Annotated in this window: 58 protein-coding genes (2 of these 58 running past the window's edge); 27 read left to right on the forward strand and 31 right to left on the reverse strand. The window is 48.8% G+C overall.

The annotated features are described in order from the left end of the window. From phoQ to rluE, 7 genes are all read right to left on the reverse strand, one after another. A protein-coding gene (gene phoQ, locus WC5_RS06770) for a two-component system sensor histidine kinase PhoQ (RefSeq protein WP_000735427.1) crosses the window boundary here: on the reverse strand, positions 1-80 show its beginning. 1,381 nt of this gene lie to the left of the window's left edge; the window shows 80 of its 1,461 coding nt (coding positions 1-80); the start codon lies at positions 78-80; the stop codon falls past the left edge of the window. Beyond that, positions 80-751 (reverse strand): two-component system response regulator PhoP, encoded by a 672-nt coding sequence (gene phoP, locus WC5_RS06765; protein ID WP_001265481.1) that lies wholly within the window; start codon positions 749-751, stop codon positions 80-82. The genes phoQ and phoP overlap by 1 nt, the downstream gene beginning before the upstream one ends. A 157-nt stretch (positions 752-908) precedes the next feature. After that, positions 909-2,279: an adenylosuccinate lyase gene (gene purB / locus WC5_RS06760; protein ID WP_000423716.1), complete on the reverse strand. Its 1,371-nt coding sequence runs from the start codon at positions 2,277-2,279 to the stop codon at positions 909-911. Between the two features lie 3 nt (positions 2,280-2,282). Continuing rightward, the gene (hflD, locus tag WC5_RS06755; protein WP_001297479.1) at positions 2,283-2,924 is read right to left on the reverse strand and encodes a high frequency lysogenization protein HflD; all 642 of its coding nucleotides are present in this window, start codon (positions 2,922-2,924) and stop codon (positions 2,283-2,285) included. Between the two features lie 35 nt (positions 2,925-2,959). Next, complete coding sequence (gene mnmA, locus WC5_RS06750; RefSeq protein ID WP_010345559.1) at positions 2,960-4,066, reverse strand: tRNA 2-thiouridine(34) synthase MnmA; 1,107 nt, start codon at positions 4,064-4,066, stop codon at positions 2,960-2,962. A 53-nt stretch (positions 4,067-4,119) separates the two neighbouring features. Then, positions 4,120-4,581 (reverse strand): phosphatase NudJ, encoded by a 462-nt coding sequence (gene nudJ, locus WC5_RS06745; RefSeq protein ID WP_000476090.1) that lies wholly within the window; start codon positions 4,579-4,581, stop codon positions 4,120-4,122. Positions 4,582-4,590: 9 nt separating this feature from the next. After that, positions 4,591-5,244: a 23S rRNA pseudouridine(2457) synthase RluE gene (gene rluE / locus WC5_RS06740; RefSeq protein ID WP_001248659.1), complete on the reverse strand. Its 654-nt coding sequence runs from the start codon at positions 5,242-5,244 to the stop codon at positions 4,591-4,593. Positions 5,245-5,415: 171 nt separating this feature from the next. Between rluE and icd the strand changes: the two genes are divergently transcribed. From icd to WC5_RS06725, 3 genes are all read left to right on the forward strand, one after another. After that, the gene (gene icd / locus WC5_RS06735; protein ID WP_000444487.1) at positions 5,416-6,666 is read left to right on the forward strand and encodes an NADP-dependent isocitrate dehydrogenase; all 1,251 of its coding nucleotides are present in this window, start codon (positions 5,416-5,418) and stop codon (positions 6,664-6,666) included. Positions 6,667-7,332: 666 nt separating this feature from the next. After that, positions 7,333-9,960 (forward strand): DUF8426 domain-containing protein, encoded by a 2,628-nt coding sequence (locus WC5_RS06730; RefSeq protein ID WP_000049932.1) that lies wholly within the window; start codon positions 7,333-7,335, stop codon positions 9,958-9,960. Continuing rightward, a complete protein-coding gene (locus WC5_RS06725; RefSeq protein ID WP_001188056.1) occupies positions 9,960-11,336 on the forward strand; it encodes an McrC family protein in 1,377 nt (458 codons plus the stop codon). The genes WC5_RS06730 and WC5_RS06725 overlap by 1 nt, the downstream gene beginning before the upstream one ends. Before the next feature lie 335 nt (positions 11,337-11,671). Here WC5_RS06725 and WC5_RS06720 read toward each other — a convergent pair whose 3' ends face one another. The 3 genes from WC5_RS06720 to WC5_RS0122475 form a co-directional block, all read right to left on the reverse strand. Then, positions 11,672-12,082, reverse strand: coding sequence for an ASCH domain-containing protein (locus WC5_RS06720; RefSeq protein ID WP_000226701.1), 411 nt, complete (start codon positions 12,080-12,082; stop codon positions 11,672-11,674). Between the two features lie 560 nt (positions 12,083-12,642). Then, complete coding sequence (locus WC5_RS06715) at positions 12,643-13,359, reverse strand: YebC/PmpR family DNA-binding transcriptional regulator (protein ID WP_000532905.1); 717 nt, start codon at positions 13,357-13,359, stop codon at positions 12,643-12,645. 299 nt (positions 13,360-13,658) lie between these two features. Continuing rightward, complete coding sequence (locus tag WC5_RS0122475) at positions 13,659-13,988, reverse strand: YkgJ family cysteine cluster protein (RefSeq protein WP_010345776.1); 330 nt, start codon at positions 13,986-13,988, stop codon at positions 13,659-13,661. 880 nt (positions 13,989-14,868) lie between these two features. Between WC5_RS0122475 and pdeG the strand changes: the two genes are divergently transcribed. Both pdeG and ymgF read left to right on the forward strand, forming a co-directional pair. Continuing rightward, positions 14,869-16,392 carry a cyclic di-3',5'-guanosine monophosphate phosphodiesterase PdeG gene (gene pdeG / locus WC5_RS06710; protein WP_001244376.1) on the forward strand — a complete coding sequence of 508 codons (1,524 nt, stop codon included), beginning with the start codon at positions 14,869-14,871 and terminating at the stop codon, positions 16,390-16,392. A gap of 171 nt (positions 16,393-16,563) precedes the next feature. Continuing rightward, complete coding sequence (gene ymgF, locus WC5_RS06705; protein ID WP_001043534.1) at positions 16,564-16,782, forward strand: cell division-associated protein YmgF; 219 nt, start codon at positions 16,564-16,566, stop codon at positions 16,780-16,782. Between the two features lie 306 nt (positions 16,783-17,088). Here ymgF and WC5_RS06700 read toward each other — a convergent pair whose 3' ends face one another. The 6 genes from WC5_RS06700 to minC form a co-directional block, all read right to left on the reverse strand. Further along, positions 17,089-17,424: a YmgD family protein gene (locus WC5_RS06700; RefSeq protein WP_000979974.1), complete on the reverse strand. Its 336-nt coding sequence runs from the start codon at positions 17,422-17,424 to the stop codon at positions 17,089-17,091. A gap of 3 nt (positions 17,425-17,427) precedes the next feature. Next, positions 17,428-17,772 carry a YMGG-like glycine zipper-containing protein gene (locus WC5_RS06695; protein ID WP_000730702.1) on the reverse strand — a complete coding sequence of 115 codons (345 nt, stop codon included), beginning with the start codon at positions 17,770-17,772 and terminating at the stop codon, positions 17,428-17,430. Position 17,773: 1 nt separating this feature from the next. Further along, entirely contained in the window at positions 17,774-17,926 is a 153-nt protein-coding gene (locus tag WC5_RS26175; RefSeq protein WP_370906317.1) for a hypothetical protein, read from the reverse strand. 446 nt (positions 17,927-18,372) lie between these two features. Continuing rightward, positions 18,373-18,639 carry a cell division topological specificity factor MinE gene (gene minE / locus WC5_RS06690; RefSeq protein WP_001185665.1) on the reverse strand — a complete coding sequence of 89 codons (267 nt, stop codon included), beginning with the start codon at positions 18,637-18,639 and terminating at the stop codon, positions 18,373-18,375. Between the two features lie 3 nt (positions 18,640-18,642). Next, positions 18,643-19,455 (reverse strand): septum site-determining protein MinD, encoded by an 813-nt coding sequence (gene minD / locus WC5_RS06685; protein WP_000101043.1) that lies wholly within the window; start codon positions 19,453-19,455, stop codon positions 18,643-18,645. A gap of 23 nt (positions 19,456-19,478) precedes the next feature. After that, entirely contained in the window at positions 19,479-20,174 is a 696-nt protein-coding gene (minC, locus tag WC5_RS06680) for a septum site-determining protein MinC (protein WP_010345785.1), read from the reverse strand. Between the two features lie 128 nt (positions 20,175-20,302). Here minC and WC5_RS06675 point away from each other — a divergent pair, with 128 nt between their 5' ends. From WC5_RS06675 to ycgN, 3 genes are all read left to right on the forward strand, one after another. Further along, a complete protein-coding gene (locus WC5_RS06675; RefSeq protein WP_001516252.1) occupies positions 20,303-20,596 on the forward strand; it encodes a YcgL domain-containing protein in 294 nt (97 codons plus the stop codon). Positions 20,597-20,667: 71 nt separating this feature from the next. Continuing rightward, complete coding sequence (locus tag WC5_RS06670) at positions 20,668-21,327, forward strand: fumarylacetoacetate hydrolase family protein (protein ID WP_000284295.1); 660 nt, start codon at positions 20,668-20,670, stop codon at positions 21,325-21,327. Positions 21,328-21,419: 92 nt separating this feature from the next. Further along, positions 21,420-21,866 (forward strand): cysteine cluster protein YcgN, encoded by a 447-nt coding sequence (gene ycgN / locus WC5_RS06665; protein WP_016231670.1) that lies wholly within the window; start codon positions 21,420-21,422, stop codon positions 21,864-21,866. Between the two features lie 543 nt (positions 21,867-22,409). Here ycgN and znuB read toward each other — a convergent pair. Beyond that, a complete protein-coding gene (gene znuB, locus WC5_RS06660) occupies positions 22,410-23,195 on the reverse strand; it encodes a zinc ABC transporter permease subunit ZnuB (RefSeq protein WP_000571472.1) in 786 nt (261 codons plus the stop codon). Continuing rightward, positions 23,192-23,947 (reverse strand): zinc ABC transporter ATP-binding protein ZnuC, encoded by a 756-nt coding sequence (gene znuC, locus WC5_RS06655; protein ID WP_000202981.1) that lies wholly within the window; start codon positions 23,945-23,947, stop codon positions 23,192-23,194. The genes znuB and znuC overlap by 4 nt, the downstream gene beginning before the upstream one ends. Positions 23,948-24,025: 78 nt before the next feature. Between znuC and znuA the strand changes: the two genes are divergently transcribed. From znuA to lpxM, 3 genes are all read left to right on the forward strand, one after another. Continuing rightward, complete coding sequence (gene znuA / locus WC5_RS06650; protein ID WP_024192227.1) at positions 24,026-24,958, forward strand: zinc ABC transporter substrate-binding protein ZnuA; 933 nt, start codon at positions 24,026-24,028, stop codon at positions 24,956-24,958. A gap of 15 nt (positions 24,959-24,973) precedes the next feature. Further along, on the forward strand, positions 24,974-26,296 hold the full coding sequence (gene mepM, locus WC5_RS06645) for a murein DD-endopeptidase MepM (protein ID WP_001184035.1): 1,323 nt from the start codon (positions 24,974-24,976) through the stop codon (positions 26,294-26,296). Positions 26,297-26,414: 118 nt separating this feature from the next. Further along, entirely contained in the window at positions 26,415-27,386 is a 972-nt protein-coding gene (lpxM, locus tag WC5_RS06640; protein ID WP_010351562.1) for a lauroyl-Kdo(2)-lipid IV(A) myristoyltransferase, read from the forward strand. 131 nt (positions 27,387-27,517) lie between these two features. On the opposite strand, the gene pyk is transcribed toward lpxM, so the two are convergent. Further along, complete coding sequence (gene pyk / locus WC5_RS06635; protein WP_000091160.1) at positions 27,518-28,960, reverse strand: pyruvate kinase; 1,443 nt, start codon at positions 28,958-28,960, stop codon at positions 27,518-27,520. Positions 28,961-29,086: 126 nt separating this feature from the next. Continuing rightward, positions 29,087-29,956, reverse strand: coding sequence for a DNA-binding transcriptional regulator HexR (gene hexR / locus WC5_RS06630; protein WP_001056712.1), 870 nt, complete (start codon positions 29,954-29,956; stop codon positions 29,087-29,089). A 337-nt stretch (positions 29,957-30,293) separates the two neighbouring features. On the opposite strand from hexR, the gene zwf reads away from it, so the two are divergent. The 3 genes from zwf to kdgA all read left to right on the forward strand — a co-directional run bounded on the left by zwf (position 30,294) and on the right by kdgA (position 34,493). Then, on the forward strand, positions 30,294-31,769 hold the full coding sequence (gene zwf, locus WC5_RS06620) for a glucose-6-phosphate dehydrogenase (protein ID WP_000301722.1): 1,476 nt from the start codon (positions 30,294-30,296) through the stop codon (positions 31,767-31,769). 234 nt (positions 31,770-32,003) lie between these two features. Continuing rightward, on the forward strand, positions 32,004-33,815 hold the full coding sequence (gene edd / locus WC5_RS06615) for a phosphogluconate dehydratase (protein ID WP_001069467.1): 1,812 nt from the start codon (positions 32,004-32,006) through the stop codon (positions 33,813-33,815). Positions 33,816-33,851: 36 nt separating this feature from the next. Then, positions 33,852-34,493 (forward strand): bifunctional 4-hydroxy-2-oxoglutarate aldolase/2-dehydro-3-deoxy-phosphogluconate aldolase, encoded by a 642-nt coding sequence (gene kdgA, locus WC5_RS06610; protein ID WP_000800514.1) that lies wholly within the window; start codon positions 33,852-33,854, stop codon positions 34,491-34,493. A gap of 56 nt (positions 34,494-34,549) precedes the next feature. Here the strand turns inward: kdgA and purT are convergent, their stop codons facing one another. Then, on the reverse strand, positions 34,550-35,728 hold the full coding sequence (gene purT, locus WC5_RS06605; RefSeq protein ID WP_000173501.1) for a formate-dependent phosphoribosylglycinamide formyltransferase: 1,179 nt from the start codon (positions 35,726-35,728) through the stop codon (positions 34,550-34,552). Between the two features lie 141 nt (positions 35,729-35,869). On the opposite strand from purT, the gene yebG reads away from it, so the two are divergent. From yebG to ptrB, 4 genes are all read left to right on the forward strand, one after another. Then, positions 35,870-36,160 (forward strand): DNA damage-inducible protein YebG, encoded by a 291-nt coding sequence (gene yebG, locus WC5_RS06600; RefSeq protein ID WP_000257576.1) that lies wholly within the window; start codon positions 35,870-35,872, stop codon positions 36,158-36,160. 66 nt (positions 36,161-36,226) lie between these two features. Then, a complete protein-coding gene (gene yebF, locus WC5_RS06595; protein WP_010351432.1) occupies positions 36,227-36,583 on the forward strand; it encodes a protein YebF in 357 nt (118 codons plus the stop codon). A 315-nt stretch (positions 36,584-36,898) separates the two neighbouring features. Then, positions 36,899-37,558 carry a tellurite resistance TerB family protein gene (locus WC5_RS06590; RefSeq protein ID WP_000024719.1) on the forward strand — a complete coding sequence of 220 codons (660 nt, stop codon included), beginning with the start codon at positions 36,899-36,901 and terminating at the stop codon, positions 37,556-37,558. A 209-nt stretch (positions 37,559-37,767) separates the two neighbouring features. Beyond that, the gene (ptrB, locus tag WC5_RS06585) at positions 37,768-39,828 is read left to right on the forward strand and encodes an oligopeptidase B (protein ID WP_000936903.1); all 2,061 of its coding nucleotides are present in this window, start codon (positions 37,768-37,770) and stop codon (positions 39,826-39,828) included. Here ptrB and exoX read toward each other — a convergent pair. The 3 genes from exoX to holE form a co-directional block, all read right to left on the reverse strand. Beyond that, complete coding sequence (exoX, locus tag WC5_RS06580) at positions 39,825-40,487, reverse strand: exodeoxyribonuclease X (protein WP_000944291.1); 663 nt, start codon at positions 40,485-40,487, stop codon at positions 39,825-39,827. The two genes, ptrB and exoX, sit on opposite strands and share 4 nt — an antisense overlap. A gap of 24 nt (positions 40,488-40,511) precedes the next feature. Next, on the reverse strand, positions 40,512-41,168 hold the full coding sequence (yobB, locus tag WC5_RS06575) for a carbon-nitrogen hydrolase family protein YobB (protein WP_000222244.1): 657 nt from the start codon (positions 41,166-41,168) through the stop codon (positions 40,512-40,514). Positions 41,169-41,268: 100 nt separating this feature from the next. After that, positions 41,269-41,499: a DNA polymerase III subunit theta gene (gene holE / locus WC5_RS06570; RefSeq protein ID WP_000916765.1), complete on the reverse strand. Its 231-nt coding sequence runs from the start codon at positions 41,497-41,499 to the stop codon at positions 41,269-41,271. A gap of 138 nt (positions 41,500-41,637) precedes the next feature. Here holE and yobA point away from each other — a divergent pair, with 138 nt between their 5' ends. The 4 genes from yobA to pphA all read left to right on the forward strand — a co-directional run bounded on the left by yobA (position 41,638) and on the right by pphA (position 44,305). Then, a complete protein-coding gene (gene yobA, locus WC5_RS06565; protein WP_000255066.1) occupies positions 41,638-42,009 on the forward strand; it encodes a CopC domain-containing protein YobA in 372 nt (123 codons plus the stop codon). A 3-nt stretch (positions 42,010-42,012) separates the two neighbouring features. Beyond that, on the forward strand, positions 42,013-42,885 hold the full coding sequence (copD, locus tag WC5_RS06560) for a copper homeostasis membrane protein CopD (protein WP_000879339.1): 873 nt from the start codon (positions 42,013-42,015) through the stop codon (positions 42,883-42,885). Positions 42,886-42,897: 12 nt separating this feature from the next. Next, entirely contained in the window at positions 42,898-43,239 is a 342-nt protein-coding gene (locus WC5_RS06555) for a YebY family protein (protein WP_000976488.1), read from the forward strand. Between the two features lie 409 nt (positions 43,240-43,648). Next, complete coding sequence (gene pphA / locus WC5_RS06550; RefSeq protein ID WP_000806432.1) at positions 43,649-44,305, forward strand: protein-serine/threonine phosphatase; 657 nt, start codon at positions 43,649-43,651, stop codon at positions 44,303-44,305. On the opposite strand, the gene WC5_RS06545 is transcribed toward pphA, so the two are convergent. The 5 genes from WC5_RS06545 to yebS form a co-directional block, all read right to left on the reverse strand. Then, the gene (locus WC5_RS06545; protein WP_000457830.1) at positions 44,306-44,497 is read right to left on the reverse strand and encodes a YdfD/YebW family protein; all 192 of its coding nucleotides are present in this window, start codon (positions 44,495-44,497) and stop codon (positions 44,306-44,308) included. Positions 44,498-44,602: 105 nt separating this feature from the next. Next, positions 44,603-44,839, reverse strand: a complete 237-nt coding sequence (locus WC5_RS06540; protein WP_010345804.1) for a DUF1480 family protein — start codon at positions 44,837-44,839, stop codon at positions 44,603-44,605. A gap of 117 nt (positions 44,840-44,956) precedes the next feature. Further along, entirely contained in the window at positions 44,957-46,396 is a 1,440-nt protein-coding gene (gene rsmF, locus WC5_RS06535) for a 16S rRNA (cytosine(1407)-C(5))-methyltransferase RsmF (RefSeq protein WP_024192228.1), read from the reverse strand. 79 nt (positions 46,397-46,475) lie between these two features. Then, a complete protein-coding gene (gene yebT, locus WC5_RS06530; protein ID WP_016231671.1) occupies positions 46,476-49,115 on the reverse strand; it encodes a lipid-binding membrane homeostasis protein YebT in 2,640 nt (879 codons plus the stop codon). Beyond that, positions 49,084-50,367 carry a membrane integrity lipid transport subunit YebS gene (yebS, locus tag WC5_RS06525; RefSeq protein ID WP_001207286.1) on the reverse strand — a complete coding sequence of 428 codons (1,284 nt, stop codon included), beginning with the start codon at positions 50,365-50,367 and terminating at the stop codon, positions 49,084-49,086. The genes yebT and yebS overlap by 32 nt, the downstream gene beginning before the upstream one ends. 129 nt (positions 50,368-50,496) lie before the next feature. Between yebS and msrC the strand changes: the two genes are divergently transcribed. The 4 genes from msrC to htpX all read left to right on the forward strand — a co-directional run bounded on the left by msrC (position 50,497) and on the right by htpX (position 54,930). After that, entirely contained in the window at positions 50,497-50,994 is a 498-nt protein-coding gene (gene msrC, locus WC5_RS06520; protein ID WP_001043878.1) for a free L-methionine (R)-S-oxide reductase MsrC, read from the forward strand. Between the two features lie 96 nt (positions 50,995-51,090). Beyond that, a complete protein-coding gene (proQ, locus tag WC5_RS06515) occupies positions 51,091-51,789 on the forward strand; it encodes an RNA chaperone ProQ (RefSeq protein WP_000431380.1) in 699 nt (232 codons plus the stop codon). A gap of 19 nt (positions 51,790-51,808) precedes the next feature. Then, positions 51,809-53,857 (forward strand): carboxy terminal-processing peptidase, encoded by a 2,049-nt coding sequence (gene prc / locus WC5_RS06510; protein WP_001055792.1) that lies wholly within the window; start codon positions 51,809-51,811, stop codon positions 53,855-53,857. A 191-nt stretch (positions 53,858-54,048) separates the two neighbouring features. Further along, complete coding sequence (htpX, locus tag WC5_RS06505; RefSeq protein ID WP_000984500.1) at positions 54,049-54,930, forward strand: protease HtpX; 882 nt, start codon at positions 54,049-54,051, stop codon at positions 54,928-54,930. A gap of 45 nt (positions 54,931-54,975) precedes the next feature. On the opposite strand, the gene WC5_RS06500 is transcribed toward htpX, so the two are convergent. Then, a complete protein-coding gene (locus WC5_RS06500; protein WP_001127209.1) occupies positions 54,976-56,349 on the reverse strand; it encodes an MFS transporter in 1,374 nt (457 codons plus the stop codon). A 176-nt stretch (positions 56,350-56,525) separates the two neighbouring features. Between WC5_RS06500 and kdgR the strand changes: the two genes are divergently transcribed. After that, on the forward strand, positions 56,526-57,317 hold the full coding sequence (kdgR, locus tag WC5_RS06495) for a DNA-binding transcriptional regulator KdgR (protein ID WP_001262206.1): 792 nt from the start codon (positions 56,526-56,528) through the stop codon (positions 57,315-57,317). Positions 57,318-57,458: 141 nt separating this feature from the next. On the opposite strand, the gene WC5_RS06490 is transcribed toward kdgR, so the two are convergent. Beyond that, a protein-coding gene (locus tag WC5_RS06490; protein ID WP_001211004.1) for a YobH family protein crosses the window boundary here: on the reverse strand, positions 57,459-57,671 show its 3' portion. 27 nt of this gene lie beyond the right edge of the window; 213 of the gene's 240 nt are visible here — the last part of the coding sequence; its start codon lies off the right edge, out of view; the stop codon is at positions 57,459-57,461.

A 57,671-nucleotide genomic window follows, 5' to 3' on the forward strand; every position in this document is an offset into this window, starting at 1 on the left:
ACCAGCACTACCGCTGCCGTTGCCAACAGAAAACGTACCCGTAGCGAGAGTGGGGAAAAAAGACGCAGTAATTTTTTCATCAGCGCAATTCGAACAGATAGCCCTGGCCGCGAACGGTGGTAATCACTTCTTGCGGATATTGCGCCTGAATTTTCTTACGCAGTCGGCCCATTAATACATCAATGGTATGGCTTTCCCGCAATTCGGCATCCGGGTAGAGCTGTAACATCAGCGAATCTTTGCTGACCACTTTGCCGTTATTACGGATTAGCGTTTCCATAATGGTGTATTCAAACGCGGTCAGTTTGATCACTTCGTCGTTAATGGATAATTCACGGCGGGAGAGATCAACCTGAAACGGTGGCAGCGAAATAACCTGTGAAGCCAGACCGCTATTACGCCGCATCAACGCCTGCATACGCGCCATCACCTCTTCAATATGAAACGGTTTGGTCACGTAATCATCAGCACCGGCACTTAAAACTTCGACTTTGTCCTGCCAGCTTTCACGGGCGGTTAATACCAGAATCGGTAGTGAAACATCATTGCTACGCCAGCGGCGGATCAGCGACAGGCCATCTTCATCAGGTAAGCCAAGATCGACAATGGCAATATCCGGTAAATGTTCATTGAGATAATAATCTGCTTCTTTGGCATCTTCTGCGTCATCGACCTGATGACCAGCGTCCTGAATCTGAACTTTAAGATGGTGACGTAACAACGCATTGTCTTCGACAACCAGTACGCGCATTTTTATTCTCCCTGTCTTAATTATTAAAATAGTGTAACGCGATTATGTGTTTATGGGAGTAAACATTAATTAAACCAGCGGGTAGGGGAGGTAATACAGGAAAAGATTAGCTTAAGAAGCAGGCCGGACAGCATCGCCATCCGGCCTTGACAGGGGATTATTTCAGCTCATCAACCATCGTGATGGCACGACCAATATAATTAGCCGGCGTCATCGCTTTCAGGCGCGCCTTCTCTTCTTCTGGCAGCGCCAGACCGTCGATAAACTGCTTCATGCCTTCGGCGTCAACACGCTTACCGCGAGTCAGCTCTTTCAGCTTCTCATACGGTTTTTCAATGCCATAGCGACGCATGACTGTCTGGATCGGCTCAGCCAGCACTTCCCAGTTGTGATCCAGTTCATCCAGCAGATGGTCACGGTTCACTTCCAGTTTGCTCACGCCTTTGAGGGTAGACTGGTAAGCAATCAGTGCATAACCAATACCCACACCGAGGTTACGCAGCACGGTAGAGTCAGTCAGGTCGCGCTGCCAGCGGGAAACCGGCAGTTTGCTTGCCAGGTGCTGCAATACCGCGTTGGAAAGCCCCAGGTTACCTTCGGAGTTTTCGAAGTCGATCGGGTTAACCTTGTGCGGCATGGTGGAAGAACCAATCTCACCAGCGATAGTTTTCTGTTTGAAGTGGTTAAGAGCGATATAACCCCAGACGTCACGGTCAAAGTCGATCAGGATGGTATTAAAGCGCGCAACGCAATCAAACAGTTCGGCAATGTAGTCGTGCGGTTCAATCTGCGTGGTGTACGGGTTCCACTGAATACCCAGCGAAGTGACGAACTTTTCGCTGAACTGATGCCAGTCAACTTCCGGGTAAGCGGCGATGTGGGCGTTATAGTTACCGACCGCACCGTTGATTTTGCCGAGGATCTCCACCTGGTTAAGCTGGCGGTACTGGCGTTCCATACGGTAGGCAACGTTTGCCATCTCTTTACCGATGGTTGACGGCGTGGCTGGCTGACCGTGGGTACGGGACAGCAGCGGAATATCGCGGTACTGAATAGCGAGATCTTTAATGCCATCAATCAGTTGACGCCAGTACGGCAGGATAACTTCATCACGCGCGGTTTTCAGCATCAACGCGTGGGAGAGGTTATTGATATCTTCCGAAGTACAGGCAAAGTGAATGAATTCAGATACCGCGTGCAGTTCTGGGATATCTGCCACTTTTTCTTTCAGGAAATACTCAACCGCTTTAACGTCGTGGTTAGTGGTACGCTCGATGGTTTTGATGCGTGCAGCATCTTCTTCGCTGAAATTAGCGACGATTGCATCAAGGTAACCGATTGCGTCGGCAGCAAAAGCAGGAACTTCCTTGATCGCTGCGTGCGCGGCCAGTTTTTGCAGCCAACGTACTTCAACTTGTACACGGAATTTCAGCAAACCGTATTCGCTGAAAATCCCGCGCAGCGCGCTGACTTTATCGCCGTAGCGTCCATCGACAGGGGAAACGGCGGTCAGTGAGGATAATTCCATAGATCACAACTCCGGGGTTAAATGAGCAAGAATTTGTTTTGCCTGAGTGGTCAGGCGATTACGAGAAAACATCAGTTGCAGACGTCCACCGCCGACCTGGTGCCAGAGCACGGCGGCGCGAATGCCTGCCAGCAGGGTTGCGCGAACTTTCGCCTGCACCTGCGGGCTTTGCAGTACAGCAGGGGAACCGGTGACCTGAATGCGTGGGCCAAGCGGGCTGATAACATCAACATAGATGGCAGCCATCGCGCTCATCAGCGTTTCGGACTGTAAATCGAAGTGTTCGAGCTGGCGTTGCAGGCCGTTGATCCGGTTGCCCAGAGTGTCGAGCGCACCTTTGGCAGATGAAAGTTTACGCTCAAGCACCATCAGGCTAAGGGTGTAGCGGGTTAACTCAGCGTTCAAACCCTGACGGCTGCTGGCATTGAGCACGCCGAGCAGGGTTTCCAGCCCGACGCGCAGGTTGGCTTCGCTACCGCCAAAAACCGCCAGCGTGGAGCTGGGGTTCATATCAATAATACTGTTGAGTGAAACGTGTAGCGCATCGGCATCACAATGCCCCTGGTGAGCGAGTTGTTGCACCAGGCGAGCCGACTGACAAATACCGGCCAGGGCGAGGGTGATGTCATAGTAATTCTTTGCCACGTTCACTGCTTCCTTGTTTTAAGTAAAGAAAAAAATCAGACCGGCAGCGGCAGACGCTGCTCAATGATACCGCCACCGAGGCACACTTCACCGTTGTAGAAGACGGCAGACTGACCCGGCGTAACAGCGGCAACCGGCTCATCGAAAATCACTTCAATGCGATCGTCGTCCAGCGCCTTGACGGTGCACGGGATGTCGGTCTGGCGATAGCGGGTTTTCACCGTGCAACGCATAGTGCCGGTGAAGGGTTCACGATCGACCCAGTGCAACTGCTGGGCAATCAGCCCGACAGACATCAGACGTGGATGTTCATGACCCTGTGCGACAACCAGAATGTTGTTCTCGACGTCTTTATCGACGACGTACCACGGTTCTTCGGTGCCGTCTTTGGTGCCACCGATACCCAGACCTTTACGCTGACCGAGGGTGTGATACATCAGTCCCTGGTGTTCGCCAATTTCATCGCCATCAACGGTAATGATTTTGCCCGGTTGCGCCGGGAGATAACGACCCAGGAACTCGCGGAATTTACGTTCGCCAATAAAGCAGATGCCGGTAGAGTCTTTTTTCTTCGCGGTGACCAGACCAAGATCTTCTGCAATCTTACGCACCTGCGGTTTTTCCAGTTCGCCGACCGGGAACAGGCTTTGCGCAATCTGCTCATGGCTGAGCGTATAAAGGAAGTAGCTCTGGTCTTTATTGCTGTCCAGACCACGCAGCAGGCGGCTCTTGCCATCGACATCTGCCCGACGCACGTAATGGCCGGTAGCGATATAATCGGCACCTAAATCTTCGGCGGCAAATTCGAGGAAGGCTTTAAATTTGATCTCTTTGTTGCACAGAATATCCGGATTCGGCGTGCGACCGGCTTTATATTCGGCAAGGAACAGTTCAAAGACGTTGTCCCAGTACTCGGCAGCAAAGTTGACGGTGTGCAGTTCAATGCCGAGCTTGTCGCAGACAGCCTGGGCATCAGCCAGATCCGCTGCCGCCGTGCAATATTCCTCACCGTCATCTTCTTCCCAGTTCTTCATAAACAGGCCTTCGACCTGATATCCCTGTTGTTGCAACAGCCAGGCAGAAACGGAGGAATCGACACCGCCGGACATGCCGACGATTACTTTTTTTGCGGTTTCAGACATTGGATTACTCACGACATTGAACTTCAAGGCGGCGTATTCTATCACGCAGCCTTTTAGATGACACCCTTTGTAAAAGGCCAGTTAAAATCGCCAATCATCTCCAGCGGATAACGTTGCCCGCTTTGATAACAACGAATACTTTCTGCCACTAACGGCGAGCGCAGATTTGGCGCCTGTAAAATTTCTTCGGCGCTGACCCAACGGCAGCAGTCGATGTCGCTGTCATGAGGCTGGGTCGGGCATATTTGCTCAAGCTCAATGGCAAACAGGAAACGCAAAAACGGCGTTTTATCTGGCGCAATCCACTGATGCATACGAATAAAGTGTTGCGGTTGCGCGCTGATGCCGGTTTCTTCCCACAGCTCACGGGCGGCGGCTTCCACTAAGGTTTCATCTGCTTCCAGATGCCCGGCAGGTTGGTTCCATAACGCTTTACCATTAATCGTCTCTTCAACGACTAAAAATTTGCCTTCTGCGTGCACCACGCAAGCAACGGTAACGTGCGGTTTAAACATTTTGCATCCTTAATCTGTCGCTTCTCGCCATTCGCCGTTGGCAAGATTATCCAAAGAGTAATCACCCATTGCATAGCGAATCAGTCGCAGCGTGGGGAAACCAACATGGGCGGTCATGCGGCGCACCTGGCGATTACGTCCTTCATATAAGGTGATCTTCAGCCAGCTGGTGGGAATACTTTTGCGTTCACGAATTGGCGGATTACGCGGCCATAACCACTCCGGTTCTTCAACCAGGTCCACACCTGCGGGCAGGGTAGGGCCATCATTTAAGGTTACGCCATTGCGCAAGGCTTCAAGTGCATCTTGTGTGGGAATGCCTTCCACCTGCACATAGTAGATTTTTCCGGTGCGTTTACCCGGCTGGGTTAAACGCGCCTGTAACGCGCCATTATTGGTCAGTACCAGTAACCCTTCGCTATCGCGGTCAAGACGACCTGCCGCATAAACGCCCTGAACCGGGATGAATTCTTTTAATGTTTTACGCCCGGCTTCATCGGTGAACTGCGGAAGAACATCGTAGGGTTTATTGAACAGGATCACGCGCGTGGGCAGGTTTTCAGGTTTGCGCCTGGTAGTACGTTGCGAGCTGAATCGCTTAACCTGGTGATTTTTAAAAGAAGTTTTTTGCATAGTATTTTCAGGGATTATGAATTGCCGCATTATAGCCTAATAACGCGCATCTTTCATGACGGCAAACAATAGGGTAGTATTGACAAGCCAATTACAAATCATTAACAAAAAATTGCTCTAATGCATCCGTATCGCAGGACGCAAACGCATGTGCAACGTGGTGGCAGGTGAGCAAACCAGAAGCGCTCGAAGGAGAGGTGAATGGAAAGTAAAGTAGTTGTTCCGGCACAAGGCAAGAAGATCACCCTGCAAAACGGCAAACTCAACGTTCCTGAAAATCCGATTATCCCTTACATTGAAGGTGATGGAATCGGTGTAGATGTAACCCCAGCCATGCTGAAAGTGGTCGACGCTGCAGTCGAGAAAGCCTATAAAGGCGAGCGTAAAATCTCCTGGATGGAAATTTACACCGGTGAAAAATCCACACAGGTTTATGGTCAGGATGTCTGGCTGCCTGCTGAAACCCTTGATCTGATTCGTGAATATCGCGTTGCCATTAAAGGCCCGCTGACCACTCCGGTTGGTGGCGGTATTCGTTCTCTGAACGTTGCCCTGCGCCAGGAACTGGATCTCTACATCTGCCTGCGTCCGGTACGTTACTATCAGGGCACCCCAAGCCCGGTTAAACACCCTGAACTGACCGATATGGTTATCTTCCGTGAAAACTCGGAAGACATTTATGCGGGTATCGAATGGAAAGCTGACTCTGCCGACGCCGAGAAAGTGATCAAATTCCTGCGTGAAGAGATGGGCGTGAAGAAAATTCGCTTCCCGGAACATTGCGGTATCGGTATTAAGCCATGTTCGGAAGAAGGCACCAAACGTCTGGTTCGTGCAGCGATCGAATACGCAATTGCTAACGACCGTGACTCTGTGACCCTGGTGCACAAAGGCAACATCATGAAGTTCACCGAAGGTGCGTTTAAAGACTGGGGCTACCAGCTGGCGCGTGAAGAGTTTGGCGGTGAACTGATCGACGGCGGCCCGTGGCTGAAAGTTAAAAACCCGAACACCGGCAAAGAGATCGTCATTAAAGACGTGATTGCTGATGCATTCCTGCAACAGATCCTGCTGCGTCCGGCTGAATACGACGTTATCGCCTGTATGAACCTGAACGGTGACTACATTTCTGACGCCCTGGCAGCGCAGGTTGGCGGTATCGGTATCGCCCCTGGTGCAAACATCGGTGACGAATGCGCACTGTTTGAAGCCACCCACGGTACTGCGCCGAAATACGCCGGTCAGGACAAAGTTAACCCAGGCTCTATCATCCTCTCCGCTGAGATGATGCTGCGCCATATGGGCTGGACTGAAGCAGCAGACCTGATTGTTAAAGGTATGGAAGGCGCAATCAACGCCAAGACCGTAACCTATGACTTCGAACGTCTGATGGAAGGCGCTAAGCTGCTGAAATGTTCAGAGTTTGGTGATGCGATCATCAAGAATATGTAATCACTACATGTGTTAAATATTGAAACGGGCGTGTTATACGCCCGTTGTTTTGTTAGCTTGCTAAGGGTTATCAAAATAAGTTATCAATTCCTTGGGTAGTTTGGGAGGCGTTTGGGGTAGGTTGGATGGCAGTCCTACTGCCAGGTTCCCATTAGGCATTCCTCAGCTTTTTATTATAGCTGGTGGACGCAACGTGCTCATTGAACCGCTCAGTGGATGATACATAGCCTAGATTTTTTCTGAGCCTTTCGTTGGGCTATCTGGCAACACTGCTAAGTCCTTGCTGACTGTGAACAGATAAGTCAGTTCTTTTGGGACTGCGTCAACTACGGCTAGTTGAGTTGTACTGATTAGCCTTCGGTGGGCCTTTAGCAGCCAAAATTATGAACTGCGTATTCTGACAAGGTGTTTGGGTATTTGAACTGGAAGAATATTCTTCCCCCTTTGGCTGATGTGCGACAATGGAACCACACTTTGTTTTAACCAATAAATTGATTTTCAAAAGGCTTCTATGAACGGCCAATCCGCAAGGAGAGTATTCACAAAGTCCCTTACTCACACAAGATAGAGCTACAGTTGTTGCAAACAAACGCCAGGTCAACAAAATAGCCATAATGCAATATCATCAAACCGCCAAATGGAGAGTCTTCAGCGAGGAGAACGTCGGTGTCTAAGTATAGTTGGGTCCCTGTATTCAAAAACGTTTGTAGTTGGATTGCTGATTACGAGAATAAACAGCATGAATTGGTCCAAATTCTACGTGAAATAGGTGTTGATAAAGGTCTGGAAGACGAATTTTCGGATGGAAGCAAAGAACAGCTGAAAGTGATAGACCCTTTCACTTTTTTTGCCACTTTTATGAAGTATGGAGTGGTCAAACGTACTGAGCTCTTTGCCGCTCTGCTGGAAAGAGCTAATTTACCCATCTCCGCCCCCAGTGATTTCAGCGGTGTTCCAAATGCACAGCCACTCAAAGTCTGGCTCTTTCCTTATGAGAGAGAACGTTCTGCCGACATGGTGCCCAGCCTTTGGGCGTTGTTCCATCAGATGCGTGCCGGACAAATAGATGGTGAATTATTCGATAAAATTCTGAAAATACCTCATACCGGTTTCGCTAAGCTCACTGAGTGTTTGTTTTATTTATCACCGGAGGAATTTTTCCCTGTAGATGCTCAGACGAAGCACTGGCTCAAGAAACAAGGGCGAGAACTGCCCAAAGAGAACTGGCAATCCTACCAGGAGTTGTTGTCATGGTTGAAGAATACTCAGTCAAAATCATATTACGAAATATCGTATGAAGCCTGGTATGAAAATCAGAGTAGTGCGTTTTCCTCGGTAATTGCAGACGAATACTTAAGTACCCGTTTCTCTGATACTCGGTCGTCAACGACACATCTGTTTGCTTATAAAACGGACGCAATGAGGGAGTTGGCATTTGATCCTGGAAAGAATCCCGAGAAAAAGAAGAAAATTAAAATATTTGTTGATGAGAAACCTACCGCTCCGAGCCTTTCACAAGTTACCGTCTATGATACAGGCAAGAGCCGTAATCACCACCTCACAACACACGCTCCAACCCTTGCTCAGGGAAATGCGGCATGGGCTGTTGAGATTAGCACTCTTGAGCAATTAATTACGCTGTGTGATTGGTATGCCCTCCTACCAGCGAAGGACCTACTTGCCATGGAAAATAAAGAGAAATCAGTAAAAAATCACACGTCACTAAATCAGATTCTTTTTGGTCCACCCGGAACAGGTAAAACTTACTTTACGCTGGAACGCGCAGTTATGTTGGCGGAACCTTTATGGTATAGCGATTTGGTAAGTCAGAATCTTGGTACAGAAGAGCGTCGGCAGGTGGTCAAAAATAAATACGATACGTTGTGTGCAGACAAACGCATCGCGTTTACCACTTTCCATCAAAGTTTTTCGTATGAAGATTTCATTGAGGGGATCCGCGCTGAGGTTGCAGAAGAAAATCAAGGCATAAAATACAAGATTGAGAACGGTATTTTCAAAGATATTGCTGTCCGTGCTGCTAAGGCAGTTGCAGCTAAAGAGACAGGACTCTCTCAATCTCCCGATATCTGGAAAATCTCTATTGGTCGTGCCCATGAAAAAGAAATGCGTGATCGCTATATCAATGCAGGTGAAGCTCGTATTGGTTGGAATGACACGGGGGACTTGTCTCAGACCTTTGAGCAAAGGACACAGGAACAGCAGGATTACTGGAACTCATTGAGCAAGCCTAACCACAATGCCCTTAACGCTTTTTCACATGATGTAAAGGTTGGGGATGTTCTGTTGTGCCTGAAAAATGCGGAAACCGTTCAGGCAGTTGGAATTGTCACTTCCGACTATTCATTTGATGAAGTCTCTGAAAAGTCGGATGAGTACGCGCATGTTCGCAAGGTAAATTGGGTGTTAAAGGATATTGAACTGAACATCCTTGCACTTAATGGCAGTACAAAAATGGTTCAGCAGACATTGTATCCACTCTATCGGATCAGCTGGCATACTTTGATTGCTGAGTTAGATAAACAACACATTCCCCTGCCGGCTTCATTTCATGAAGCAAGCAATGTCAGAGAACGCCAGAATTATATTCTGATTATTGATGAGATTAATCGCGGCAATATTTCCCGTATTTTTGGAGAGTTGATTACATTGCTGGAGCCGGATAAGCGATTGGGAGGCTCTGATGAGCGTTCTGTCATTCTGCCTTATTCTAAAGAATTATTCTCTGTCCCTGACAATCTGTATGTCATTGGCACTATGAATACGGCAGATAAGTCATTAGCCCAGCTTGATCTGGCGTTACGCCGCCGCTTCGAGTTTGTAGAATTCATGCCAAAGCCCGATTTACTGTCTGGTATCTCAGTTTTTGGGGTTAATGTCGATGAATTGCTGACGGTAATGAATCAACGCATAGAAGTTTTACTCGATCGTGATCATACCCTAGGGCACGCATACTTCTGGCCACTGAAGACTGCCACAACTGAGGATGAAAAGTGCAAACTGATGGCTGATATTTTTAAGAAACGTATCATTCCGCTACTGCAAGAGTATTTTTTTGCAGACTGGGAACGCATCGGTTGGGTACTGAACGATAGCGAGAAAGCACCTGAAAACAGATTTATCCAGACAGGTAATATCGAACGCGCCATTGAAGGTTTGTTCCCTGACTCCATTGCAAGTCAATTAAACGATCGCAGATACCGGATTAATGACTGTGCATTCCAGAATGCCGCAGCTTACCAGGGAATTATTTCCAAAGGTGGAGTTACCAATTGATGCAACAAGTGCGTGAGTATGCCCGTTTGACCACGAATGAAAGCGCAACATCATCTCTGGATTGCGCAGTAATAAAACCTGCGACATTGGAATGGTTGCAGGAACTGGCCTCAGGCTGGAAAGGCGAAGAACCATTGTTACTGTCTGATGGTTATCGCGCACTAAAATTAGGCAGTTATGTCGGATACCTGCAAAGTCCGGATGGCGAAGGTATAGAAATTTTACCCAAGGCAAGCCTTGGGCATGATAACCCTCTGCAAACACGCAGAGTCTTACAGCGCATGCTCTTAGCCGCTTTAAAGATTCGACCACGGGTGACTGGCCCAGCTGAACTGATGCGGATGAATGTCCCTTTGCACGAATGGATTTTTAGCCAGTTTCTATTTGAGTTGCAGTTGTTGGTTACCAAAGGTTTGCGTTTTGACTATCGTCGAGTAGATGAAGAAAGCCGCTTTATACGTGGCCAATTACAAATCCAGCGCCAGCAACTGCAATCTCCGGCACGTCAGTATCTATTCCATATCAGCCATGATGTTTATTCGCCGGACCGTCTGGAAAATCGCCTGCTGAAAACCGCACTCAACTATGTGTTGGCAACTTGCAGGAACACTGAAAACTGGCGACTGGCGAATGAGCTTTCACATCGTATAGCTGAAATTCCTTTACAGACAAAGCCGCATTGCGAACTACGTCATTGGAATAATAGCAAACTGATGCAGGTCTATAATGACGTACGCCCTTGGTGTGAGTTAATCCTTGAGAAAATGAACCCGAATTTTCAGCAAGGCAATCACAAAGGTATATCGCTCCTGTTCCCGATGGAACAGCTATTCGAAAAATACGTTGAAGTTTCACTCAGATCGCATATACGCAAAGGAAGCCAACTTGTATCACAAGCCAGTTCTCAATATCTGCTTGAACATACGGTAGGTAATAATGATAAGCCACAAGCTATGTTTCGGCTTAAACCAGATCTTTTGCTGAGCACGTCAAATGGTGTTCAAACTCTGGATACGAAATGGAAGCTCATTGATCAGTCAGCGTGGCAGACAGATAAAAAATATAACATCGCTCAGTCCGATCTTTATCAGATGTTTGCATATGGGCATAAGTACCAAAATGGGGAGGGACATATGATGTTAATTTATCCAAAACATTTATCTTTTAATCACTCATTACCTCCCTTCCACTACTCGAATTCATTGAAGGTCTGGGTTGTTCCCTTTTGTCTTGATAGCCAGCAACTGGTTCCGGGCAGTTGGCAAGAATATTTTCCTAACCTTTCCTGGCGAGAATTGATGACAGGAAACTGCATAAAATATAGGGAAGCGGGGAAATCTATCATGGTTAGTTCGGGAATTATGCAGTTCCAGTAGGATTTTTTCTGGCCAGTCATTTTGCTCATCCTTCTTGACTGACACGGTATATATCAGATATCTGCTACATAGTTCGTGAACGGCATGAGTAAATACTTTCGGGTGACCAGGCGACTACATTACCCTGCGTAAATTGTTAACGCCTGCTTCTGGTTGTGAGTTCAACGGGTCAATGCAACGCTATCCTTAATAAAGGGGGGCGTTGCTAGTTTTTGTTGGCCACTACAACTCACAGCGAAAAGCGATCCGACTGATAACTATCCTGTCCGCCGTGTGTCAGGTGCGGACATTGTTACGAATGCCAATTGATATAACGGCAGCTCGTTTGTCTCATCTTATAGAATCTCAACAACTTCAAATTCTTCTGCGATCAGCTCCATCTCTTCAGAAAAATGGCCCTCCAGGGTGAAAAATCGCTGATGCTCTTTCTGCCAGTATTCAAGGCTTAAATCGCCTTCACCTTCTTTGCGGGCGAACGCCTCATTCACATCACAAAAACGAACCAGTCGCATTGAAATCAGTCTGATCACACAGACCGGAACATTCTGACCATCAAGGATAATGTTAAAACACCCAATCCTCGGAGCCGATTCTTCCTGCAGGTAAGAGGCAAAAGATCCGCAGGTGGCCGTTTTGATCCCTTTTTTGATTAGATCCGCAAGCTCGCTAGCCAGTTCCGGGCTGTCACCTATTTGCCAGGCATTTGCACCTGGATACTTCATTTTTATTTCCTCAACCGCCACCATTAAAAGCTCTTCTTAATCGTCGATGAAAAGAAACGTTATACATTTTTTAGTATGCGCTGTCCCGACATTTCCGGTGACGTTTTTGTTCAGATAATGTGACTCGCTGTCTGCCATAACGGACATTCACTTCAGTTATGGCAGACAGGTATGTATGCAGAGTATAGGGTAGGAAAGTCGCGAGAAAAAAAAGACTTCTGCGCCGTTAGGCATCACGGTTATCTTCTTATTGGATATGCAGTAATACAAAGGCGGGATAAAACTGAGGTTCATATGACCTCGCAATGGCTTGCAAGAATTTGCATGTTTTGAGATGGTGGGATGCGTGAGCGTAGTATTGATGGGCAATTGGGTGAGCTAATGCTGCATTAAGTGGACACCGCTCGAAATTAATTGCAATAATCTGGCGTGCCAGCCTGCATACCAAGAATTATAATAATATATTGGGCTGAATATGATGTTTGTATAACAAAATTATAAGATTAAGAAATCTACCATAAAGGCAGACTTCTTAAATTGTTATCCCTAAACCACCACCTGGGGAGGCGGTGGTTTATTTATAATTAGAGATTGGCAACGTTATGATAAACTTTTTGGACATCATCATCATCTTCGAGGGCATCAACAAGCCCTTCAAAGATTTCTAAATCTTCTGGTGAAAGTTCAACTTCTGATTGAGCAATCAATTCTAATTCTGTTGTTGAAAACTCAGTAATGCCGGCAGCTTTCAGAGCTGCAATTCCTTTGTGAAGATCTGTAGGTTCAGTGTAAATAACGATGCTTCCTTCTTCTTCAGTTACATCACGAACATCTACTTCGGCATCGAGCAAGATTTCAAAAATATGGTCAGGATTTGTTCCTTTAAATACAATCACACCAGTATTGTCAAACATATAGCTGACAGAACCTGCTGCTCCAATATTTCCGCCTTTTTTATTGAAAATTGTGCGAATATTAGCAATTGTACGATTAACATTTGAAGTCAACGTTTCAGCGATAATCATTGAACCATTTGGTCCAAAGCCTTCATAACGTCCTTGTACGAACGTTTCATCTCCGCCACCTTTGGCTTTATCAATGGCTTTATCAATAACGTGTTTTGGAACTTGTGCCTGCTTCGCACGTTCAATAACGAATTTTAAAGATGTGTTTAATTCTGGGTCTGGTTCACCTTGTTTAGCGGCAGCATAGATTTCCACACCGAATTTTGCATATATTTTAGACGTTGCACCGTCTTTAGCCGTTTTTTTAGCAACAATATTGGCCCATTTACGTCCCACTGGAATGATCTCCTCGAAATTTATTTACATTACTGACAAGTTGATAACCTGTGTTTATTCGCCACATTATAGCATAACACGGAAAAAATCGTCTATGAAAAATAAAATATGATAATGTTACAGATGTACTTTAATTTTATCAATGTTTAATAATTATTGATGAGCTGTTTTATAATTTATTTTGGTTTTCTTCTGTGTTTATTATTAATGGTTTGACCGCGACAGTAATGTCGCGGCATATTTGGTTTTACTACCTGGATATATTGTTGAGGATGACGATCGTACGGGGCTAATTAAATTTAAATTGGAGGTAGTCCATATTTAGCTCGGGCGCGATTACATGCCTCATTAATTTCACCATGCTCGCCTGACATGGCGAATTCTCTACATGTGGATGAGCGGTTTTTATATATTGTGCAGCAGGCGTTTTTTCCAGGCGTTCCTGCCAGGGCAATACAGCGTGGGTTCTTCTGGTTAGTACCGCGCATACATCGGTGGTAAGGGGATATCTGCTCAGTAAGATGAGCCGGTATGGTTCCGCCTGCATCATCAGCTTCGGCCCAGTAAAAAGAGACGCGGAAAAATGCACAACAGGCACCACACGCCATGCATGGATTCAGATTGCTCATAATTCACCAGTACTTCTATATAAATATCACAACAAAACCGCAGACACGACGTATAAAGGCGCGTGCCTGCGGCAGGCTGGCGAACTTTCTATAGTGCGAGTATTGAATGATTACCAGCCGTTATCAATTTTACATATCTATTTAGATATGACCAGACAAGTTGAATGCAACCAGGAAGAGTTAATCTTTACAATTTGTAACATGGGGTTGTGAAAAGAAAATGTCTTACGTAACCAGAGTTCGCATTATATGGTTTCTATAGTCTGACTTGCTAAATAAGAATCTATCGCGCTCTTTCTAATTCTAACTGGTTATAGATGTTATCAGAAAAAGTTATTTTTCTGGTTTTCAAGAATGTAAAAAATACACGTTTTGACTTGTACAATTTATATCACTGCTCTCGGTTTTTCACATTCATTCCAGTGACATTGCTGTATGTAATGGATCTGATTTTGGATGCCGCTATTGATGGATACAGTCTGTTATGAGCAGGTGCCGTGTGCTATTGAAGAAAAAGCTGGGTCGCGTAGAGTAACAATTTACACTGCCTTACCTCGGTATCACCTTTACTGTCCCCATCGACGTTGTACCAGTTCAGCATATCCTTACTCATTGATACAGTTAAGTATTAAAGGATGAGTACACAGAGAACGTTGCCTACCCAATATTCTTGTTCTGGTTTGTTGCTCAATACGTCTTCTCTGCCTTAGGGGCAATCAATTAACGCGCACTTGAGATTTTTATCCAACATTGAAGGTATTGCGGCATAGTGGGGTAAAATTTCATCAAGAACGTGGATATTTCTGATTCTCTCTACCATGCTCTCTGTAGACGCCAGATTGAGCGAATGAACAGAGAATAATGGCCCTGGGACACGCGAATGCGCAATATACTTATCCCCATCCTCGTTGCGGTGTGCCTGTTTATTACTGGCGTCTCTATTTTGAATATTCAGCTCTGGTATTCCGCAAAAGCAGAGAGTCTTGCTGGGGCGAAGTACGCCGCCAATAACATTAATCATATTCTTGAGGAAGCGTCACAGGCGACTCAAACGGCAATGGAAATTGCAGGGAAGAGGTGCGATCTGGATGAACAATATCAGCTAGGTACAGAAGCCGCGCTGAAACCCCATCTGCGGACGATCATCATTCTCAAACAAGGTGCAGTCTGGTGTACATCGCTGCCGGGTAATCGAGTACTGCTATCTCGTATTCCTGTGATACCTGACAGTAATTTGCTGTTGGCTCCGGCGCTTGACACTGTAAATAGATTACCCATTCTGCTCTATCAGATTCAGTTCGCTGAGACGCGTATTCTGGTGACTATTAGCGACCAGCATATCCGTGGGGCGCTCCATGTGCCGTTGAAGGGGGTGAAATATAGTTTGCGTGTGGGGGATAATATTATTGGGCCGTCGGGAGATGTGACAACTCTCAATGGCAGACATCAACTTTCTGGACGGGTTAACTCCACTGAATATCATTTCAGTATTATCTATAACCAGCCGCCACTATTTAGCTTTACCAGAATGATCGACAAAGGCTTGGGTATTTTGATATTCAGCTTGTTAATATCCTGTTCCGCTGCCTTTTTACTTGATAAATATTTCAATAAAACAGACACACCTGAAGAGATTCTGCGTAGGGCGATAAGTAATGGTGAGATTGTGCCTTTTTACCAACCGGTAGTTAATGGTCGGGAAGGGACGTTACGCGGTGTAGAAGTCCTTGCCCGATGGAAACACCCACGTGGAGGATATATTTCACCTGCAGCGTTTATTCCACTTGCTGAAAAATCAGGGTTGATAGTTCCGCTCACTCAAAGTTTGATGAGTCAGGTCGCCACACAAATGAACGCGATCGCCAGTAAACTGCCGGAAGGATTTCATGTTGGGATCAATTTTAGCGCCTCGCATATTATTTCGCCGACATTTGTTGAAGAATGTCTGACATACCGCGACAGCTTCACTCGCCATGATTTGAATCTCGTTCTCGAAGTTACTGAGCGTGAAGCGTTGCATGTTGATGAAAATTTGGTTCAGCGATTGAACATTCTGCATGAAAATGGTTTTGTTATTGCGCTGGATGATTTTGGTACGGGCTACTCAGGGCTTTCTTATCTCCATGATCTGCACATCGATTATATTAAGATTGATCACAGTTTCGTCGGTCGGGTCAATGCAGATCCTGATTCCACCCGGATTCTGGACTGTGTGCTGGATCTGGCGCGCAAACTTTCTATCAGTATTGTCGCCGAAGGTGTCGAGACGAAGGAGCAGCTCGACTATTTGAACCAGAATAATATTACGTTCCAGCAAGGGTACTATTTCTATAAACCGGTGACGTATATTGAACTCGTCAAAATTATTCTCTCAAAACCGAAGGTGAAAGTGGTTGTTGAGTGAATATTGTACTAATTGATATAGCATGATGATATTTGGCTGAAAATTGATCAGCAAGGCGATGAAATGGTGCAATTGTAGACAGGTAATTAGCTCGTTGCTTCTTGTTACTATTGTTCATTATTTTGTTTGCTATAATTGTCTGAAGATTTTGTCAGGATCACCGTAAGTAGCATGAACAAAAGTAATAGCCTGGATTATTTCTCTTTGTATATCATCTTTTCCATTGCGTTTATGCTGATCTCCATCCTGATTATCCTGGTCGCCAAACCCAGCATCTGGCTAGGAGAAGTGCTTGTTACCATAAATTTAATCAATGCACTGGTTTGGTTGGTAATCAATTTGCTTAACCGGTTAAGAGAGAAGCTGGTAAGCCAAAGGGATCAGCATTAACCCTTCTTTTCAATACGTTTTGACAATTTGGGCTGACAGATATTTGATCAGAAATGCTTATAAATCAAATCAGTAAGATGATTAATCTTTGAAACTGGAAAAACTGGTCAGGTTTAGTTTTGGGGAAATTACTCTGCGGTGAGGAGTGTGTATACGGATATGATTGCAGTAAAATAGTTTTTGATACAGTGAAAACTGACGGAATAAACCAAAGCCAAATACTAACACTTCATTTTTGTTTATAAGCATATCCATCCGCTAAAAATATACCGCGTCGAATAAATCGACGCGGTACTACATTAACTATTATTTTTTGCCGATGGCACGCATGGTGTCATCAATTGCGGTAATTAACAGCATTTGCGGATCTTTAGCACAAACCTGATTCAGTTTTTCTACCACTTTGGCACTCAGTTCTGGAGATTGCTCAATTTTTAAATCACGGCTAGTAACGCTGGCATTACCCATTACCGCGACGATATCTGCAACCTGTGCGCTGTCAGTTTTTGCCATTTCGTTGGCTTCTGCGCAAGTAATGTAGGTTTCTGCCGGCAGGCCGTTCTTAATATTATAATCCTGCGCCCAGGTCATTGGTGCGAAAACAAACAGTCCAGCCAGTAAAGCAAATTTTTTCATCATCATACCTTATTTCATTTTACCCAGAATGGCACCACCTGTACCACCAATCACAGCACCTTTAATCGCGCCTTCCAGACCATTGCCGGTCAGGACGCCAGTGACTGCGCCAACGGCCGCACCTACTTTTGCGCCTTTACGGGCATTTTTACCGTCGCGACCTTTTTCAGTTACTGCGCCAACACCTGCACCTACAGCAGCACCTTTCAGTACGCCATTTACACCATTGCCAGTCAGTAAGCCTACGCCTGCGCCTAACAATGCGCCTTTAGTGGTGCGATTCATATCCGCCATGGCTGGCGTGGAGCAGAGTAATATTGAGATGAGCCCGAAGGCGAGTGTTTTTTTCTTCAACTTAGATGTCCGGTATTAAGTAAGTTGCACACACAATAATTTCGTCTTCAATTAAGAGCAGCTTAACTAAAGAACGCTCAATATTATTCAGATCATTCAAAATGAGCGCGGTTTGTATAATAAGAGTTATGTTTTTTGCTTGAATGGGAATAATCTTAAATAAGAATTAACTCATTGATTTTGAATATTTTATTCAAGAAATGTCATCAAATGTTAACATTGCATTGCAAAGGTAAGGCAATCTGAAATATCAATATTGTTGTGTAATTTATATGTGAACAATATTTATCAGAAAACGTAATATTAGTGATTTTATTCTGGTGGCGATAATGTGAATTAGTTGCGACTTAATTTGACGCTGGAGCTTGAAGGGGGAGTGTTACCGTTTATACAAAACAGGATGTAATTCCCATTTCCTGTACTAACAACGCAGCAACCAAATGAGCGAACTCAACAGAGGGAAGGGGGCTGTGCCTGGACGCCGATGACAACATTACTTAATAGCGAACCGGGGAAGAGAAAAATTTAACCAGGGTGTAATCTGACAGATACCTGTATAAATAACCGGTAACTGTCAGATCGGACCTGAGCTAATACAGCTTATTTCAGCTCTTCTGCTTCCGGCAGGGTTACGTTCAACTCAAGAATGGAAATATCACCATCTTTTTGCTCAAGCTGTACGGTCACCATCTCGGGATCGATTTGTACGTATTTACAAATGACCTCAAGAATATCTTTACGCAACTGGGGCAGATAGTGTGGTTCTGCATCGCTGCGACGGCGTTCAGCAACAATAATTTGCAACCGTTCTTTTGCAATGTTGGCCGTGTTTTTCTTCCGTGAGAGAAAGAAATCGAGTAATGCCATAACTTATCCTCCGAACAAGCGTTTGAGGAAGCCTTTCTTCTCTTCTTCAATGAAGCGGAAAGGACGTTCTTCTCCCAACAGACGTTCTACGGTATCAGCGTAGGCTTTACCCGCATCGGCGTTGATATCGAGAATAACCGGTTCCCCCTGGTTAGAGGCGCGCAATACTGATTGATCCTCTGGGATCACGCCGACGAGCTTGATGCGCAGGATCTCCAGCACGTCTTCCATGCTCAACATGTCTCCTTTGTGCACGCGACCAGGGTTATAGCGCGTTAACAACAGGTGCTCTTTTATGGGTTCTTCGCCGTTTTCTGCGCGACGTGATTTCGACGCCAGAATACCTAAAATACGGTCAGAGTCACGAACTGAGGAAACTTCCGGGTTGGTGGTAATAATGGCCTCATCAGCGAAATAAAGAGCCATTAATGCACCGGTTTCAATACCCGCCGGTGAGTCACAAACGATAAACTCAAAGTCCATCGCTTTCAGGTCATCAAGAACTTTGGCCACCCCTTCGCGGGTGAGGGCGTCTTTATCGCGAGTTTGCGATGCCGGGAGAATATAGAGGTTATCAGTACGCTTATCCTTAATTAACGCCTGATTTAGCGTTGCATCGCCCTGAATGACGTTGACGAAATCGTAAACGACCCGGCGCTCGCAACCCATAATCAGGTCGAGATTACGCAAGCCGATATCAAAATCGATCACGACAGTTTTCTTTCCCTTCTGGGCCAAACCAGTGGCGATGGCCGCGCTGGAGGTTGTCTTTCCAACGCCCCCTTTCCCCGAAGTAACAACAATAATGCGTGCCATAAAAATTCCTTGTTAAAAAGGGATCAATTTAACGATTGAACGGTCAAAGCGTTTTCGACTAATTGCAGTCGTGCCGCTTTGCCATAAAATTCTGCTGGGATTTTATCGCTCAGCCAGTATTCACCGGCGATAGAGACCAGTTCTGCCATCAGACTCGTACAAAATATTTGTGCTTCCCGGTCACCACTTGCCCCGGCTAGCGCACGACCGCGCATCATGCCATAGACATGAATGTTACCATCTGCGATCAATTCTGCCCCTGCGCTAACATGGCTTGTAACAATCAGATCACATTGTGGCGCATAAATGCGCTGACCGGAACGTACAGGGGTATCTATTAAGCGCGTTTTTGTGTCCGGTGTTGTATTTTTCGCAGGAACCTGGGGGGCCGGTGCTGGACGTGGCGCTTTTTCCTTTCCTTCAGTCAGGATTGGCAACCCCATCTTTTCGATTTCAGCTTTCAGCTTCGCATTTTTGCAGCCACTGACACCAATGATCCGCAAGCCTGTTGCTGAGATAGCTTTGTGCATTGCTGGCCAGTTGACCTGTTCTTCGAGGCCACTGACATTGAGTACGATGGGAGCATGATTTAAAAATGCCGGAGCCTGAGCGATTTTGTCTTCCAGCGCCTGATGAATAACCTTAGGTTCTGCCTCATGCAGATGAACCACAGATAAGGTGAAGCTGCTACCTTTAAGCTCGATTGGCGTGTTTGACATCCTGGCCTTACTCAATTAGCTAATTACCATCATCATCAGCGTGCGATGATATTACGAAGACTATAAGGCATGTTATAGTCTGGATTATATTGAGGCAAGTCACCCCCCCATTTATTCAGAGTAAAATTATGTTTTGTGTGATCTATCGAAGTAGTAAACGTGACCAGACCTATTTATATGTTGAAAAAAAAGACGACTTTTCACGTGTTCCAGAGGAGCTGATGAAAGGTTTTGGTCAACCGCAACTTGCGATGATTCTTCCATTGGACGGGAGAAAGAAACTGGTAAATGCCGATATTGAGAAAGTTAAACAGGCCTTAGCTGAGCATGGCTATTATCTTCAATTGCCACCACCTCCTGAGGATTTGCTGAAGCAACATCTTTCTGTGATGGCGAAAAATACAGACAGCACTAAAAAATAACCAATATCCGGCGGTGTCATCATATTTGTCGGAGCGGGTTTTAAGATCCACGATGAAGTGAGAGGAGCGTTATGTATCAACATCACAACTGGCAAGGTGCGCTGCTGGATTATCCGGTGAGTAAAGTAGTTTGTGTTGGCAGTAATTATGCCAGGCATATTAAAGAGATGGGGAGTGAAGTGCCTGAAGAGCCAGTGTTGTTCATTAAACCTGAAACGGCACTGTGCGATCTGCGCCAGCCATTGGCTATCCCCTCAGATTTCGGCGCGGTTCATCATGAAGTGGAACTGGCTGTGTTGATTGGGGCAACGCTACGTCAGGCCACGGAAGAGCATGTGCGAAAAGCTATTGTGGGTTACGGCGTGGCGCTCGATCTGACATTACGTGATATTCAGGCAAAAATGAAGAAAGCCGGGCAGCCGTGGGAAAAGGCCAAAGCGTTTGATAACTCTTGTCCACTTTCCGGGTTTATTCCCGCCGCAGAGTTCACTGGCGATCCACAAAATACATCGCTGGGGCTGAGCGTTAACGGCGAACAACGCCAACAAGGTACGACTGCGGACATGATCCATAAAATCGTTCCGCTGATTGCTTATATGAGCAAGTTTTTTACCCTCAAGGCCGGTGATGTTGTGTTAACAGGCACGCCTGATGGTGTCGGCCCGCTACACAGTGGCGATGAACTGACTGTTACTTTCGATGGTCATTCTTTGACAACTCGCGTTTTGTAATACTTTTTTGCCGCCTGAATGAGGCGGCAAAACTTGCATCGCTGTGCCAGACTGGTTATAAGGTGCGTTTTAACGTAATGGCGGAACACCTGATGAGCGATATACCTTTCTGGCAAAGTAAAACCCTTGATGAAATGAGCGATGCTGAATGGGAGTCGTTGTGTGATGGTTGTGGTCAGTGCTGCCTGCATAAACTGATGGATGAAGACACCGACGAAATCTACTTCACTAACGTCGCTTGCCGTCAGCTTAATATTAAAACCTGTCAATGTCGGAACTACGAACGCCGCTTCGAGTTTGAACCCGACTGCATTAAATTAACCCGCGAAAACCTGCCAACATTCGAATGGCTACCGATGACCTGTGCTTATCGGTTGCTGGCGGAAGGGAAGACATTGCCAGAGTGGCATCCGCTGATGACTGGTTCGAAAGCGGCAATGCACGGTGAGCGAATCTCTGTACGTCATATTGCAGTGAAAGAATCAGAAGTGATCGACTGGCAGGATCATATACTCAATAAACCGGACTGGGCGCAGTGAGTAGTTGAAACAGAAGGGGTTACTTTCTCGTTTTGAACGGGGCACTGTTGGTGCATCAGAACTGAAATTTACATCCAGAATTGCCAGGGGATTTTCATTATTATTTGCCCCCAATGCGAACAGAAAAATGCCCCTCTGTGCAGTAATGAAGATTGGATTTACTCCTGCACTTAATGCCCGGCGAGCAAATGTGCTGCAATTCATACACCTTACGAACTTATACTGATACTCCTATTTCTCGGTGCTACATTCCTGTATTTATTGCCAGTTTCCAGAGACTGCTTATCTGCTCACTCACGTTTTTTCGAGAGAACGATGATATTTTTCGCGGGTTAGTGGATCTGGTTTCGCTTTTTCGTGGAGAAATAACTGCAAAGGAAAATTCTTAATATCGTCGTTTAATTTGTCGAATGCGGACATGGATTTTATGCAGACCATATAAACATTCTCTGGTCGCTCGTTCTTACAGAATGGTTTTTTGGTGATACTCGTAATGCGGTGACCTGGTCGATGAAACTGGCACTGTATAGTGCCAGTCGCAATTTAGTTGGCTTGCTTTTTCATCATACTGATAATAAACAACAGCGCCGCACACAGCACCACCGACGGGCCTGCTGGCGTATCGTAAAACGCGGAAAAGGTTAAACCACCAGTTACGGCAATCATCCCCACCAAAACCGCGACACCAGCCATCTGCTCCGGCGTGCGGGCAAAACGACGTGCAGTAGCCGCAGGAATAATCAGCAGCGAGGTAATAATCAACGCGCCGACAAATTTCATTGCCACGCCAATCGTCAATGCCGTCACCAGCATCAACAATAATTTTACGCGCTGTAATTTTACGCCATCGACAAACGCCAGATCCGGGCTAATCGTCATCGACAGTAAATTGCGCCATTGCCAGAACAGAATTGCCACCACGATGACCACGCCAATCGCAATGGAGATAAGATCTTCCGGCGTCACTGCCAGCAAATCACCGAACAGATATGCCATCAAGTCAACGCGAATGTTAGACATCAGGCTGACGACGACCAGACCCAGCGACAAAGCACTGTGCGCCATAATTCCCAATAATGTATCGATCGCCAGTTGTGGGCGCTTTTCCAGCCATACCAGACCGCCCGCCAGCAGCAGCGTAACCGCAATCACTGCATAGAAAGGATTCACATCCAGTAGCAGGCCAAACGCGACGCCAAGTAAAGATGCATGCGCCAGCGTGTCGCCGAAATAAGACATACGGCGCCAGACAACAAACGAACCCAGCGGACCAGCAGCACAGGCCAGCATGATCCCGGCTAACCAACCAGGAAATAATAATTCAATCATGAGCGATCATTTCCCCGACGCAGAATAATCCGCCCCTGTAAATCATGGCGGTGATTATGATGATGGCGATATATACCCAGCTGCTCAGCGCCGCGAGGTCCAAACATCGAAATAAATTCTGGATGCAGGGAAACGACTTCCGGTGTGCCGGAACAACAGATGTGGTGATTGAGGCAAAGTACTTCATCGGTTTTTGCCATCACCAGATGCAGATCGTGAGAAACCATTAATACGCCACAATCCAGTTCGCGACGCAGTTGATCAATCAGGTCGTACAACGCAACCTGACCATTTACATCCACGCCTTGAGTGGGTTCATCCAGCACTAATAATTGCGGTTGATTTAACAACGCGCGCGCCAGCAGTACACGCTGCGTTTCGCCGCCAGAGAGCTTTTGCATTGGCGCGTCAATCAGATGCCCGGCCTGAACGCGTTTCAGTGCGGGCAGAATGTCTTCTTTATATGTACCGGGGCGTAAGCGTAAAAAACGGTTTACGGTCAGTGGCAACGTGGTGTCGAGATAGAGCTTTTGCGGCACGTAGCCGATACGCAGTTTTCCGTGGCGCTTGATAACACCTTCATCTGGTGTTACCAGCCCGAGCACAACCCGCACCAGCGTCGACTTACCTGCGCCGTTCGGCCCAAGTAAGGTCAAAATTTTTCCAGGTTTAAGTTCCAGCGACACATCAGAGAGGACGCGGCGTTGGCCAAAAGAAACCGAGACATTTTCCAGGGAAACCAGACTTGTCATGTTAATTTTAGTCTTGCAGTAGTCATGAAATGTTATAATATCACACTTCTTGTATTCATTACGATGATTGGTCGCATTATGTTACATAAAAAAACGCTTCTTTTCGCAGCATTATCCGCCGCTCTCTGGGGTGGTGCAACACAGGCGGCAGATGCCGCCGTTGTTGCTTCGCTTAAACCTATTGGATTCATCGCTTCCGCCATTGCTGATGGGGTAACAGAGACTGAAGTATTACTGCCTGATGGTGCTTCTGAACACGATTATTCACTGCGTCCATCGGATGTAAAACGCTTACAGAACGCGGACTTAGTCGTCTGGGTTGGCCCGGAGATGGAAGCGTTTATGCAAAAGCCGGTGAGCAAATTACCTGAGGCGAAACAGGTAACGATTGCGCAGCTAGATGATGTGAAACCGATGCTGATGAAAAGTATTCACGGCGATGATGATGATCATAACCACGCGGAAAAAAGTGACGAAGATCACCATCACGGCGATTTCAACATGCATCTTTGGCTCTCCCCAGAGATAGCGCGGGCTACAGCGGTTGCAATCCATGGAAAATTAGTGGAACTTATGCCGCAAAGTCGAGCCAAACTTGACGCCAACCTGAAGGATTTTGAGGCACAATTAGTTGCAACCGATAAACAGGTTGGTAATGAGCTCGCGCCGCTCAAGGGAAAAGGTTATTTCGTTTTTCATGATGCTTACGGCTACTTCGAAAAACAATTCGGACTGACACCGCTTGGTCATTTTACCGTTAACCCAGAGATTCAACCGGGCGCGCAGCGTTTACATGAAATAAGAACACAGTTGGTTGAGCAAAAAGCAACCTGCGTTTTTGCTGAACCACAGTTCAGGCCAGCGGTCGTTGAAAGCGTCGCACGAGGGACATCCGTTCGTATGGGAACGTTGGATCCCCTTGGGACGAATATCAAACTGGGTAAAACAAGCTATTCAGAATTTCTGAATCAATTAGCCAACCAGTACGCGAGCTGCCTGAAAGGAGATTAATGAGGAAGTGATTACGTGCAACAGATAGCCCGCTCTGTCGCCCTGGCGTTTAATAATTTACCGCGACCACACCGCGTTATGTTGGGGTCGCTCACCGTTCTTACTCTGGCCGTCGCTGTCTGGCGGCCCTATGTTTACCACCGCGACGCCACGCCAATTGTCAAAACTATTGAGCTGGAACAAAACGAAATCCGTTCACTTTTACCTGAAGCCAGTGAACCGATTGATCAAGCCGCACAAGAAGATGAAGCCATTCCGCAAGATGAACTGGACGACAAGATCGCCGGAGAAGCGGGTGTGCATGAATATGTTGTTTCCACAGGCGATACGCTAAGTAGCATCCTCAATCAATATGGTATTGATATGGGTGATATCACCCAACTGGCTGCTGCGGATAAAGATCTGCGTAACCTGAAAATTGGTCAACAACTCACCTGGACATTAACCGCAGAGGGCGATTTACAACGTCTGACCTGGGAAGTTTCTCGTCGGGAAACGCGTACCTATGACCGCACTGCAGCAAACGGTTTTAAAATGACCAGCGAAATGCAGCAAGGGGAGTGGGTTAATAATCTACTGAAAGGCACTGTAGGGTCGAGCTTTGTTGCCAGCGCCAGAAGTGCTGGTTTAACCAGTGCTGAAGTGAGCGCAGTGATTAAAGCGTTACAGTGGCAGATGGACTTTCGGAAGGTTAAAAAAGGCGATGAATTTGCGGTATTAATGTCACGTGAAATGCTTGATGGCAAACGTGAACAAAGCCAGTTACTGGGCGTACGTTTGCGTTCTGAAGGTAAAGATTACTACGCTATCCGTGCCGAAGATGGCAAGTTCTATGATCGTAACGGTACTGGTCTGGCGAAAGGATTCTTGCGATTCCCGACGGCGAAGCAGTTCCGTATCTCGTCTAACTTTAACCCGCGTCGTCTGAACCCGGTAACAGGCCGCGTTGCGCCGCACAGGGGCGTTGATTTCGCGATGCCACAGGGTACGCCGGTACTTTCGGTGGGCGACGGTGAAGTGGTTGTAGCCAAACGCAGTGGCGCCGCAGGTTATTATGTTGCGATCCGTCATGGCCGCACCTATACCACGCGTTATATGCACCTGCGCAAGATTCTGGTGAAACCGGGGCAGAAGGTAAAACGTGGCGATCGTATCGCGCTTTCTGGTAATACCGGGCGTTCAACCGGGCCGCATTTGCACTATGAAGTATGGATCAACCAGCAGGCCGTAAACCCGCTGACGGCGAAACTGCCGCGTACCGAAGGGCTGACTGGCTCCGATCGCAGTGAGTTCCTGGCGCAGGCCAAAGAGATTGTGCCGCAGCTACAGTTTGATTAATTAACACCCATTCGCAGCCGGTACGCAGTCAGTACCGGCTTTTTTATTTGGTGCGGGGCAAGTTGCGCCGCTACACTATCAGCAGATTGATATTTGCCTTATCCGAAACTGGAAAAGCATGGAAACGAAAAAAAATAATAGTGAATACATTCCTGAGTTTGATAAATCCTTTCGCCATCCGCGTTACTGGGGAGCCTGGTTGGGTGTGGCGGCGATGGCCGGCATTGCCTTAACCCCTCCGAAATTCCGCGATCCCATTCTGGCGCGGCTGGGACGTTTTGCCGGACGATTGGGTAAAAGCTCACGTCGTCGTGCGTTAATCAATCTGTCTCTTTGCTTTCCAGAACGTAGCGAAGCTGAACGCGAAGCGATTGTGGATGAGATGTTTGCCACAGCGCCGCAGGCGATGGCGATGATGGCAGAACTGGCGATACGCGGGCCGGAAAAAATTCAGCCGCGCGTAGACTGGCAGGGACTGGAAATCATCGAAGAGATGCGGCGTAACGACGAGAAAGTGATCTTTCTGGTGCCGCACGGCTGGGCGGTAGATATCCCCGCGATGCTGATGGCCTCGCAAGGGCAGAAAATGGCGGCGATGTTCCATAATCAGGGCAATCCGGTTTTTGATTATGTCTGGAACACCGTGCGTCGTCGTTTTGGCGGTCGTCTACATGCGAGGAATGACGGCATAAAACCGTTCATCCAGTCGGTTCGTCAGGGGTACTGGGGCTATTATTTGCCCGATCAGGATCATGGCCCGGAGCACAGTGAATTTGTTGATTTCTTTGCAACCTATAAAGCGACGCTGCCCGCGATTGGTCGTCTGATGAAAGTGTGTCGTGCGCATGTCGTACCGTTGTTTCCGATTTATGACGGCAAGACACATCGTTTGACGATTCAGGTGCGCCCGCCGATGGATGACTTGTCAGAGGCAGATGACCATACCATTGCGCGGCGGATGAATGAAGAAGTCGAGATTTTTGTTGGTCCGCGACCAGAGCAATACACCTGGATTTTAAAATTGCTCAAGACACGCAAACCGGGCGAAATCCAGCCGTATAAACGCAAAGATCTTTATCCCATCAAATAGAAAAAGCCTCTCACGAAGAGAGGCTTTCGTCTGATGATAAGTTCAAGTTTGCTTCAGAAGATTCGAAATTAGTTGAATTATCATTGAATTGCAGGCCGGACAAGGCGCTCTCACCGTATCCGGCAATGTACTTACTCTACGGTTAAAATACGCGTGGTATTGGTAGAACCCACGGTACTCATCACATCGCCCTGGGTGACAATTACCAGGTCACCAGACATCAGGTAGCCTTTATCGCGCAGCAGATTTACCGCTTCGCTGGCAGCAACCACGCCATCATTCGCGCTGTCAAAATAGACCGGCGTTACACCACGATAAAGCGCAGTCAGGTTCAGGGTGCGCTCATGGCGAGACATCGCAAAAATCGGCAGTCCGGAGCTGATACGGGAAGTCATCAGCGCGGTACGACCTGATTCGGTCATGGTGATGATAGCGGTAACACCTTTCAGGTGGTTAGCCGCATACATCGCGGACATGGCGATAGCTTCTTCCACATTGTCGAACTGAACGTCCAGACGATGTTTAGACACGTTGATGCTTGGGATTTTTTCCGCACCCAGGCAAACGCGCGCCATGGCTGCAACGGTTTCTGACGGATACTGACCCGCAGCAGTTTCTGCAGACAACATTACTGCGTCAGTACCATCCAGCACGGCGTTTGCCACGTCCATAACTTCTGCTCGAGTCGGCATTGGGTTGGTAATCATTGACTCCATCATCTGGGTCGCAGTGATTACCGCGCGGTTCAGCTGACGCGCGCGACGAATCAACGCTTTCTGAATGCCGACCAGTTCAGGATCGCCAATTTCTACGCCGAGGTCGCCACGTGCAACCATCACCACGTCAGAGGCGAGAATAATGTCGTCCATCGCGTCCTGGCTGCAAACGGCTTCAGCACGTTCAACCTTGGCGACAATTTTCGCATCACAACCTGCGTCGCGCGCCAGACGGCGAGCATAGTTCAGATCTTCGCCGCAGCGTGGGAAGGAGACAGCCAGGTAATCCACGCCAATCAGCGCCGCAGTCTGGATATCTGCTTTATCTTTCTCGGTCAGTGCTTCAGCCGACAGGCCGCCGCCGAGTTTGTTGATCCCTTTATTGTTGGAGAGAGGGCCGCCGACGGTCACTTCGGTGAACACTTTCATGCCCTGGACTTCCAGCACTTTTAACTGAACGCGACCGTCGTCGAGCAGCAAAATATCGCCAGGCACGACGTCAGCAGGCAATCCTTTATAGTCGATACCGACTTTTTCTTTATCGCCTTCACCTTTCCCCAGGTTGGCGTCCAGCAGGAATTTATCCCCAATATTGAGGAATACCTTACCTTCTTTAAAGGTAGATACACGAATCTTTGGCCCCTGAAGGTCACCCAGAATAGCCACATGACGCCCCAGTTTTGCGGCAATTTCACGAACTTTATCCGCGCGCATTTTGTGATCTTCAGGCGAGCCGTGAGAAAAGTTCATACGTACAACGTTTGCGCCGGCAGCGATAACTTTTTCAAGGTTATTATCGCGATCAGTAGCAGGGCCTAACGTGGTAACGATTTTGGTTCTGCGAAGCCTTCTGGACATGTAATACTCCGTTGACTGAAACAACAAGGTGTTGCTTGAACATGAAATCCGAATGAAATAAAGCCATTTTGGCGATAAATTAATCTCATTCGGATGTCGTATAAGATTAGAACAGTGGCAATCGTTTTAACGATCGTCACTTAAATTAAGTAACTGCTTATCAAAACGCGATTCCTTGAGAGCTTCCTTGACCCGCTTCAAGTTATCTCTGAATTTTGCGCCGCGTCGCAAAGTAAATCCTGTTGCCAGCACATCTATCACGGTCAACTGGGCAAGTCGAGAGACCATGGGCATATAAATGTCAGTATCTTCCGGTACGTCGAGGGTAATTGCCAGCGTTGCTTCCCGGGCGAGTGGTGTACCAGCAGAGGTGAGGGCAATCACCATTGCGTCGTTTTCCCGCGCCAGCTGCGCCAGTTCAACCAGATTTTTGGTCCTGCCGGTGTGGGAAATCAACACAACGACGTCTCCATCGCTACAGTTCATACAACTCATTCGCTGCAGTACGATATCGTCCGAGTAGATCACCGGAACATTGAAGCGAAAAAACTTATTCATTGCATCGTGAGCAACAGCGGCAGAAGAACCTAACCCGAAAAAGGCAATTTTCTTCGCCTGGGTGAGGAGATCAACAGCGCGATTGACGGCGGACTTATCCAGCGAGTGGCGGACGTGATCGAGAGTAGCCATTGCCGACTCAAATATTTTCCCTGTGTATGATTCAACGCTGTCATCTTCACTGACGTTGCGATTAACATAGGGTGTGCCATTAGCCAGACTTTGCGCCAGATGCAGTTTAAAATCAGGAAAACCGCGAGTGTCCATGCTGCGACAGAAACGATTGACTGTAGGTTCGCTAACATTGGCTTCCAGTGCCAGCGCAGCAATACTCGAATGGATCGCGTTGTCGGGCGAGACAAGAATGACCTCGGCAACTTTGCGTTCTGATTTGCTCAAATGTTCCAGCTGAGACTGGATTTTTTCCAGCATATTCATGATGTAAAGAGACTCACGGGTAATGACGATTTCCACACTGAAAGAAATCGAAATGCAGTTTTGTCAGATATTACGCTTGTGTGCTGTGTTAATGACAAAAGCAGATAAAAAAGTTGTTATTTTTTTTCATAACATGATCAGTGTCAGATTTTTACCCAAAGGAAAACGATGGTTTTTTTATCAGTTTTGCCGCACTTTACGCGCTTTTGCCGTAATCGCACGGGTGGATAAGCGTTTACAGTTTTCGCAAGCTCGTAAAAGCAGTACAGTGCACCGTAAGAAAATTACAATTATACCCAGGCTTAAGTACCGGGTTAGTTAACCTAAGGAGAATGACATGGCGGTAACGCAAACAGCCCAGGCCTGTGACCTGGTCATTTTCGGCGCGAAAGGCGACCTTGCGCGTCGTAAATTGCTGCCTTCCCTGTATCAACTGGAAAAAGCCGGTCAGCTCAACCCAGACACCCGGATTATCGGCGTAGGGCGTGCTGACTGGGATAAAGCGGCATATACCAAAGTTGTCCGCGAGGCGCTCGAAACTTTCATGAAAGAAACCATTGATGAAGGTTTATGGGACACCCTGAGTGCGCGTCTGGATTTTTGTAATCTCGACGTCAATGATACGGCTGCATTCAGTCGTCTCGGTGCGATGCTGGATCAAAAAAATCGTATCACCATTAACTACTTTGCCATGCCTCCTGGCACCTTTGGTGCAATCTGCAAAGGGCTGGGTGAGGCGAAACTGAACGGCAAACCGGCACGCGTGGTGATGGAAAAACCGCTGGGTACGTCGCTGGCGACCTCGCGTGAAATCAACGATCAGGTAGGCGAATACTTCGAGGAGTGCCAGGTTTACCGTATCGACCACTATCTGGGTAAAGAAACGGTACTGAACCTGCTGGCGCTGCGTTTTGCTAACTCACTGTTTGTGAACAACTGGGACAATCGCACCATTGATCATGTTGAGATCACGGTGGCAGAAGAGGTTGGGATCGAAGGGCGCTGGGGCTATTTCGATAAAGCCGGTCAGATGCGCGATATGATCCAGAACCACCTGCTACAAATTCTCTGCATGATTGCGATGTCTCCGCCGTCTGACCTGAGTGCCGATAGCATCCGGGATGAAAAAGTGAAAGTACTTAAGTCGCTGCGCCGCATTGATCGCTCTAACGTGCGTGAAAAGACGGTGCGTGGGCAGTACACCGCAGGTTTTGCGCAGGGCAAAAAAGTACCGGGTTATCTGGAAGAAGAGGGCGCGAACAAAAGCAGTAACACGGAAACCTTCGTGGCGATCCGCGTCGACATCGATAACTGGCGCTGGGCTGGCGTACCGTTCTACCTGCGTACCGGTAAACGTCTGCCGACTAAATGCTCTGAAGTGGTGGTCTATTTCAAAACGCCAGAACTGAATCTGTTTAAAGAATCCTGGCAGGATCTGCCGCAGAACAAATTAACCATCCGTCTGCAACCTGATGAGGGCGTGGATATCCAGGTACTGAATAAAGTTCCTGGTCTTGACCATAAACATAACCTGCAAATCACTAAGCTGGATCTGAGCTATTCAGAAACCTTTAATCAGACACATCTGGCTGATGCTTACGAACGTCTGTTGCTGGAAACGATGCGCGGTATTCAGGCATTGTTTGTGCGTCGCGATGAAGTAGAAGAAGCGTGGAAATGGGTGGATTCTATTACTGAAGCCTGGGCGATGGACAACGATGCACCGAAACCGTATCAGGCCGGAACCTGGGGACCTGTTGCCTCGGTGGCGATGATTACTCGTGACGGTCGTTCCTGGAATGAGTTTGAGTAATATCTCGACTTATCCTTACGGGTTATTTTACCGGTAACATGATCTTGCACAGATTGTAGAGTAATTTTTACACTTTTGAGCCTCGTGTGGATTCACCCACGAGGCTTTTTTTATTACACTGACTGAAACGTTTCTGCCCTATGAGCTCCGGTTACAGGCGTTTCAGTCATAATTTTCCTGAATGAAACGCGTTGTGAATCATCCTGCTCTGACAACTCAATTTCAGGAGCCTTTATGAATCCACAATTGTTACGCGTAACAAATCGAATCATTGAACGTTCGCGCGAGACTCGCTCTGCATACCTCGCCCGGATCGAACAAGCGAAAACTTCGACCGTTCATCGTTCGCAGTTGGCATGTGGTAACCTGGCACACGGTTTCGCTGCCTGCCAGCCAGAAGACAAAGCCTCTCTGAAAAGCATGTTGCGTAACAATATCGCTATCATCACCTCCTACAACGACATGCTCTCTGCCCACCAGCCTTATGAACACTACCCGGAGATTATTCGTAAAGCACTGCATGAAGCCAACGCGGTCGGTCAGGTTGCAGGTGGTGTTCCGGCTATGTGCGATGGTGTAACCCAGGGGCAGGACGGCATGGAACTGTCGCTGCTAAGCCGCGAAGTGATTGCAATGTCTGCGGCGGTGGGGCTGTCCCATAATATGTTTGATGGCGCGCTGTTTCTCGGCGTGTGCGACAAGATTGTCCCGGGTCTGACGATGGCAGCCCTGTCGTTTGGTCATTTGCCTGCGGTGTTTGTGCCGTCTGGACCGATGGCAAGCGGTTTGCCAAATAAAGAAAAAGTGCGTATTCGCCAGCTTTATGCCGAAGGTAAAGTGGACCGCATGGCACTACTGGAGTCAGAAGCCGCGTCTTATCATGCGCCGGGAACATGTACTTTCTACGGTACTGCCAACACCAACCAGATGGTGGTGGAGTTTATGGGGATGCAGTTGCCAGGCTCTTCTTTTGTTCATCCGGATTCTCCGCTGCGCGATGCTTTGACCGCTGCCGCTGCGCGTCAGGTTACACGCATGACCGGTAATGGTAATGAATGGATGCCGATCGGTAAGATGATCGATGAGAAAGTGGTGGTGAACGGTATTGTTGCACTGCTGGCGACCGGCGGCTCCACTAACCACACAATGCACCTGGTGGCGATGGCGCGTGCGGCGGGTATTCAGATTAACTGGGATGACTTCTCTGATCTTTCTGATGTCGTACCGCTGATGGCGCGTCTCTACCCGAACGGTCCGGCTGATATTAACCACTTCCAGGCGGCGGGTGGTGTACCGGTGCTGGTACGTGAACTGCTCAAGGCGGGTCTGCTGCATGAAGATGTCAACACGGTAGCGGGTTTTGGCCTTTCGCGTTATACCCTCGAACCGTGGCTGAATAACGGTGAGCTGGACTGGCGCGAAGGCGCAGAAAAATCGCTCGACAGCAATGTGATTGCTTCCTTCGAGCAGCCTTTCTCTCATCATGGCGGGACAAAAGTGTTAAGCGGTAACCTGGGCCGTGCGGTTATGAAGACCTCTGCCGTACCGGTAGAAAACCAAGTGATTGAAGCGCCTGCGGTTGTTTTTGAAAGCCAACATGACGTTATGCCTGCCTTTGAAGCGGGTTTGCTGGATCGCGATTGTGTGGTTGTTGTCCGTCATCAGGGGCCAAAAGCGAACGGAATGCCAGAATTACATAAACTCATGCCGCCACTTGGTGTATTATTGGACCGGTGTTTCAAAATTGCGTTAGTTACTGATGGACGACTCTCTGGTGCTTCAGGTAAAGTGCCGTCAGCTATCCACGTAACACCAGAAGCCTACGATGGCGGGCTGCTGGCAAAAGTGCGCGACGGGGACATCATTCGTGTGAATGGACAGACAGGCGAACTGACGCTGCTGGTAGACGAAGCGGAACTGGCTGCTCGCGAACCGCACATTCCTGACCTGAGCGCGTCACGCGTGGGAACAGGACGTGAATTATTCAGTGCCTTGCGTGAAAAACTGTCCGGTGCCGAACAGGGCGCAACCTGTATCACTTTTTAAGACGACAAATTTGTAATCAGGCGAGAGAAAACTCTGATGAAAAACTGGAAAACAAGTGCAGAATCAATCCTGACCACCGGCCCGGTTGTACCGGTTATCGTGGTAAAAAAACTGGAACACGCGGTGCCGATGGCAAAAGCGTTGGTTGCTGGTGGGGTGCGCGTTCTGGAAGTGACTCTGCGTACCGAGTGTGCAGTTGATGCTATCCGTGCTATCGCCAAAGAAGTGCCTGAAGCGATTGTGGGTGCCGGTACGGTGCTGAATCCACAGCAACTGGCAGAAGTGACCGAAGCGGGTGCACAGTTCGCAATCAGCCCGGGTTTGACTGAGCCTCTGCTGAAAGCGGCGACTGAAGGTACAATTCCTCTGATCCCAGGGATCAGCACTGTTTCCGAACTGATGCTGGGTATGGACTACGGCCTGAAAGAGTTCAAATTCTTCCCGGCTGAAGCTAATGGCGGCGTGAAAGCCCTGCAGGCGATCGCAGGTCCGTTCTCCCAGGTGCGTTTCTGCCCGACTGGTGGTATTTCTCCGGCTAACTACCGTGATTACCTGGCGCTGAAAAGCGTACTGTGCATCGGTGGTTCCTGGCTGGTTCCGGCGGATGCGCTGGAAGCGGGCGATTACGACCGTATTACTCAACTGGCGCGTGAAGCAGTAGAAGGCGCTAAGCTGTAAAAATTAAAAATGCCCGATTGTGAATCGGGCATTTTTGTCGCTTGCTTTTAACAGATTTAACCTTGCACTTTCACCTGACCGGCGGCGTGCTTCGCGCGTTCAATCGCCTCATCAACACTCTCTGCAGTCGCCAGAGCCACACCCAGACGACGGCTGCCATCAATTTCCGGCTTACCAAATAATCTAATCTGTAAACCTGCGCCTACGGCATTCTGCACATTATCAAACGTGACATTCTGACTGGTCAGTTGCGGCAGGATAACGGCTGAAGCGGCTGGACCATACTGGCGGATCTCACCAACAGGCAGTCCAAGGAACGCGCGTACATGCAGGGCAAACTCTGAGAGATCCTGAGAAATTAACGTCACCATCCCGGTGTCATGCGGGCGAGGGGAGACTTCACTGAAAATCACCTCATCACCACAGACAAACAACTCGACACCAAACAGCCCATAACCGCCCAGCGCCAGCACTACTTTACGGGCAATCTCCTGCGCACGTTCAAGGGCAAGTGGGCTCATTTGCTGCGGTTGCCATGATTCACGGTAGTCTCCATCTTCCTGACGATGACCTACTGGCGCACAGAAATGGACACCATCCACGGCGCTGACGGTCAGTAGTGTAATTTCGAAGTCAAACTTAACCACGCCTTCAACAATCACACGACCCGCTCCGGCGCGACCACCTTGCTGGGCGTACTCCCACGCCTGAGCAAGTTGTTCGGCAGAGCGAATAAATGTCTGCCCCTTGCCGGAAGAACTCATCACCGGTTTAACAATACAGGGATAGCCAATGGTGGCAACCGCCTCGCGGAAAAGGTTTTCGCTGTCGGCAAAACGATACGTTGAAGTGGGAATATGCAGCTCTTCTGCCGCCAGACGGCGGATGCCCTCGCGATTCATGGTTAATTTCGTCGCGCGCGCGCAGGGGACAACATTCAGTCCTTCCTCTTCAAGCTGGAGCAGCATATCGGTGGCAATAGCTTCAATCTCCGGCACGATATAGTGCGGCTTTTCCAGTTCAACCACGCGGCGCAATGCATCACCATCCAGCATATTAATGACATGGGAGCGGTGCGCGACATGCATGGCTGGCGCGTCGGCATAGCGATCAACCGCAATCACCTCTACGCCGAGGCGCTGGCACTCGATTGCCACTTCTTTACCCAGTTCACCGGAACCTAATAACATCACGCGAGTTGCTGCCGGACGCAGCGCAGTGCCTAATAACGTCATAACGAATATCCCTTGATTAATTCCGCGTGAAGTATAAACGAAAACGTTTGCGTGTGTCTTTATTGCTTGATTGCTTGCGTTGATTTCTCAACTGAAAAGAAATATACTGTATAAAATTACAGTTATGATGAGAGGCTGCAAATGGCGGTTGAAATTAAATACGTAGTCATTCGTGAGGGCGAAGAGAAGATGTCGTTTACCAGCAAAAAGGAAGCCGATGCTTATGACAAAATGCTTGATACGGCGGATCTGCTCGACACCTGGCTGGCAAATTCCCCGGTCAAAATGGAAGACGAGCAACGTGAAGCTCTTTCACTGTGGCTGGCAGAGCAGAAAGATGTCCTGAGTACCATCCTGAAAACAGGCAAATTACCGTCTCCGCAGGTGGTCGATAATAGCAACGATGCGGAAGATGAGACCCACGCCGCCTGAAGCAACTTGCGCTCCTGACAATTTGTACCATGCTTTCTCCTGAATCATTGTGCTATGGAGAAAAACATGAAAAAAAGAGGAGCGTTGTTGGGGCTGTTACTGCTTTCTGCCTGCGCATCAGTTTTCGCTGCAAATAACGAAACCAGCAAGTCGGTAACTTTCCCAAAGTGTGAAGGTCTGGATGCAGCCGGAATTGCCGCGAGTGTAAAACGCGATTATCAACAAAACCGCATAGCGCGCTGGGCAGACGATCAAAAAATCGTTGGTCAGGCAGATCCGGTAGCGTGGGTCAGTTTGCAGGATATTCAGGGTAAAGATGATAAATGGTCAGTTCCGCTAACTGTGCGCGGTAAAAGTGCCGATATTCATTATCAGGTAAGCGTGGACTGTAAAGCGGGAATGGCCGAGTATCAGCGTCGTTAATGGCTATTAGTCATTGCGCATAATTCCTGGCGGATGCGGCGTAAACGCCTGTCCGCCTTACAATATTTCACACCCGTAGGCATGATAAGGCGCGACCGCATCGCAGCAGGCAATCAGCAACAGATAATCCCAATCAATCCTTCCCCCAAATTTCCAACATAGCAGCTCCACAGCAAGCACCTTATCTGACGCGAATTTCCGTCGCTGACTTCCTTTTCGGTCCGCTTATTTGCGCATCTTTTGCCGCAATATACACTTTCTGACATCCTCATCCGCTATGCTACAGGCACTAAAAATGGTTATTGAGGAGCAAATATGGCTAACTGGTTAAATCAACTGCAATCCCTTCTTGGGCAAAACAGTTCTTCTACCTCCTCGTCTACGGATCAGGGATTGGGCAAACTTTTAGTGCCGGGCGCATTAGGCGGGCTGGCAGGGCTGCTGGTCGCAAATAAATCAGCACGTAAACTTCTCACGAAATATGGCACCAATGCGTTGCTGGTTGGCGGCGGAGCGGTAGCGGGTACGGTGCTGTGGAACAAATACAAAGATAAAATTCGTGCGGCGCATCAGGATGAACCGCAGTTCGGTACTCAAAGCACGCCGCTGGATGAGCGTACGGAACGTTTGATCCTTGCACTGGTCTTTGCCGCTAAAAGTGATGGTCATATTGATGCCAAAGAACGTGCGGCTATCGACCAGCAATTGCGTGAAGCTGGTGTGGAGGAGCAGGGACGTGTTCTCATTGAGCAGGCAATTGAACAACCGCTGGATCCGCAGCGCCTGGCGAACGGGGTTCGTAATGAAGAAGAGGCGCTGGAAATCTATTTCTTGAGCTGTGCAGCTATTGATATTGATCATTTCATGGAGCGTAGCTACCTGAATGCATTGGGCGACGCGTTGAAAATTCCCCTGGATGTTCGTGAAGGGATCGAACGCGATCTCGAACAGCAAAAGCGCACTTTGGTGGAATAATTCCGCTCTCTGGATAGCCTGACAGTTGGCTATTTCGGGCTATCCAGAACCGCACAGCCATTTGAACGGACTGATTTTCTCTGTCAGCATATCATTCGATATCCACGCCATTACCTGTCATCATCTGAGCAATGACAACCCTGTTTCGCTTGCATCCCCGGTGAGTTTTGCCACCCTTATAAGATGTTTCAACCAGAAAGAACAATAACATGCTACCAAAAGCTGCCCGCATTCCCCACGCCATGACGCTTCATGACGATACGCGCATCGATAATTACTACTGGCTGCGGGACGACACACGCTCGCAGCCGGAAGTACTGGACTACCTGCAACAAGAAAATAGCTACGGTCATCGGGTGATGGCCTCGCAACAAGCCTTGCAGGATCGCATATTAAAGGAAATTATCGACCGTATTCCGCAAAGAGAAGTTTCTGCGCCCTACATCAAAAATGGCTACCGCTACCGGCATATTTATGAACCTGGCTGTGAATATGCCATCTACCAGCGTCAGTCGGCGTTCAGTGAAGAGTGGGATGAGTGGGAAACATTGCTCGATGCCAACAAGCGCGCGGCGCACAGTGAGTTTTATTCGATGGGCGGAATGGCAATTACCCCCGATAACACCATTATGGCGCTGGCAGAAGATTTCCTTTCGCGACGCCAGTACGGCATCCGTTTTCGCAATCTTGAAACGGGCAACTGGTATCCCGAATTGCTGGATAATGTCGATCCCAGCTTTGTCTGGGCGAATGACTCGTGGACTTTCTATTATGTGCGTAAGCATCCGGTGACGCTGCTGCCTTATCAGGTTTGGCGCCACGCCATCGGGACTCCGGCATCGCAAGATAAACTGATCTACGAAGAAAAAGACGATACCTATTACGTCAGTTTGCATAAAACGACATCGAAGCACTATGTAGTCATTCACCTGGCCAGCGCCACCACCAGTGAAGTTCGCTTGCTGGACGCGGAAATGGCCGATGCCGAGCCGTTTGTTTTTCTGCCGCGCCGCAAAGATCACGAATACAGTCTTGATCACTACCAGCATCGGTTTTATGTGCGTTCCAACCGCAACGGCAAAAACTTTGGCTTATACCGTACCCGTATGCGTGATGAGCAACAGTGGGAAGAGTTAATTCCGCCACGCGATAACATCATGCTGGAAGGATTTACGCTGTTTACCGACTGGCTGGTGGTTGAAGAGCGTCAGCGCGGGTTAACCAGTTTGCGCCAAATTAACCGCAAGACACGGGAAGTCATCGGCATTGCCTTTGATGATCCGGCCTACGTGACCTGGATTGCCTACAATCCAGAACCTGAAACCGCGCGATTGCGTTACGGTTATTCCTCCATGACCACGCCAGATACTTTGTTTGAACTGGATATGGATACCGGCGAGCGCCGCGTGCTGAAACAAACTGAAGTACCCGGTTTTGATGCGGCGAATTACCGCAGTGAACACTTGTGGATCACTGCCCGGGATGGCGTCGAAGTTCCGGTTTCGCTGGTCTATCATCGTAAGCACTTCCAGAAAGGCAACAATCCGCTGTTGGTATACGGTTATGGTTCTTACGGCGCAAGCATTGATGCCGATTTCAGTTTCAGTCGCCTGAGTTTGTTGGATCGTGGATTTGTCTACGCCATTGTGCATGTTCGTGGTGGCGGCGAACTGGGGCAACAATGGTACGAAGACGGTAAATTCCTGAAGAAGAAAAATACGTTTAATGATTATCTTGATGCCTGCGATGCATTGTTAAAACTGGGCTATGGCTCTCCTTCGCTCTGTTATGCAATGGGAGGCAGTGCGGGGGGAATGCTGATGGGGGTCGCGATTAACGAACGCCCCGAACTGTTCCACGGTGTTATCGCTCAGGTGCCGTTTGTTGATGTCGTGACGACGATGCTTGATGAATCAATACCTCTTACCACTGGCGAATTTGAAGAGTGGGGGAATCCGCAGGATCCGCAATATTATGAGTATATGAAAAGCTACAGCCCGTATGACAACGTCACCGCGCAGCCTTATCCGCATTTGCTGGTAACGACCGGTTTACACGATTCACAGGTGCAATACTGGGAACCGGCAAAATGGGTGGCTAAATTGCGCGAGCTTAAAACCGATGACCATCTGTTATTGCTGTGTACCGACATGGACTCAGGGCACGGCGGTAAATCGGGGCGCTTCAAATCTTACGAAGGTGTGGCGATGGAATATGCTTTTCTGGTTGCGCTGGCGCAGGGGACATTACCCGGTCAGCCAGCGGCTTAAGCATTCTCCAGATAATGCTTCAACGTTAAACGCAATTCCGGGCTCATACTGTCGAGGTTATTAAACAACCAGCGCAGGTAGCCCGGATCGCGCTCTGCAACTTCTGATACTGCTTTACCGCGATACTTGCCAAACGTGAACGTCGTTAACAATGATGGACGTCCAGTGATATCCGCCATTTGTTCCACCGTCCAGCCGGATGTGTTCATAATATCGATAAGCAAGGCAGCGGTGATGTAACAGTCATACAGCGCACGGTGGTGATGCAAGCCTGGCGGCGTTTGTACATTGAGTTTACGTGTTTTATACAACGCCATATTGCTGTACTTGATTCCTGGCCACAAACGACGAGCCAGTTTCATCGTGCAGATCCACTCGCCAGGCATTTCAGGCAATACGCGGCGGTCAAAGCTGGCGTTGTGTGCGACATACCATTCGCTACCGTAATAGTGCGGGATCACCTCCTCAATCCACGGTTTGTCGGCGACCATGGCTTCGGTAATTCGGTGAATAGCCATAGCCTGTGGGCTGATGGGACGGTCGGGGCGCACCAGGTGGCTCATGGGGTTGACGATTTTCCCGTCAACAACATCAACTGAGGCAATCTCGACGATCCCTCCCTGTAAACCGCAGGTTTCTGTATCGATAATACGCAGCATGGCAAAACTCCGGGCCGAAAACGCCTAGCGTAATGGAATGATATCGCCTTGCCAACCCTGCGGTGTGCGTTGACCAACTAACAATAACGAACCGCGATCGGCGCGGACGATAAGGCTGCCATGTTCATCCCACAGTGCGCTGTTGCCCCGAGCATTAGCCATCAGGACGGCGATGGAGAATTGATGTGAGAAAAATTGTAAGTGGCGAGTAGAAGCTAACAGGTCGGGCTCACTGATGCACTGACCGGTGGTAAACAGCGAACAGGTTGGGGGCATATCAATGCCTTCAGGTTGTCCATCCACCACAGTGATGGTTTTCGAATGTCGATCCAGACATGCGCCGTGGCTTTGATGATAAATTCCGGGCGCGTTCATCCCTGGGGCGAATACTGCAATACCACGAATAAAACGTTCATTATGTTCAACGGGGAGGCCGGTAATAATGGTCATTCGCCATGTTGTCGCGGCATAACAAAGCGGGGCTAACAGCGAAAGGTCGGGCGGGGCAGGCAGAGATCGTCGTTTATAATCACAGCCCAATAGAGAAAGCGAGGGAAAAACTAAAAGTTCGCACTGCTGTCTGGCGGCAGCCCTCACGAACTCCAGATGATGGGCTACCTGCTCAGTGAGTGAGGCATTACGAGGCTCATATTGTGCTGCTGCGACTTTCCTGTATGTCATGATGACTTCCTTTTCACAGTGTCCGCAAATATTGATGCGTATAAGAAAATACTCACAATTTAGCAGGCATCATGTAAGAAAGTGTAACTTAATATAAGGTTTATTTAAGTTTAGGCTCGTAAGGTAAACGTGACAGATTTACAGAGGCGAGACGGTGGGTGATAAGGCGCTCACGAAACCAGCTTCGCAGGTGTTCCGGTTGTTCACGTTCAACCGCCTCAGCAATTACCGGCATATTGTAACGTTCTTTAAATGCCACCCCGGCAGCCGCCAGATCGACATTAACTTTATCCATTTCAGTTTGATCCAGTTTAGCCAGATTCTTCAGCATATTGTGTCTCCTCGTTAATTGCGGGCAAAAGTTACTAAGAGTCAGCCAGGATGGCAAGCCGGAATTGATGATCCTCGACTCTATCATTAGACAAGGTTATGCTCTGTAAAAAAGTTATTACAAAAAGGAATAGATAATATGGTTTCAACTGCACGTTCTCTTCGCTACGCACTCGTATTTTTTGCCGCTTCGCTGGCGCCTTCTGTCTGGGCACATGCGCATCTGACGCATCAGTATCCTGCGGCGAATGCGGAGGTTACTGCTGCCCCACAGGCCATTACTTTAAACTTCTCTGAAAGTATTGAACCCGGATTCAGCGGCGCCAAAATCATCGGTTCAAAGAATGAAGATATTAAAACATTACCCGCGAAGCGTAATGAACAAGACAAAAACCAATTGATTGTTCCGCTTGCCGACGCCCTGAAGCCCGGAAGTTATACCGTCAACTGGCATGTTGTCTCGGTGGACGGGCATAAAACCAAAGGGCATTACACCTTTACAGTGAAATAAAACATGCTGGCGTTTACCTGGGTCGCACTGCGATTTATCCATTTTACCTCCCTGATGCTGGTCTTTGGCTTCGCGATGTATGGCGCATGGCTGGCTCCAATGGCACTTCGTCGCTTGCTGACGAAACGTTTCCTGCGTTTACAACAACATGCTGCCGTCTGGAGTTTGAGCAGCGCCGCTGCGATGTTCGCCGTTCAGGGCGGGTTGATGGGCGCGGGATGGTCGGATGTGGTTTCGTTGAACATTTGGCAATCGGTGTTACAAACGCAGTTTGGTGGTGTCTGGATTTGGCAAATCGTTCTCGCCCTCGTTACGCTAACTGTAGCTCTGATGCAACCAGGGAACATGCCACGTTTGTTGTTTGTGCTAACTACCGCGCAATTTATCCTGATGGCGGGAGTAGGACATGCGACGTTAAACGAAGGATCAACGGCGAAAATCCATCAGACGAATCACGCTGTACATCTGATTTGCGCGGCTGCATGGTTTGGTGGCTTGCTGCCGGTTGTCTGGTGTATGCGGTTGGTGAAAGGGCGCTGGCGACGTCAGGCCATTCATGCACTGGTGCGATTCTCCTGGTGTGGGCATTTTGCGGTGATTGGCGTGCTGGCAAGCGGCGTGCTTAATGCATTATTCATTACCGGATTTCCCCCAACACTTGCGACTTACTGGGGGCAACTTTTATTGCTCAAAGCCATACTGGTGATGATTATGGTAGCCATTGCACTGGCAAATCGTTATGTTCTGGTGCCACGGATGGGGCAAGATGAAGACCGTGCGGCTCCGTGGTTTGTGTGGATGACAAAACTCGAATGGGCGATTGGTGCGGTTGTGCTGGTGATTATCAGCCTGCTTGCAACTCTCGAACCTTTTTGATGGATTACGAAAATGATGAAAAAAAGTATTCTGGCATTTGTATTGCTTACCAGTTCGGCAGCGGCGCTGGCGGCGCCACAAGTGATCACCGTTAGTCGCTTTGAAATTGGCAAAGACAAATGGGCATTTAATCGTGAAGAAGTGATGCTGACATGCCGACCGGGCAATGCGTTGTATGTCATTAACCCCAGCACTCTGGTGCAGTACCCTTTGAACGATGTCGCGCAAAAAGAAGTTACCAGCGGAAAGACCAACGCCCAGCCTATCTCAGTGATCCAGATTGATGATCCTAACAAACCAGGTGAAAAAATGAGTCTGGCACCGTTTATTGAAAGAGCTGAGAAACTCTGTTAATTATCTATAGTAGTCTTTTGATTTCCAATAAAAAACCGCCCGTATGCTTTCACCAGAACGGGCGGTTTTTAACATTTAAGAGGATGATAAACGCGCTTTTTTTCTGACCACTTTACGCGCGGACTGGAAAACCTGGCGTCGTCATCTATTCTTAAAGGGCAAGGCAACTAAGCCTGCATTAATGCCAACTTTTAGCGCACGGCTCTCTCCCAAGAGCCATTTCCCTGGACCGAATACAGGAATCGTGTTCGGTCTCTTTTTATCTATAAAGCCAGTTTGATGATTACATCACAGCTTTTACTGCACTGACTTCACCATCAACCATAACACACACTCTACTGCTTCAGTCCAGGCTTTTTTAACATTCTTGTTAAGATAATGTGATCTTCTGCGCGGGAGTAAGGAATTGATGAAACAGGCGAGACACATCTATCAGAAGATTGATGGCAGTCAGTGGCGACATATCTGGCTGGTGGGGGATATTCATGGCTGCCTGGCGCAACTGCGTAAGAAATTGTGGTACTGCCGGTTTGACCCGTGGCAAGACTTGTTGATCACGGTTGGGGACGTTATCGATCGTGGCCCGGAGAGTTTGCGTTGCCTGCAATTACTGGATCAACGCTGGGTCAGAGCGGTAAGGGGCAATCATGAGCAGATGGCGATAGATGCGCTGGATTCACAGCAGATGTCTTTGTGGTTTATGAATGGCGGTGACTGGTTTGCCACACTGACCGGGCGCCAATGCGAGCAGGCGAGAATGGCGCTGGAAAAGTGCTGGTCTTTGCCGTGGATAATTGAATTAAGCTGTAGTAGCGGATTGCATGTCATCGCCCATGCGGATTACCCCAACGATATTTATGAGTGGCATAAGGAAGTCGATCTGCATCAGGTGTTGTGGAGTCGATCGCGATTGCGTGGGAGTCAAAAAGCGCAGGGAATTACAGGTGCCGATCATTTCTGGTTTGGGCATACGCCATTACGGCATCGCGTGGATATCGGTAACTTGCATTATATTGATACCGGCGCCGTCTTCGGAGGTGAGTTGACTCTTGTGCAACTGCAATAATTAAAAGTCACTGTGCTCGTGTGCAGGTCGCCAGAAACCATCAATAAAATCCTCAATCGGAAAACAGCCGCCGTGACGGATCCGTTGATCGTCCATTGAATAGAGGCACTGCTGTTCCGTATTGTAGACATCAACCACAATATCGTCACAACCAGCGTCCAGATAACAAACAAAAAGTACCAGCGCGAACATTTCATCCTCGAAGTGCGGTGCCGTACCGTTAAGTTTAGGGGAGATTTTACAACGGGGGAAATAACCAGGATAAATAACCCGTCATGCCGACGGGTTCTTTTTGGATCAGGCAAGACGCATAATCCAGGCATCAGACTTTTGATCGTAGCGGGTACGGTAAAGGACAGAGTGTTCGCCGTTTAGCAGGGCTGGAATGCTGGTTTCGGCGTCCCAGGCATCAAGTTGCATACATAAATCCGGGTCAGATTTACAGGGGATGGTTAACGTTCGGTCACCAGGCGATTCGCCGGTTAACTCGCCGTCGTCGATTTCAAAAGCGCCTATGCGTACACTGGTTTTCATCTTCGTGCTCTCCATTTAAGTGCCGGTTGTGGTACGACCAGTCCGATCGCACCATTTTTCAGCGTAGTTGAGGCAGCCGAATGCGCCAGTCAAAACGTGCGCTTTTTTTGTGCGTTGTCAGGCGTTACCGGTAAACAGTTTTCCGTCACGTACCAGCTCCCGTGGGTAACTGTTTTTCAGCCGTGAGCCAATACGTTTGGCTAAACCGATTGGCTGATGCTGGAAGGTGACCAGCACATCATCCGTAACTGGCGCGGTTTGCGGGTAGACGTCGCGCCCGCGATACCACTCTTCCGCTTCCTGTGGTGTCAGTTCAAACGCGTTAGTGTGGTCGGGGGAGGCAAGGGCAATGACGGCTTCATGCTGCCAGCGATAACCTTTGTTATGCGTTTCAGCAAGTTTAATCCCCAGACGGGAAAACCGGACCTTACCGATCAACGCTTCAATGCCCACCGGGAATAACCAGATTTCTTTATCGCGCTGCCAGAGGCGCAGGTTTTCATCCCAGTTTAAGCCGACACTTGCAGCTGCCTGCCGAATTTGTGCGGTTTCGCGATCTTTCACCGGGGTAAACGGAAAATTGCCCACTTTATATTTCGGCGCAGGCAACGCGGGAATCGCCTGAGTTTTACGCAGACGAGCAACGAAAAAGCCTTCGCAATCATAAATTTGTGGGAAGACGTGCAAAAAGCCTTCCTCGGTCAGCGCCTTGTCCGCGCCAGAGAAGAGATCGCCCAGCGGTAAAAACTCTACAGCATCAGGGTAAGTCTCTTTCAGCCACAGGCAAACGGCTTCGTTCTCTTCCCGGTTTAAAGTACAGGTCGAGTAAACCAGCGTGCCGCCAGGACGTAACGCATGAAAGGCACTGTCGATCAGTTCCCGCTGGGTGGCTGCGATCTCCTGATTGCTTTCTGGTGACCAGTTTTTCAGCGCATCGGGATCTTTACGCACCACACCTTCGCCGGAGCAGGGAGCATCCAGCAAAATAGCATCGAACATTTCTGGCAACGCTGCACCAAACACGCGGCCATCAAAATGCGTGAGCGCAACATTACTGATGCCACAGCGGCTGATATTGGCATGTAACACTTTAACCCGGCTGGCGGAAAACTCGTTGGCAAGGAGCGCCCCTTCGTTATTCATCCGTGCGGCAATCTGCGTCGTTTTTGAGCCTGGTGCAGCAGCGACATCCATCACCCGTTTTGGGGCGTTACCATCGGCAAACAATGCAGCAACCGGTAACATTGAACTGGCTTCCTGAATATAAAACAGGCCACTCAAATGTTCAGCGGTACTACCCAGCGGCAATGCATCTTCATCGTCGCGTTCGATCCAGAAACCCTCTTCACACCACGGGATCGGCGTTAGCGTCCAGCCATAAGGAGCGGTTAATTGCAGGAAATCAGCAACGGAGATTTTCAGCGTATTAACGCGAATGCTGCGGCGCAACGGGCGCTGACAGGCGGCGAGAAAATCATCAAATGAGAGCGTCGAAGGCATTGCTTCACGCATTTGCGTCAGAAAGGCGTCCGGGAAATAAACGGTGTGTTGGGCCACGAGCATGTACCACTGGCAAAAAAACAGGCGCGCAGTTTAGCATAAACGCTCCGGCGCAGGTACGCCGGAGCAGTGTGCATTATTTGGGTAGCGCGGTTCCCCACTCACGCCACTCTTTCGGTTCGCTTTCCAGCAACAAGAAGTGTTTGCCTTCCTGGGCTTTCGGTGCCAGCGGAGTACCAGGCGGAGTGGCAAAAGCGATCCCGCCACGGATAAACTGGTTAAATGTACCGGTTTTCACTACGCCGCCCGTAAGACCAAAGTCCAGACTGTAGCCCGATGCCAACCAGAAGACGGAATTGTTACGCACCAGGTGCTGGTAGCGTTTACTGATGCGCATCGCAATCATCACCCGATCCGATAGTGTACCCAGCGTCATTCCAGTGACCGTACCCACTTCCAGACCACGGAACAGTACCGGTGTACCGATGCCTAACGATCCGGCCTCTGGCGCTTCAACAATAATGCTTAAGCCATCCAGGTAACGAGAATCGGTAATGGTAGCCTCCTGTAATTCAAAGTCGCGGCGAGGATTACCACGTCCGGGTTCGACGTTAATATACGGCTGGAGGATGGTATCAAGGTGCTCAACGCCGGCTGCCGAAATCTGCGGTGTGACCACCGAGAAGCGTGTACCACCGCGAGCGAAGGTCTGGACATATTCTGGATAGAGCACCGCTTTTGCCTGTACTTCATTACGTGCGGTTATCAGATCCAGCGTCTGAATTTGCCCGATATCAATACCGAGGTAGCGAATTGGCATACCGACTGCCAGTTTTCCGGCATCAAAAGCGTGGAGCGTAATCTGCCCGCCGACGGCACGAGCCGCCGTTTCTGACGCATACAGAATACGCTTATCGCCTTTACGCTGGCTGGCGCTGGCGCCGCTGAGGTTATCGAAGCTGATAGCCCCCTTTAACGCCCGTGAAAGTGGCGAAGCCTGTACGGTCAGGCCGCTACCATTAAGCTGAACTTTCGCCCCGCCTTCTGCCCAGAACACGCTGTTGCTGGTCAGAAGGTTGCGATATTCCGGCTTAATATGCAGGTCGATATCAAAGGCGTTAGCCCGTGGGCGCACGGTGATGACTTCGCCAACCTCAAACTTACGGTACAGCACTACCGATCCCGCCTGCACGTCTGGTAATGTTTCTGCACTCAAACTCACGGTCGTGGTGGGCAAATCGCTAAGGCTGTTTTCCAGGGCTTTTTCCAGATTGGCATAAAGCGGATAGCTGGCTTTCATTTCGCCTGTATCGCCCGGCAGAATACGTATTCCTCCGTTGATCCATTCAGAGGCGCTGGCACCGAGAAACTCAACGCCGTCCAGTCCCACTTTCACATCGACACGGCTGTTGACGACAAATTTGCTGTCGCCTTTTACCAGCTCGCGATGCTGTGGTTCAATGGCGACGGTAAAGGTGACGCCTTTGCTGGTGAGTTTACGTTCAATTACCTGACCGACCTGCACGCCATGCAGAATGAGCGGCTGGCCTGCATCAATACCGTAACTTTCTGGCGCGGTCAGGGTCAGCGTCAGAACATCAGGTTCATGCAGCAGGGCTTTCTCCCCAGGCACAACGACAAACTCCTTGCGCGGCTCACCATCGCCTGGCACCAGCTCGAAGGTTTTGCCCGTGAGCAGGGCGCTGAGGTTGGCATCGCTGAGGGATAATTTCGGGTTGCGTAATTCGATGCGGGTATTTTCCCGTAACAGCGTTACGACGCTGGGATCAACGGTCATTTCTCCGGTGACTTTGCCGCCTGGGTTTAAATCCAGTTTCGTCAGTTGTCCGACTTCCAGCCCCTGATACATTAACGGCGTTGAGTCGGCGGTTAATCCGGCACCGCTCGGCAGTTCCAGTTTTATGATTACCCCACGCTGGCTGTGGGCGAGATCTTCATACAAACCAAAGGTATCTTCCGCTTCAGCAGGTTTCGACTCTTCCGGCGAATCGAAGGCAATCGCACCGTTAACCAGCGCAGCCAGACTTTCCAGTTTCACTTTCGCACCACTGATACTGACATTGGCATCAACGCCAGAAACGTTCCAGAAGCGACTCCCTTTTTTCACCAGATCGGTAAAACGCCGCTCAATCAGGACATCAATCACCACGCCCTGGTTATTGGGGTTGATCGCATAGTCGTAGACACGTCCCACCGGGATCTTGCGAAAATAGACCAGCGAACCACTATTCAGCGAACCAAGATCGGGAGCCTGTAGGTGGATCATCAGATCACCATTATCCAGTCGATATTTCGGTTGGGTATCGAGGGCGACAAAGTGATCCTGCTCTTTGCCTTTGCCTTTGCCTGGCATCATGCCGATATAGTTACCCCCAACCAGCGCATCCAGCCCGGAGACACCTGCCAGAGAGGCTTTTGGTGTCACCAGCCAGAACTGCGTCTCTTCGCGCAGCGCATCTTTCATATCGGACTTGATGCTGACCCTGACTTCAATCTTACGAAGATCATCGCTGAGGCTGACATCCTGAACTGTTCCGACTTCAACACCCTGATAACGAACAGGTGTGCGGCCAGGGACAATGCCGTCCGCCGACATAAAGTCGATGGTGACGGTGTTCCCCCGATCCTGATAACTGTCCCAAATCAGCCAGCCGGCAATCATTAGCGCAATGAACGGCAGTAGCCAGAAAGGTGAGATACGGCGTTTAGTTTTAATCTGCGCTTCAGTCGTCGAAGCGGGCGTTTCCTGACTCATGTGCATCCCAAAGTAAGCGGCTGTCCAGCCATTCCACTGCAAGAATAGTTAAAATAACCGCTGCGCCGAAATAAAACGCAGCCGGTCCCATAGTAAAAGCGAGGATCTGATCGCGATTGATCAGCGACATAGTTAAAGAAATGACAAACAGATCGAGCATCGACCAGCGACCAATCCAGGTCACCATTCGCAGTAACAGTATTCGCGTGCGTAGCCCTTGCTGGCATTTAAAATGAATGCTCAATAATAAAGTGAACATAACAATCACTTTGGTAAACGGCACCAGAATACTGGCGATAAACACAATTCCGGCGACCGCAATATTGCTATTTGCCAGCGACATAATGCCGGAAAGAATCGTATCTTCTTGTCGTCCACCGTTCAGATAAATGATCGAGATAGGCAACAGGTTGGCTGGTAACAACAAGACGACTGAAGCCAACAGCGCCGCCCAACATTTTTGAAGACTATGATGACGACGCAGGCGAAGCGGGATATGGCAGCGGGGGCAGCGACCGCGCGGATCAGGGTAGCCGGTAAAGTGACACCCCAGGCAAACGCGTAGTTTCGCGTCCCTGCGCGTGGCAGGGCGTTCAGGATAAAATCGCTCCCACAGCTGTTCAACATTAAGATGTGACAACGTCACCGTCGTTAAAATCACCAACGCCACAAATGAGAACAAGCCGACACCAGCCTGGATATGGGCATAATCCTGTACCTTTATAGAAGCAACACCAATGCCGACCAGGTAGATATCCAGCATCACCCACTCTTTCAGTCGCTCAAGCATCAGCAGTACCGGGCGTAAGTTCATCCCCAGTCGGTTGCCAAACCACAAATAAGCAATAGATGTGACGAGGATAAGTGGGGCGCCGATAACGCAGAAAAACACCATCGCGCCCGTTACAGGATCACCTTGTTTAGTCATTTGCCAGATGCCTTGCATGACATTGGCGTCAATACGAATACCTAACAGCCAGATATGCAACAGTGGTTCGCCCCAGGCAAACGGCATCAGCAACAGCATGGTGAACGCCATTGCCGCCAGGCGCGTTAGCGACCAGTCACGCCCGTCACGAATTTTGGCCTGACAGCGCGGACAATAGGCACTTTGATGCGAATTTATCTCGGGCAGGCTAAACAGCATGTCACATTGCGGGCAACGTTGGTAATCACCACGCGGCAGTTCCTCGCCGATTGAGCTCACTGTTATCTTTTTTGTTGGCGTAATTTGCGGGGTGTTAAGTGCCATGACGAGCCAAATATAGTAAGAATTAGCATTAATCTTAACCCATGATGGGAATGATCTTGAGCATTAACGCATTTAATGCTTATTTTAATAGGCTGGCAGTTTCAGGTAAGACAACCAAGTGATTATATAATGAACAAAACAGAATTTTACGCGGACTTAAACCGCGACTTTAATGCGCTGATGGCGGGAGAAACCAGTTTTCTGGCAACGCTGGCAAACACCAGCGCGTTGTTATACGAACGTCTGACTGACGTAAACTGGGCCGGTTTTTATTTACTTGAGGACGATACGCTGGTGCTCGGACCATTTCAGGGCAAAATTGCCTGTGTACGGATCCCCGTCGGGCACGGCGTGTGTGGCACTGCGGTTGCCCGCAATCAAGTACAACGAATCGAGGATGTTCACGCTTTTGACGGGCATATTGCTTGTGATGCGGCGAGTAATTCTGAAATTGTCCTGCCGCTGGTGGTGAAAAATCAGATTATTGGTGTTCTCGACATCGACAGTACCGTCTTCGGTCGCTTTACAGACGAGGACGAGCAAGGCTTACGTCAGCTTGTGGCACAGCTTGAAATGGTGCTTGCAACGACGGATTACAAAAAATTCTTTGCGAGCGTCGCAGGATAATCAACGGATAACGTAGCATTTACTGATGGCGTCATTATAATGACGCCTGTTCATGCCTGCGCTTGTTGGCTACGTCCGTTGTAATCAGGAAATTTCATGGAAAATCAACCTAAGTTGAATAGCAGTAAAGAAGTAATCGCGTTTCTGGCCGAACGTTTTCCCCACTGTTTCAGTGCGGAAGGTGAAGCGCGTCCGCTGAAAATCGGTATTTTTCAGGATTTGGTCGATCGTGTTGCCGGGGAAATGAACCTGAGCAAAACGCAACTGCGATCTGCTTTACGTCTCTACACTTCGAGCTGGCGTTACCTTTACGGTGTTAAACCCGGCGCAACGCGTGTCGATCTTGACGGCAACCCATGCGGTGAGCTGGACGAGCAGCATGTAGAACATGCTCGCAAACAGCTTGAAGAAGCGAAAGCACGCGTTCAGGCTCAGCGTGCTGAACAGCAAGCGAAAAAACGCGAAGCTGCCGCAGCTTCTGGTGAGAAAGAAGATGCACCGCGCCGCGAACGTAAACCTCGTCCTGCCGCGCAACGCCGTAAAGAAGGCGCCGAGCGCAAACCTCGCGCGCAAAAACCGGCTGAGAAAGCGCCAAAAACAGTAAAAGCACCTCGCGAAGAACAGCATACCCCGGTTTCTGACATTTCAGCTCTGACTGTCGGACAAGCCCTGAAGGTGAAAGCTGGTCAAAACGCGATGGATGCCACCGTATTAGAAATCACCAAAGACGGCGTCCGCGTCCAACTGAATTCGGGTATGTCTTTGATTGTGCGCGCAGAACACCTGGTGTTCTGAAACGGAGGCCGGGCCAGGCATGAACATGTTTTTTAGGCTTACCGCGTTAGCTGGCCTGCTTGCAATAGCAGGCCAGACCTTCGCTGTAGAAGATATTACGCGTGCTGATCAAATTCCGGTATTAAAGGAAGAGACGCAGCATGCGACTGTGAGTGAGCGCGTAACGTCGCGCTTCACCCGTTCCCATTATCGTCAGTTCGATCTCGATCAGGCGTTCTCGGCCAAAATCTTTGACCGCTACCTGAATTTGCTTGATTACAGCCACAATGTGCTGTTGGCAAGCGATGTTGAACAGTTCGCGAAAAAGAAAACCGAGTTGGGCGATGAACTGCGTTCAGGCAAACTCGACGTTTTCTACGATCTCTACAATCTGGCGCAAAAACGCCGTTTTGAACGTTACCAGTATGCGTTGTCTGTACTGGAAAAGCCGATGGATTTCACCGGCAACGACACTTATAACCTTGACCGCAGCAAAGCGCCCTGGCCGAAAAACGAGGCCGAGTTGAACGCGCTGTGGGACAGCAAAGTCAAATTCGACGAGTTAAGTCTGAAGCTAACGGGAAAGACGGATAAAGAAATTCGTGAAACCCTGACTCGCCGCTACAAATTTGCTATTCGTCGTCTGGCGCAAACCAACAGCGAAGATGTTTTCTCGCTGGCAATGACGGCATTTGCACGTGAAATCGACCCGCATACCAACTACCTTTCTCCGCGCAATACCGAACAGTTCAATACTGAAATGAGTTTGTCGCTGGAAGGTATTGGCGCAGTGCTGCAAATGGATGATGACTACACCGTTATCAATTCAATGGTGGCGGGTGGGCCGGCAGCGAAGAGTAAAGCTATCAGCGTTGGTGACAAAATTGTCGGTGTCGGACAAACCGGTAAACCGATGGTTGATGTGATTGGCTGGCGTCTTGATGATGTCGTTGCCTTAATCAAAGGGCCGAAAGGCAGTAAGGTTCGTCTGGAAATTCTGCCTGCGGGTAAAGGGACCAAGACCCGGACAGTAACGCTGACGCGTGAGCGCATTCGTCTGGAAGACCGTGCAGTTAAAATGTCTGTGAAGACTGTCGGCAAAGAAAAAGTCGGTGTGCTGGATATTCCGGGCTTCTATGTTGGCTTGACGGACGATGTCAAAGTTCAACTGCAGAAACTGGAAAAACAAAATGTCAGCAGTGTCATTATCGACCTGCGTAGTAACGGTGGTGGGGCGCTGACTGAAGCTGTATCGCTCTCAGGGCTGTTTATTCCTTCCGGTCCGATTGTGCAGGTTCGTGATAACAACGGCAAGGTTCGCGAAGATAGCGATAACGACGGTCAGGTTTTCTATAAAGGCCCGTTGGTGGTGCTGGTTGACCGTTTCAGTGCTTCGGCTTCGGAAATCTTTGCTGCTGCCATGCAGGATTACGGTCGCGCGCTGGTTGTAGGTGAGCCGACATTCGGTAAAGGCACAGTCCAGCAGTATCGTTCTCTGAACCGCATCTACGATCAGATGTTACGTCCTGAATGGCCGGCGCTGGGTTCAGTACAGTACACAATCCAGAAATTCTATCGCGTTAACGGCGGCAGTACGCAACGTAAAGGCGTAACGCCAGATATCATCATGCCTACGGGCAATGAAGAGACGGAAACCGGTGAGAAATTCGAAGATAACGCGCTGCCGTGGGATAGCATTGACGCTGCAACCTATGTGAAATCAGGAGACTTAACGGCATTTGAACCGGAGTTGCTGAAGGAACATAATGCGCGTATTGCGAAGGATCCTGAGTTCCAGAACATCATGAAGGATATCGCTCGCTTCAACGCCATGAAGGACAAACGCAACATCGTTTCTCTGAATTACGCTGTGCGTGAAAAAGAGAATAACGAAGACGATGCGACGCGTCTGGCGCGGTTGAACGATCGCTTTAAACGCGAAGGAAAACCGGAGTTGAAGAAACTGGACGATCTGCCAAAAGATTACAAGGAGCCAGATCCGTATCTGGATGAAACAGTAAACATCGCGCTTGATTTAGCGCGTCTGGAAAAAGCCAGACCTGCGGAACAGCCCGCTCCCGTCAAGTAACATCAATCAGGCACAAGAAATTGTGCCTGATTTTTTAACAGTGGCAAGATGCCGTAAATCAGATGCTACAAAATGTAAAGTTGTGTCTTTCTGGTGACTTACGCGCTATCCGGACTTGAAAATAGTCACGTAGCCCATACGATGTGGGTATCGCATATTGCGTTTTGTTAAACTGAGGTAAAAAGAAAATTATGATGCGAATCGCGCTCTTCCTGCTAACGAACCTGGCCGTGATGGTCGTTTTCGGGCTGGTACTGAGCCTGACAGGGATACAGTCGAGCAGCGTTCAGGGGCTGATGATTATGGCCTTGCTGTTCGGTTTTGGTGGTTCCTTCGTTTCGCTTCTGATGTCCAAATGGATGGCATTACGATCTGTTGGCGGGGAAGTGATCGAGCAACCGCGTAACGAAAGGGAACGTTGGCTGATCAATACTGTTGCAACCCAGGCGCGTCAGGCTGGGATTGCTATGCCGCAAGTGGCTATCTACCATGCGCCGGATATCAACGCCTTTGCAACCGGTGCGCGCCGTGATGCCTCTCTGGTTGCTGTCAGCACCGGTTTGTTGCAAAACATGAGCCCGGATGAAGCCGAGGCAGTAATCGCTCACGAAATCAGCCACATTGCCAATGGTGATATGGTCACGATGACGCTGATTCAGGGCGTGGTGAACACCTTCGTTATCTTTATTTCTCGTATTCTCGCGCAACTGGCTGCTGGCTTTATGGGCGGTAACCGTGACGAAGGTGAAGAGAGCAACGGCAACCCTCTGATCTATTTTGCTGTCGCGACGGTGCTGGAGCTGGTATTTGGTATTCTGGCGAGCATTATTACCATGTGGTTCTCGCGTCATCGTGAATTCCACGCCGATGCGGGGTCTGCCAAACTGGTTGGGCGTGAAAAAATGATTGCCGCGCTGCAGCGCCTGAAAACCAGCTATGAGCCGCAAGAAGCAACCAGCATGATGGCTTTCTGCATTAATGGTAAATCGAAATCGCTGAGTGAGCTGTTCATGACTCACCCGCCGCTGGATAAACGTATTGAAGCTCTGCGCACGGGTGAATATCTGAAGTAATATGAAGTAAATGCTAAAAAGCGCGTCCTGGTCGACGCGCTTTTTTTATGGCTGAGATCGTGGTTGGGTAATCCGTAACCCACTGACGCAAGCAGCAATCACGGCCAGAATAGCCGCAGTCATCAGCGAGACGTGCGTACCATTATCGCCAAACTGATTTAACATCAGAGCCACCAGAGCCGCGCCGCTACTCTGACCAAGCAGACGAGCTGTGCCTAACATGCCGCTGGCACCACCGCTACGTTCGCGAGGGGCGGAGGTGATGATGGTGTGGTTATTGGGTGACTGGAATAAGCCAAATCCGGCACCGCATAAGACCATTGGCCAGATAATGTTGATATCCGCAGGAGAAGCGGGCAGCAGAACCAGTGAAAACAGACCCGCTGCCATAATGAACAATCCCAAAGCACCAAGTAACCCGGCATGTACGCGTTCTATCAGATAGCCTGCCAGCGGTGCCATCACCATGGTAGCTAAGGGCCACGGCGTCAGGAGTAAACCCGTTTCTACTTCACTGCGCCCAAGCACGGTTTGCAGGTAAAAGGGCAGGGAAACCATTGCCAACATCTGTGCGCAGAAAGAGCAAATAGATGTGCAAATAGAAAGTGAAAACAGCGGAATGCGCAGTAAATCCACCGGTAGCAGCGGTACGGGAAGAGCAAGCTGGCGGCGAATAAAGAAAATACCCACGACAACCATTACCGCCAGTTCCGCAGCAATCAACGTCAGCGATTGCCCCTGAGCGAAACCACTCAACGCAGTAATAAGCAGGCCGAAGGTTAACGCGTTCATCACGGCGCTGGGCAGGTCAAAACGCGGCTTACTGGAGCGAGAACCATTAGGTGGCAGAAAACGCATCGCCAGAAGCAGAGCGATAATACCCAACGGCACGTTGATTAAAAATAACCATTTCCAGGAAGCAAAGGAAAGAATTGCCGCTGCAATTGTCGGACCGGCAGCCGAGGAGACGGCGACAATAAACGAGTTAATTCCCATCCCCCTACCCAGAAAACGCTGCGGGTAGATCAGGCGGATAAGTGCAGTATTGACGCTCATCAGTGCTGCGCCGCCGAAACCTTGTATTACGCGCGCCAGGGTGAGCATTTGCAGCGAATCAGAAAGGGCGCAGAACAGCGAAGACAACAGAAAAACCACCAGACCGCATTTATAAATGCGTCGGTAGCCAAACATATCTCCCAGAAACGAGAATGAGAGCAAAGAGACGACAATGGCGATTTGATAGGCGTTCACTACCCAGATGGAGCTGGCTGGCGTGGCATGAAGGTCTGTGGCGATTGTTGGTAAGGCGACGTTGGCGATAGCGCCGTCGAGGACCGCCATCGAAATACCAATAATAATGGTCAAAATCGCGCCGTATCGCTGAGGCAACGGCAGACCATCGGCCTGAACTTTTGGCATAGGAATTTTATATCTTTTGGTAATAATCAACAGGGTTATGATTCTAGCACTGATATTCACTGCGGATGTCGCAGAATTGTAACTAACCGGCAAAAGATGGATTGCGACCACCCAGGCACGAAATTATAATAAAAAACAGTTCTGATTTTTATAAAACACTCGCAATGAGGTGATAAATGGCTAACGCAGATCTGGATAAACAGCCTGATTCTGTATCTTCTGTACTGAAAGTTTTTGGCATTCTGCAGGCGCTGGGCGAAGAGCGCGAAATAGGGATAACCGAGCTGTCACAGCGCGTCATGATGTCAAAAAGCACCGTTTATCGCTTTTTACAGACCATGAAAACCTTGGGCTATGTGGCGCAGGAAGGGGAGTCGGAGAAATATTCGCTGACGCTAAAATTGTTTGAACTGGGCGCCCGGGCGTTACAAAATGTTGATCTTATTCGTAGCGCAGATATCCAGATGCGTGAGCTTTCCCGCCTGACCAAAGAGACCATCCACCTTGGTGCGCTGGATGAAGACAGCATTGTTTACATCCACAAAATTGACTCTATGTACAATTTGCGCATGTATTCACGGGTTGGTCGTCGTAATCCGCTTTACAGTACTGCGATTGGTAAAGTCTTGCTGGCTTGGCGCGATCGTGATGAAGTAAAGCAAATCCTTGAGGGTGTTGAGTATAAACGCAGTACCGATCGTACCATTACCAGCACGGAAGCGTTATTACCGGTGTTGGATCAGGTGCGCGAGCAAGGTTATGGCGAAGATAACGAAGAGCAGGAAGAGGGGCTGCGCTGTATCGCAGTTCCGGTATTTGACCGCTTTGGCGTGGTTATTGCTGGTTTGAGTATTTCCTTCCCGACCCTGCGTTTTTCTGAGGAGCGTTTGCAGGAGTACGTGACTATGCTGCATACGGCGGCGCGTAAAATTTCCTCGCAAATGGGGTATCACGACTATCCGTTCTGATTCGAGGAAGAACCTGTCTGTATAATATTCAGACAGGTTCTGTATTTCGCGTGGGTTAAATAAAGTTACAAATGGCGTAACATAGTACGCTATGGCGATGAATGTGCTTTTTATCTTCGGTTTAAGTAGCTATTTATGCCTTTAACCATTATCCACAACGTTATTGCTTTTACGTAACAGCGGGCAATCTGTTATTCCGAAAAGCCCACTTTTAGTGTGCAGATATTGTACCGTGCTGGTGCCTCTGGCGGTCAGATAGGAACATTGCAAACCTAACCCAGCGGCATTTTCCTTGCTTCCAATCAGAACGCCATATCCGCTTAGTAATAATCCTGTCCATACCAGTGCTATCAA

The sequence above is a fragment of the Escherichia sp. KTE114 genome (assembly GCF_000407765.1).
Classification (GTDB): domain Bacteria; phylum Pseudomonadota; class Gammaproteobacteria; order Enterobacterales; family Enterobacteriaceae; genus Escherichia; species Escherichia ruysiae.

Coding starts and splice junctions, on each gene's coding strand:
- ycgN (WP_016231670.1), top strand. CDS start 21,420: ATGAGCGATATACCTTTCTGGCAAAGTAAAACCCTTGATGAAATGAGC.
- kdgR (WP_001262206.1), top strand. CDS start 56,526: ATGGCTAACGCAGATCTGGATAAACAGCCTGATTCTGTATCTTCTGTA.
- nudJ (WP_000476090.1), bottom strand. CDS start 4,581: ATGTTTAAACCGCACGTTACCGTTGCTTGCGTGGTGCACGCAGAAGGC.
- yobB (WP_000222244.1), bottom strand. CDS start 41,168: ATGACATACAGGAAAGTCGCAGCAGCACAATATGAGCCTCGTAATGCC.
- htpX (WP_000984500.1), top strand. CDS start 54,049: ATGATGCGAATCGCGCTCTTCCTGCTAACGAACCTGGCCGTGATGGTC.
- yebG (WP_000257576.1), top strand. CDS start 35,870: ATGGCGGTTGAAATTAAATACGTAGTCATTCGTGAGGGCGAAGAGAAG.
- yobA (WP_000255066.1), top strand. CDS start 41,638: ATGGTTTCAACTGCACGTTCTCTTCGCTACGCACTCGTATTTTTTGCC.
- yebT (WP_016231671.1), bottom strand. CDS start 49,115: ATGAGTCAGGAAACGCCCGCTTCGACGACTGAAGCGCAGATTAAAACT.
- WC5_RS06545 (WP_000457830.1), bottom strand. CDS start 44,497: ATGTTCGCGCTGGTACTTTTTGTTTGTTATCTGGACGCTGGTTGTGAC.
- exoX (WP_000944291.1), bottom strand. CDS start 40,487: ATGCTGCGTATTATCGATACAGAAACCTGCGGTTTACAGGGAGGGATC.
- pyk (WP_000091160.1), bottom strand. CDS start 28,960: ATGTCCAGAAGGCTTCGCAGAACCAAAATCGTTACCACGTTAGGCCCT.
- znuB (WP_000571472.1), bottom strand. CDS start 23,195: ATGATTGAATTATTATTTCCTGGTTGGTTAGCCGGGATCATGCTGGCC.
- pdeG (WP_001244376.1), top strand. CDS start 14,869: ATGCGCAATATACTTATCCCCATCCTCGTTGCGGTGTGCCTGTTTATT.
- WC5_RS06725 (WP_001188056.1), top strand. CDS start 9,960: ATGCAACAAGTGCGTGAGTATGCCCGTTTGACCACGAATGAAAGCGCA.
- icd (WP_000444487.1), top strand. CDS start 5,416: ATGGAAAGTAAAGTAGTTGTTCCGGCACAAGGCAAGAAGATCACCCTG.
- minE (WP_001185665.1), bottom strand. CDS start 18,639: ATGGCATTACTCGATTTCTTTCTCTCACGGAAGAAAAACACGGCCAAC.
- prc (WP_001055792.1), top strand. CDS start 51,809: ATGAACATGTTTTTTAGGCTTACCGCGTTAGCTGGCCTGCTTGCAATA.
- minC (WP_010345785.1), bottom strand. CDS start 20,174: ATGTCAAACACGCCAATCGAGCTTAAAGGTAGCAGCTTCACCTTATCT.
- WC5_RS06720 (WP_000226701.1), bottom strand. CDS start 12,082: ATGGTGGCGGTTGAGGAAATAAAAATGAAGTATCCAGGTGCAAATGCC.
- WC5_RS06590 (WP_000024719.1), top strand. CDS start 36,899: ATGGCTAACTGGTTAAATCAACTGCAATCCCTTCTTGGGCAAAACAGT.
- WC5_RS06675 (WP_001516252.1), top strand. CDS start 20,303: ATGTTTTGTGTGATCTATCGAAGTAGTAAACGTGACCAGACCTATTTA.
- WC5_RS06500 (WP_001127209.1), bottom strand. CDS start 56,349: ATGCCAAAAGTTCAGGCCGATGGTCTGCCGTTGCCTCAGCGATACGGC.
- proQ (WP_000431380.1), top strand. CDS start 51,091: ATGGAAAATCAACCTAAGTTGAATAGCAGTAAAGAAGTAATCGCGTTT.
- WC5_RS06540 (WP_010345804.1), bottom strand. CDS start 44,839: ATGAAAACCAGTGTACGCATAGGCGCTTTTGAAATCGACGACGGCGAG.
- yebS (WP_001207286.1), bottom strand. CDS start 50,367: ATGGCACTTAACACCCCGCAAATTACGCCAACAAAAAAGATAACAGTG.
- holE (WP_000916765.1), bottom strand. CDS start 41,499: ATGCTGAAGAATCTGGCTAAACTGGATCAAACTGAAATGGATAAAGTT.
- znuA (WP_024192227.1), top strand. CDS start 24,026: ATGTTACATAAAAAAACGCTTCTTTTCGCAGCATTATCCGCCGCTCTC.
- ptrB (WP_000936903.1), top strand. CDS start 37,768: ATGCTACCAAAAGCTGCCCGCATTCCCCACGCCATGACGCTTCATGAC.
- pphA (WP_000806432.1), top strand. CDS start 43,649: ATGAAACAGGCGAGACACATCTATCAGAAGATTGATGGCAGTCAGTGG.
- znuC (WP_000202981.1), bottom strand. CDS start 23,947: ATGACAAGTCTGGTTTCCCTGGAAAATGTCTCGGTTTCTTTTGGCCAA.
- edd (WP_001069467.1), top strand. CDS start 32,004: ATGAATCCACAATTGTTACGCGTAACAAATCGAATCATTGAACGTTCG.
- WC5_RS0122475 (WP_010345776.1), bottom strand. CDS start 13,988: ATGAGCAATCTGAATCCATGCATGGCGTGTGGTGCCTGTTGTGCATTT.
- minD (WP_000101043.1), bottom strand. CDS start 19,455: ATGGCACGCATTATTGTTGTTACTTCGGGGAAAGGGGGCGTTGGAAAG.
- WC5_RS06670 (WP_000284295.1), top strand. CDS start 20,668: ATGTATCAACATCACAACTGGCAAGGTGCGCTGCTGGATTATCCGGTG.
- lpxM (WP_010351562.1), top strand. CDS start 26,415: ATGGAAACGAAAAAAAATAATAGTGAATACATTCCTGAGTTTGATAAA.
- ymgF (WP_001043534.1), top strand. CDS start 16,564: ATGAACAAAAGTAATAGCCTGGATTATTTCTCTTTGTATATCATCTTT.
- hexR (WP_001056712.1), bottom strand. CDS start 29,956: ATGAATATGCTGGAAAAAATCCAGTCTCAGCTGGAACATTTGAGCAAA.
- WC5_RS06555 (WP_000976488.1), top strand. CDS start 42,898: ATGATGAAAAAAAGTATTCTGGCATTTGTATTGCTTACCAGTTCGGCA.
- yebF (WP_010351432.1), top strand. CDS start 36,227: ATGAAAAAAAGAGGAGCGTTGTTGGGGCTGTTACTGCTTTCTGCCTGC.
- mnmA (WP_010345559.1), bottom strand. CDS start 4,066: ATGTCTGAAACCGCAAAAAAAGTAATCGTCGGCATGTCCGGCGGTGTC.
- kdgA (WP_000800514.1), top strand. CDS start 33,852: ATGAAAAACTGGAAAACAAGTGCAGAATCAATCCTGACCACCGGCCCG.
- zwf (WP_000301722.1), top strand. CDS start 30,294: ATGGCGGTAACGCAAACAGCCCAGGCCTGTGACCTGGTCATTTTCGGC.
- WC5_RS06700 (WP_000979974.1), bottom strand. CDS start 17,424: ATGATGATGAAAAAATTTGCTTTACTGGCTGGACTGTTTGTTTTCGCA.
- rluE (WP_001248659.1), bottom strand. CDS start 5,244: ATGCGGCAATTCATAATCCCTGAAAATACTATGCAAAAAACTTCTTTT.
- copD (WP_000879339.1), top strand. CDS start 42,013: ATGCTGGCGTTTACCTGGGTCGCACTGCGATTTATCCATTTTACCTCC.
- purT (WP_000173501.1), bottom strand. CDS start 35,728: ATGACGTTATTAGGCACTGCGCTGCGTCCGGCAGCAACTCGCGTGATG.
- purB (WP_000423716.1), bottom strand. CDS start 2,279: ATGGAATTATCCTCACTGACCGCCGTTTCCCCTGTCGATGGACGCTAC.
- phoP (WP_001265481.1), bottom strand. CDS start 751: ATGCGCGTACTGGTTGTCGAAGACAATGCGTTGTTACGTCACCATCTT.
- msrC (WP_001043878.1), top strand. CDS start 50,497: ATGAACAAAACAGAATTTTACGCGGACTTAAACCGCGACTTTAATGCG.